Origin of the sequence: [Clostridium] fimetarium, from assembly GCF_900111235.1 — a bacterium.
GTDB classification, from domain to species: domain Bacteria; phylum Bacillota; class Clostridia; order Lachnospirales; family Lachnospiraceae; genus Clostridium_N; species Clostridium_N fimetarium.
On record NZ_FOJI01000007.1, the window covers coordinates 1 to 57,671 of the forward strand.

Sequence of the window (57,671 nt, forward strand, 5' to 3'; positions counted from 1 at the left end):
TGTCTGAAGATGCATCATAAAATACAAAATAAAAATGTAGGTTTTCATACATCATTATTTTGTATAAAACTTACATTTTTATATTGACTTTTGCATGAATACTACTAGCAGTTTGTATAGCAATTTCAGGAAGGGTCTTGCTTAGGTTTGAGTTCAAAACGCTTGATGAGTTTATATACGAAATCCCACTTATACCTACACATATGACTGTTATTAATAATCCCAAAAATATTATTAATTTTGTTTTTATACTTTTCATAAATTTCTCCTTTGCACTATTTTTTTATGTATGTATTAAAATTATATCATTAAGTTTAGATTAAAATAATTGAAAATTATGGAATTAAAAAAGAATATTAAGTAAATTATATAATCTGCTTGTTAGTAAATAAGCTATTGCCTTTATAAGGAAACACAGTATAAGTATATACTATTCATAAAAAATAAGGAGGATTTTTATGAGAGCAGTGAATCTGGTAATTGTAGATATCGAGCGTATTATTAGATTCTTAAATAAGAAATAGGAAAATATGATTTATCAGTATTGGAAAGTTGTCCTAGTGTTTTGCAACCGTCACATAAGACTGTGGATAGAAAAATAGCTGTCTGTTATTGTATAAAGACAGCTATTTACTATAGATTTTATTACAGGAAACTATTTCTGAATTTTTGCTAGTACAAGTCGACTGATAGGACCTGCAACAAGAATATTTAAAAAGAATGCTGCAGCGTAATTTCTTGGCCATCTAATGAAAAATTCATTAAAAACCGTAATCAGGCTATCACCACCGAAAATACCACCGATGATCGTCATAAGTATAGACATCATGGTTACTATAAAAAAACAGTTAAATAAGATGCGTGAGTTTTTACTGTCTTGTTCTCCAACAAAATATTTGAGTAATTGTCTATTAATTGGACCAACGAGTACATTTTCAAGAATGAATGCAATAATAAAGATAAGCGGAAATGCTTTTATGGATATTAAAAATGAAGTCGAATTCAATCCACCCATATGTATGGATATATTTAATAAACCCATAAAGAAAACCATTATGAGGCACATTAGTATTCCAAAAATAATTCCTTCTTTTTTGTTTTTTGGTATTTTATTGTCTCCTTTCATAAGAATTGCGCATAGTGATTTAACTGGAATTACAGTTTAATCTGTACGCAGTTTTAGAGTGTAACACAATTTTTTTTTTTGTGTAAGCGTTTTTTATTAAATAAGAAACTGTTACGGACATACATGATTCGTTTAATGATTTTTGTTTTGTTTACATCGCCTCCGCGGGAGATCCACTTACTGGAGTAGAAGATTCAGGGATACAGATATCGAAAAAAGAAAATAAAGAAGGAAAAGTGGGTAAAGCAAAAAAAAAAACAGATGGAAAATCAAGTAATTGGCTCAAGTGTTTGGTACTTTAGTGATATTTTAAAAATAATCTTCAGTTCATAGAGGAGTTTCGTGGCGGCGCAGTCTATTGCAGTGTAAAAACTCTTGCATTAATAAAACTGAAACAATTCACAAATAAAATATAAACATATATCCTCTAAAATAATGATAATGAATTAACCAAGAAAGGAAATATACGTTTATGAAAATACAAGATCAAGAAAGATAGAAAAATAAAAGAGTGACACATAGCATTAGAAGTCAGATTATAGCAACCGGTTTATGTCCATTAATTATAATGTCGACGTTAGTTTCTATTTTATCTTTAAAGGAAACTAACCCTATGATAATTGCTAATGTCATCGCGATGGTACTTGTTGTGGGTATTATACAATTACTCTATTTTGCAAATAGTATAGTGAAACCTATTCGAAAAACGGAAGCGTACATTATACAGATTGCAGATGGAAATTTGGATATTTCAATTGATGAATTTTATCAAGGTGATACTTCCCATTCAAAAGAAGGAAATGGTCTAGGGCTTGCGTTGACATTAAGAGTACTGCAACTACAGGAAAGTACAATGAGTGTGAAGAGTACACCGGGTATAGGAACTACCTTTACGGTTACAATACCGGTTTCTATTGCAGATAACAATGAAGATGAAAGAAGACATGGGGAGGTCTACTTATGAGTGAAATAATAAAAGGCAGCAATGCATTTGTGGGATATGAGTATAAGGAAGTAATTACAAATAAAGAAAAGGTCTCATTTCAGATAGATGGATATAAGAATTTTGGTTGGGAAGTTGATGATAATATAAAGCATAATATGTCTGTAAATGTACCCAGAAATATACCCAGTTCATATGGTACAGTTGTCCTATGGTTAAAGCGAGACCGTAAGATTATGAATAAAATGGAGCTTACAAGACTGCAGAGGAATTTTGAATTCTGCATAAAAGAAATCATTCAGCTGGAATCGTCAAAAACTTCAACCGCTACCATGTATGCAATTATAGTTGGGATTATTGGAACAGCATTTATGGCGGGATCTGTATTTGCAGTAACGGCGGCACCACCAATGATTGTATTAAGCATCATTTTAGCAATACCTGCTTTTGCAGGTTGGATATCACCATATTATATATATAATATGGTTGTTAGAAAAAGAGCTGAAAAAGTCTCTCCATTAATTGAAGAAAAACGGGATGAAGTTTATGAAATTTGTGAAAAAGGGAGTAAGCTTTTATACTAATCCATTCTTTAAATACTTCTTATAACCATGGATGTATCTAAAACTTAAAAAACCAGACATTAATTTTATTTCAAATTAATGTCTGGTTTTTTGTATATTACTTTAATTAATATTATTCAAACAAAAATCAAATATAAAACAAACAATTAGATAGTATTATAACGTTATCAAATAAAACAAATCAAAGTAAACAGCCAGTTAGCAGCTTTAAATAAGATTGTTTACGTTCATGTTACTTTGAATGAGTAGTATACGATGATCAATAAAGAAGGAGATATCCCATACTAATACAATTTCGTTTCTAAAGTAAATAGAAAATGATTGAAAGAAATGAATTTATATAAATTGCATTAATCAATGCAGCAAAATACAAATGACTATAATAACATTACAAAAGGAGTAGAAATATGAGAACAATTATTAAAGCCCGTTGGGCTATATTTATCGTATGGGTTTTAGGAGCCATATTACTTACCGTATTTAAACCAGATATAAATGCAATTATGAGTGAAAGAGGACAATCCGCTTTAAAGAATGGCAGTCTATCTGTAGTTTCCAGCAATATCTTGGAAAAAATGGAGACTACCAAAGGCACCAGTGATCTTAGCGTCTTTTTTGATGAAAATAAACTTTCAGATAAAGAAAAAAGTGAGATCGGTGATGCTGTAAAATCCATTCGAGATAGTAGTTCCGAGTTAGGCATTGTAGAAATGATTGATCCATTCAGTATGCCAGAAGCATCATCATCTTTATATTCTGAAGATGGAACAACCTTAATGGTCAGTGTTAAGGTGGATAAACAAGATAAAACGGTAGATGAGTTATCCGATTTATTTAATGCAAAACTAACAAACATTAGTGCCCAGCATTACTTAAGCGGAGAAGATTTTATCACGAATGACTATCAAACAAAATCTGAAAATGGAGTTACAAAGAGTGCGATGCTGACTGTTTTATTCATTTTAGTTGTGCTAATCATCGTATTTCGCTCTGTCATTACTCCTATTGTATCTTTACTAGGAGTGGCGTTTGCCTATCTTACAGCGAGTGGTATTGCAGCGCAATTAATTGACAAAGCAAACTTCCCGGTAACAAGCTTAACAACGATGCTTCTTATTTTGATTCTATTTGGTATTGGTACTGATTATAACATTCTTCTGTTTAGCAGATTCAGAGAAGAATTATCACAGGGGAAATCCGTTGATGAGGCTATCGTAAATACCTATAAAACAGCAGGAAAAACAATTATATATAGTATTGCAACCGTTATAATTGCATTTGCAGCGCTTGTTTTTGCACAATGCCCAATTTATAAATCGGGAGCAGCTGTCGTAATTGGTGCAGTTATGCTATTACTTGAGATCCTTACTTTAACGCCGTTTGTCCTGAAAGTATTTGGAAAAAAGCTTTTTTGGCCTTCTAAAAAAGCGATAGAACATAAAGAAAGTAAATTATGGGGAAAGATGTCAGCTATTTCTACTAAACATTGCATAATTGCATTTGTGGCGGTGCTAATTATTGTCCTACCATTTGTATACTACTACAATCCAAGCTTAAGTTTTAATTTGGTTGGTGAACTTGGAGATTCCAGCCCTTCCTCAAAAGGATTTAATATTGTTTCCGATCACTTTGGTGCAGGCCAGACAATGACAACTACAGTTGTAATTGAAAAAGACAGTGCACTAGATAATAATGAATCACTAGCTGTCATTGATAAATTAACACAAAATTTGAAAAATATCGACGGAGTGAAAAAAGTATCTTCAGTGACGCAACCACAAGGCGAACAAATTGATGGCTTCTATTTAGGAAATCAGTTGTCCAGTGTGGCAGATGGAATGTCACAATCGCAAGCTGGATTGACTAAAATCTATCAAGGTTTGGAAGCAGCACAAGCAAGTAACGGGTCAGGACAACTTGATAGTGTGATTGCCGGATTAAAGCAGATTTCAGGTGGTCTGGGACAGACGGATGCTTATCTTGAAAAATTGAGCGACAATAAGTCTTTTTATATGCCGGAACAAGCGATGACGGCTGTAAGCTTTCAACCAGTAATTAAAAATTTCTTATCGGGTGATAAAACAATTACAAAATTAAATATAGTCTTAACTAACGATCCATATTCAGATGCAGCTCAAGATACGGTGAAAGAAATTAGAGATGTTCTTTCCACTTCATTAAAAGGAACTGTGCTTGCCAATACGAACTATGGGGTAGCGGGAACAACCGCAAACACACAGGAAACAAATGCTGTATTATCTAGTGACCTTCAAAGAACAGCGATCATTGTTATTATTGGTGTATTCATTGTGTTATTAATTGTGATACGATCTGTGTGGGCACCAATTGCTATTGTAGGCTCGTTAGTAGGATCATATTTCGCAGCATCTTTTGCAATGAAAATAATATTTATGGATGGTCGAAACTTAGAAGGAATTTCCTCTTTTGTACCATTTTTTGCTTTCATTATTATAGTAGCATTAGGTGTTGATTATAGTTTGTTTCTTATGATGCGCTATAAAGAATATAACGATATGCCTGCAGATAAGGCAATTGTGGCAGCTTGTAAGAATATGGGCGGTGTTATAATGTCAGCAATCATTATTCTAGGAGGCACCTTTGCTACACTAATACCGTCTGGTATGGTGTTGTTAGAAGAACTGGCTACAGCGGTAATTGTAGGGTTATTAATGCTATGCTTTATATTCCTTCCGATATTTTTGCCAGCAGCTATGGCGCTTCCCAAAGCGCTAAGCAGGATAGTTAAGAAAAAGAAGGAAACTGATTGAGAAGTACCAACGTACACAATGGAAAAATTGAATCCCGATTACTTGATTAGTTTGAAATCGATCCTTGTAATCTTGCTAAGAACATCTTAGAAGCTTTTGAAAATACCTGGTATTTTTTCCATACAATATCAAGGCCGACAACCAAAGATGGTTCTAGTGGTTTAAATATCAAATCACTGACTCCGGTTGTGTTGACAAGTTTATCAAGGCAAAGTGCATAGCCAACACCTTCCTGAACCATGATAGAAGCGTTGAAAATTAAGTTATATGTAGCAATAATATTCATTTTATCAAAATCAATACCTGCCCAACCGGATAATTCATTTTTAACCAAAGTCTGGTTGGAGCAGAGTAATGGTAACTCTAATAAATCTTCTGGTTTTATGGTGTCTTTTGTAGCGAAAGGAGAATCCTTTCGCATAAGAAGACCCCAAGTATCTGTGGCTGGAAGTTTCTGGAAATCATATTTCTTTAAATCTACTGGTTCGATAAGAATACCAAAATCTAATAATCCACGATCTAATCGCTCCGTTACATCATTGGCATTGCCACTATATAAGTGAAAATGTATCAAAGGATATTCTTCTGTAATTTGTTTTACAACTTTTGCAAGAATTCGAATTGCTTCTGTTTCTCCTCCACCTATATAGATATCCCCGCTAATTATTTCATCGGATTCTTTCAATTCAGTTTCTGTTTTTTCTGTCAAATCAAGGATTTCTTGAGCTCTTTTGCGCAGAAATATGCCATCCTCTGTCAATGTAATTCTCCGATTTCCTCGGATAAATAACTGTGTGCCCAATTCATCTTCTAATTCCTTTAACTGCTTAGAAAGCGTTGGTTGCGTTACATGTAAACTCAGGGCAGCAGCAGTGATATTTTCTTCTCTTGCAACAGCGAGAAAGTATTTTAATACCCGTAATTCCATAATGTACTTCCCTTCAAAATATGATAATTCTAGTATATCATTTACAACTATTACTGTAAACTATGGGAACCTATTCTTTATAACAATTTGTTATTCCATAAGAAAGTATTTATAATGATATTCAGGAGGAATGAGATGGAAGAGAATAAAGTTTTAATTCAAGATCTTATAGATGCAGGGTGTCCCCAAGAAGTTATTGAGGCATTTACAAATTGCACAGGAGATAATGATTATAAAAGAAAGCTACAAATACTTTCAAAACAAAGACGCACACTCGTGAATGATATCCATGAAATCCAGAAGAAAGTAGATTGTTTGGATTATCTCATTTGTTCAATAAAAACAGAACACAATGAAAAAGTAATTTGAGGCTATATTACTTTTATAAATCATTAATTCCGGAGTTAGTATATCAAAGTTATATTAGAATTTGGTTTAGATTATAAAGAAGAGGTATGAATAAATGGATTTACAAGAATATTTGGATTTTTTAGATAGTGGAAAAGAGATAGAGGGAGGTTCACCAATTCACCAATTTATGCAAGGGGTATCTCAAGAAGCACTTAGATTAACGGCGGAAATAAATAACAGTTATCATACACCGGAGCAGATACGAGAAATATTTTCTGAAATAATTGGTAAGCCGGTGGATAATAGTTTTGTAATGTTCCCACCCTTTTATACAGACTGTGGGAAAAATATAACAATTGGTAAAAATGTATTTATGAATTCAGGATGTAAATTTCAGGATCAGGGTGGAATCATAATAGATGACGGAGTATTAATTGGTCACAATGTAGTAATTGCAACATTGAATCACAACTTTGACTCGGATAAACGGGTTAATATGTTACCTGCTCCTGTTAAGATTGGTAAAAATGTCTGGATAGGTGCTAATGTAACCGTAGTTCCTGGTGTATGCATCGGAAATGGAGCTATAGTTGCAGCCGGTTCTGTGGTAACAAAAGATGTTCCCCAAAACGTTGTAGTTGCTGGGGTACCAGCAAAAATTATAAAGAAATTGGAGGAGAAATAAGATGATTTACAAAGAATTCCAAAAATTAGAATTGTCAGCCCTCGGTATGGGTGCTATGCGTTTGCCAGTAATTGATGGGAATGATGGGACAATTGATGAAACAGCAACATCTGAAATGGTAGCTTACGCTATGGAGCACGGAATTGATTATTATGATACTGCCTTGCAGATTAAAATTTCAGAAGCTATGGCGGATTGTACATAAAATGAATGCATAAATGCAAAAAAAAATAATGTAAATAATTGTAGATATTTGCATGGTTGTTCTGCTTCCGATTCTTATTGTGGGATAACGGAAAAATAAAAGAAGTTTATGAAAATAGATTATATGAACAAAGGAGGAGATTATATATATGAGTAAAAAAATATTAATTATTTCAAAGGCATATTCAGAATTACCTGTCAGCTTATTGTTTCGGAGATTTTTATACCCGAAAAACGATTAATCTTAAAACGAGAGAACTTCTAACCTTTTGTTGCATATCAACGCTTGGCGGATGTGAATCCCAGTTAAAGTCTCATATAGTGGGAAATTTAAATGTTGGTAATGACCGTGATACACTTTTATCTGCTATCACATGGTGTATACCATATATTGGTTTTCCAAGAACATTAAATGCTGTTAACTGTATTAATGAAATTGCAAAAAAATAAAATTAGTCAATGCGCTAAAATGCGCAGAAATGGAGAAAAAAATGAATTTAGATTTTACTTATCAAAATCCAACAACAATATATTTTGGAAAAAATGCGTTAAACAACTTAAGCAGCGAACTTGCAAATTATGGTGATACCATAATGCTTGCATATGGAAAAGGAGCGATTAAGAAAAATGGACTTTATGATCAGGTAACTGCCATTTTAAAGGATAATGGTAAAACGATTGTGGAATTATCCGGAATTATGGCTAACCCAACCTATAAAAAAGTTATGGAAGGGGGTAAATTAGTACGTGAGAATCATGTAGATTTAATTTTAGCTGTTGGTGGTGGTTCTGTTATAGACTGTGCAAAGGCAATTTCAGTATCTGCATATTGTGAAGTAGATGCTTTCACACGTTATTGGTTACAGTTTGAGCCAATCGATAATAAGATTGTACCAGTTGCATCTATTCTAACATTGGCAGGAACAGGATCTGAAATGAATGGTGGTTCTGTAATTACGAATGAAGAAATAAAAATTAAGACCGGGCGAGTATTTCCTGCAAATGTAAATCCAAAGTTTTCAATATTGAATCCAGAATATACTTTTACATTGCCAACATATCAGATGATAAGCGGAACTTTTGATATGATGTCACATTTAATGGAAGCGTATTTCTCAGGTGAAGATGATGTGACTTCTGATTATCTGATTGAAGGTCTTTTGAATTCTATTATTCATAGTGCAAAAGTTGCAGTAAAGAATCCTAATGATTATGAAGTAAGAAGTAATTTAATGTGGAGTTCTACTCTTGCAATGAACCCAATTATGGGATTAAGCAAAACACAGGATTGGGAAGTTCATATGATTGAACATCAGTTGGGCGCTTATACAGATTGTGCACATGGCATGGGATTGGCAGCAATATCACTTCCTTATTACAGATATATTTATCAGTTTGGTTTGGATAAGTTCGTTCGATTTGCAAAGAACGTATGGGGTGTAGATGAAACTGGAAAGACAAAGGAAGTTGTTGCTTTAGAAGGCATTGATGTTATGGAAAGATTTATAAAAGAATGTGGAATTGTAACGAACCTTAAAGAACTTGGTGCAACAGAGGAGATGCTCCCATTAATTGCAAATTCAACTGTACTTTTAGGTGGATATAAAGTTTTGACAGCTGAAGAAATTTTGAATATTTTAAAAATAGCATATGAGGCACAATAATATCGTGATAGTAAGATTCTGTAATTACGAATGAAACTATGACAACTAATACGGGAAGAGTTTTTCTTACAAAGGTGAATCCAGAATATACTTTTACATTACCAACATACCAGATTGTAATTTGGAATTCGTAAAGAAAAGGAAGAAGTAACGGCACTGATTGGCAAAACACTATTGATTTTATCTAAAGAGTATGGGGTGAAGTTTCCAGAAACTGCTTTTCAAAATACGATACTTTATATCTATATCAGTATCTCAAGAATGAAAAAGGTTTTTATATTCCACAAGAGACTTTTATAATAGAAGAAAGTGAAAAAAAAGAATACCAATTTGCTGAGAGAGTATAATGACCATTGAAAGTGCGCATAGTGCTGGAATATGGGTAGGTATCTGTGGAGAATTAGGAGCAGATATATCTATGACGGAAGAGTTTATAAAAATGGGCATTGATGAATTATCCGTATCTCCGGCAATGGTGCTGCCAATTAGAAAGAAAATTAGCGAAATAGAATAGAGATAACAGTTGGATTGCTAACGAAGGATGGAACGTATAATTTATTAGTACAGTATTGCCGGATGACTATATACTACCCACAATAGGGGTAGTACATGGATCAAATATCATTGGTACAGCACACTAGAGATATTCCTCGATAATCAAAAGATCCCATGCAGGAAGGGTAAGAATGTCTTCGTTTGCAATGTTTTTGTTATGAAGAAGTTCTAATCCTTTATGACCTGAATAGATGACGGTCTGACATGCATTAGAGTAATTAAAATAATATCGCAGGAGTTGACCATAGTCGTTGACTCCTTTTTTAATGATTACAGGGGCATGAATTCCTTCACATTCTGAGTCGACGCTTATATAGTCGGATAATACAGTATCTAACAAATCATCATCGAACATTGTAGCAAGATACATAGATACCCCTTTCTTATAATGATTCACAGTAATTGCATTGTATCCACTCCATCCGGAATTAATATAACGGCCTAAAGGTGTAGCTGTTATACAGCTTACCAGTTCCATCCATTCTCTGCACTTGGCCGTCATATGATGACTAGCATAGTTATAACAAATTTCTGTATGCGCTGACGGATAGGTAAATTGATCATATTCAATTCCAAGACATTCATTTAAGAGATAAGGCTGCTTTTCATGACGAATTTTTAAATGTTCATCTGAAAATGCGGTTTTAAATGTTACAATCAGGTGCCCTCCATTAGCAACATAGTCATTTAATGAAAGTAGAAGCTGCTCCGTTGCACTATACAGAGCTGGAACAATAATATAAGCGTAGTCATTAATGTGGCAGGAATCTGAGGAGAGCATGTCATATTCCAGATTTAACCGGAATAAAGAATTGGTAAGCCACCGCATAACAATATTATAACTTAAATCGCCACTTGTTTCTAATGGAAATTCCGAAAGCCCGGTAAGGGAATTATTATCCAGAATCACACCAATCTGATTTTTCTTTTGCAGATTTATTAAATGAGACCCAATTCTTTTCCATTCATTTCCGATGACGCATGCTTCATTGTAAGTTGTATTTTCTTTGAAATCATGAGACAAAACGCCTTTCCAGTAGCTTTCAAAGGAATTGTGTATGGAATACCAGTGCCAGTAAAGAACACTGTTTGCACCATTTGCAATATGGCTGTAAGCTTGAAGGCGTAATTGCTTCTCGTATGGAAGCCATCCGGTATTGCCCTGGGCCTGCGTTTCTAATACCAGATAGTTGTCATTCTTTAGGCTTCTTGCAATATTACCACAGCAGGTAATTTCTGCACCAGTCAGCTGGTCCTGGGAAATATGATAAATATCGGCTCCGGCAACACTCATGCAGCGGGCAGCATCATATTGATTGACCTCTGGCTGATAACCAAAAGAGTAATCAATCCATTGAAAATCAAAGTTATGCGTAATAAACTGTTCGTCATGGATATATTCTTTTATTATTTCAGACTGCCAGAATAAAAATTCTGTTACAAGCTGTCGCTGGAATTTTTTGTATTCAGCATTCAGACTTTGGTTTATGCAGCCTCTGATATCGGGAAAATCATCCCATGAATTAATGCGGTTACTCCAGTAATCAAGTCCGAACTCCAAATTAAATGTATTGATATCAGGAAAATTTTGCTTCAAATAAACTACAAATTTCTGTTGCGCAGTAGAACTACAGGTATCATAGCTTTTTGTTTCGTTATCAATCTGAAAGCCGATGATATGAGAAATATCTTTTACATGATCGAGAAGCCTACGGATGACACGTTCACAATGAAAAAGGTAATGAGGATTGGTAATATCCATATTCTGTCTGTGCCCATAAAGAGTTTGTCCATCATGCGTGACAGGCAGAATATCGGGGTGTTTACGGACAAGCCATGTAGGGACTGCATATGTGGGAGTTCCGATAATAACAGACAGATTGTGTCTTTGCGCTGCATCAATCATAAGATCCAGCTGGTTAAAATTAAAGATGTTATCTTGAGGCTCCAAAGTACTCCAGGTAGACTCGGCAATGCGAATGGTGTTCATTCCTGCCTGAGCCATCATATCCATATCTTGATCAATTCTGTGATAGGGCAGATATTCTGAGTAATATGCTGCTCCAAATAATAAATGCTTCATTTTCATAATAATCTCCATAGTGTGTTGAATTTCGTTTAAAAGTATAGAATCAAATATAAATAATTCCAGATGAACAATCGGTTGCTCAAATAGTATAGCATACTGACAAGTAAAAAAGATATGTTAAAAATGTTAGAAAACAACTGGATTTTTTGGCTGTTTTGTTACTTGAAATGTTATTGCTTTATTTCGCGTTATGGTAGATAATAATATTAAATACGCAACAAGAATTCAAAAGATAACGATGGAAACAGATAAAGGAGATAACTTATGAGTGATGAGAAAATAAAAAATATTACAATTGCAGATATAGCAGCAGATTTAGGGGTGTCAAAGACTACGGTGTCTAGAGCAATGTCTGGAAAAGGAAGAATTGGACAGAAAACAAGAAATAACGTGCTTGAATATATCAAGCTTCACGATTATAAGCCTAATATTGTGGCGAAGGGACTGGCACAGTCTAGAACTTATAATATTGGAGTGGTTATGCCAGTGGATTATAATATGATGGATCTTACCTTTTTTCAGGAATGCTTGCTTGGAATTGAGGAGATTGCTGGACTAATGGAATATGATATTTTACTTGCATACAATAAAGATAATGATATTTCATCCTTAGAGAGAATTGTGAATAATGGTAAAGTAGATGGAGTAATTCTTATGCGAACCTTTATAAATGATCCACAGATTGAATTTTTAAAACAAAAGAATATTAAATTTGTGACTGTAGGAAGCTCTAATTATACAGGCGTCATCCAGATTGACCATGACCATAAGAACGCCTGCAAAGAGCTTACCTCTGTGGTTCTGATGAAGTGCAGTGGTACGGTCGCACTTCTTGGAGGAGATATGAATCATGTCGTTAGCCAGAACAGGTTAAAAGGATTTTATGAGGGTTATGAAACAGTTGGGAAATCGGCAGATATGAATCTGGTGGACATTAATATCGAGAATAATATTATGTTGGATAAGAAGGTTGAAGAAGCTTTGGAACAGAACGCAGAATGCATTTTATGCATGGATGATGCGATTTGTGTGAGAGTGCTTAATAAGCTGCATGATTTGCATAAGAAGGTTCCTAAAGATGTAAAAGTGGCATCATTTTATAACGGTATCATGCTTGAAAATTATGTACCCTCAATTACGTCTCTTTCATTTAATACAAAAGAGCTTGGAATTGTAACAGGGAGAACCATTATAGATATGATTGAAGGAAAGAGCGTTGCGCAAAAAACACTATTGCCTTATGAAATTGTGCTCAAAGAGTCAACAAAGTAATTTTGCCGTTATAATTTCAATCGTAAACATCCCAGTGATTACAGCAGAGGGATGTTTACCAAACCTACTCTTTACTATTATGTTAATTGGTTTACCGTTTGCACAATAAAATAATAATGAAAATAGGAAAAGAAAATATTAGTAAATATATACAATACAAATTACAAAAGTAACGAAAAAGTGTACATATTATTATATAATATGTACATTGACATAAAATTATATTCATTATATACTCAATTAAAGAACAACCGATTGTCCAATCATAAACAGGCTATTTCAGATAAGCTTATTTTTCATGTAGTGAGCTTATATAGGTGGATGGATATAGTTGTTGCAGAAAAAATAATGGAGGGTTTTAAGTATGAAGAAAAAATTTTTGGTAGCACTTATGTGTGCAACAATGTCAGCATCATTGCTGACAGGCTGCGGAGCAGGCAGTTCAAAGAGCAAGACTTCAAGTGATCCGGTCAATCTGACAGTTTGGGCAGCTGAGGAGGATCAGATTTTGACAAATGAATTGATTGAGAAGTTCAAGGCTGCGCATTCGGATACCACGTTTAACATTACCGTTGGTGTTGAGTCAGAAGCAAAAGCAAAGGATGATTTACTGGTAGATCCAGAAGCAGGAGCAGACGTATTCGCATTTGCAAGTGACCAGATTACAAGTCTTGTGAAGGCAAACGTTCTTCAGAATGTTCAGGACACGACAACAGTAAAAAATAACAATGTCACAGGTTCTGTTGATGCAGCAACTGTAAATGGAAATTTATATGCTTATCCAATGTCTGCTGATAATGGCTATTTCTTATATTATGACAGCAGCATCATTACAGCAGATGCAGCAAAATCATGGGATACATTACTTGCAGCATGCAATAAGGCGGGCAAGAAAACAGGAATGGTTCTTGCATCTGGCTGGTATAATGCAGGCTTCTTCTTTGGAGCAGACTTTACATCAACAGTGAAGGAAGATGGTGGAACAACCTTGAATTGGAATAAGACTTCTTCAACAGGTATCAAGGGAACAGATGTTGCACAGGGGATTCTTAATATTTCATCAAACAGTGCATTTAAGGCAATTACAGATGGCGAATCATCCAATGCGATTGCAACGGGTGATCTTGGTGCAATCGTTTCTGGTACATGGGATGGAGTTGCAGTACAGAAGGCATTTGGAAAAGGATATGCTGCAACAGCACTTCCTACATATACATGTGCTGGCAAACAGGTTGCTACAGGATCTGCAGCAGGCTATAAGTTGATCGGTGTGAATGCGAATTCAAAGCAGGCAGGTTGGTCAATGGAACTTGCATTGTTCCTCACAAATGAAGAAAGTCAGACATCACGTTTTGAACAGAGACAAATCGGACCTTCTAACATCAATGTTGGCAAGTCCTCTGCAGTTCAGGCAAATGTTGCATTAGCGGCTGTTACAGCACAGAATGCAACCAATGGAGTTGTTCAGCAGGCTGGAGACAATTATTGGGAACCAGCAAAGACGTTTGGCGAAATCCTTGCACAGGGGAATCCAGATAAAACATCCATTCAGACATTGTTAGATAACCTTGTATCAGCTGTAGCACAGGGAACAAAGTGATGTAATATGATAATATGTTGAAATATTATATATATTTTTAGATTTTACCAGCCGTGCACTACATCTGTGGTGCACGGCTGTTATAAAAAGCTGGAAAGGTATGGAGGCTTATGGGAAAAACAAATCAAAATAAAAAGAATAATCCAGTGTCTTCCTTCTTCAAATCAATTGCAAATTTCTTCACTGGATTTGTACATGCGGTTGTTAGAGGAGACGGAGCGGTGAAAGCATCTTTGCTCATTATGGGAACTGGCTATTGGAAGAGAAGACAGTTTGTAAAAGGCTTTCTTGTGACATTTTTAGAAATCGCAGTGGTTTTATACAATTTTATAATAGGGGTTACATATATCTCAAAATTAGGAAAATTAGGTACAGCAAAGCGTGAATTGGTATACAATTCACTTACCATGAAGAATGAAGTGAATCAGTATGACAATTCTCTTTTAATCCTTTTGTTTGGTGTCATTAGTCTTGTAATACTGATTGTTGCAGTCCTTCTGTGGATGCAGAACATTAGAAATGTATATAGACTGCAGCAGTATGTGCAGGATGGAATACATATTAATTCGTTCAGGGAAGACTGTAGAATGATGATTAATCAGAGATTTCATTTTACGCTATTGGCATTGCCAATCCTTGGAATTATTGTTTTTAATGTATTTCCGTTGATTGCTATGATTTGCATTGCATTTACGAATTATGATCAGTTACATATGCCGCCAGCAGAACTGTTTTCATGGATGGGGCTTGCAAATTTTCGAACAATGTTTACGGTAAGCATTACAGATACATTTAGCTATACTTTTGGAAAGATCTTAAGCTGGACTTTGATCTGGGCAGTCTTTGCGACAATCACGACTTATATTGGAGGAATTTTACTTGCCTTATTGATTAATAGCAAGCTGACAAAATTTCCAAAGATGTGGAGAACCTTTTTTGTCATTGCCATTGCAGTTCCACAGTTCGTAACATTATTGCTAATGAGGAACTTTTTTGCCAATGCAGGGATTGCAAACACATTCTGCAGTTCTATAGGATTAACAGAATTGTTTCAGAAATTGGGTTGGATTTCAACAAATTATATCCCATTTCTGACCAATCCAAACTGGGCAAAGGTTATGATTATTATCATCAATATATGGGTTGGTGTTCCTTACCTGATGCTGATTGCAACCGGTGTCCTGATGAATATACCTCAGGATATTCTGGAAAGTGCAAGGATTGACGGTGCAAATAAGTTTCAGACATTTCGGAATATTACCATGCCATATATGCTCTTTGTTACAGGTGCGTATCTGGTAACACAGTTTACAGCAAACATTAACAATTTCAATGTAATATATCTGCTGACGCAAGATGTCTATGTAACGACAGATCAGAAGATGGCTGCTTCTAATGGCAAGGAAATTGATCTATTGGTTACCTGGCTGTATCGTCTGACCAGCGAACAGTATAATTATAAAATGGCGGCGGTTATAGGTATATGTGTTTTTATTGTCTGCACAATAGTAACATTATTCGCTTTTAATGTGCTAATCAAGGGAGATAAGGAGGAACGCTTTCAATGAGTAAAAAGAAAAAAGTTGTTCGAAAGATATTACACAATTTGCTACTTGCAATATTAGCAGTAATCTGGCTGATACCAATTGTTTGGCTCCTCGTTACTTCCTTTAGCGGATATGATGGAATGAATACAAGTCGTTTCTTTCCAAAAACATGGACAATCAATAATTATTTCCGAATGCTGTTTCAATCTGACACAGTAGCACAGTTTCCGCGATGGTTTACAAATACATTCATTATTGCAATATTTACCTGTCTGATTTCAACAATATTCATTCTAATGGTTAGTTATGCAACGAGCTGCATGAGATTTAAAGGAAGAAAAGCATTGATGAATGCAGGTGTTATGCTGCAGCTGTTTCCAGGCTTTCTTTCTATGATTGCGATATATTTTATTTTAAAAGCGGTTAATCTGACGAACAGTCATTTTGGGATGATTTTGGTATATTCCGGAGCCTCTGGATTGGGATACTTAATAGCCAAAGGATATTTTGATACAATTCCAGCATCACTAAGGGAGGCTGCCTATCTGGAGGGTGCTTCCGAGCTGACAACCTTTGTAAAGATTGTGCTACCACTTTCCCAACCAATTGTTGTGTACACGGTGATTAGTTCCTTCCTTGTACCATGGGCAGATTTTATATTTGCAAGAATTATTCTAAATTCTGGAATTTCAAGTGACTGGACAGTCGCAATTGGACTTTATAATATGCTACAGAGAAATCTGCTGCCAAATTACTTCTCAAGATTTTGCGCTGGAGGCATTCTGGTTGCAATTCCAATTGGTATTTTGTTTGTTATTATGCAGAAGTTCTATGTGGAAGGCATTACAGGAGGTTCTGTAAAGGGCTGATTATACTAAAAAAGGAGACATAATAAATTATGGATAAATTTGTATTAAATCTAATTCATCGTCCTGAGATGGTGCCGGAATATGCTGAAAAAGTAACAGGACATGGAAAAGTAGAAGACATAGGAAGAAAGCAGCTTCTAACAGAATCTCTTGACATTTTCAAGTTACAGCAGGAGACGGCGCACAAGAATGGTCTGAAAACAACCATTCATATGACTTATGCCAGTCTATTTAATGATGAAGCGGTAGGTCTTGCAAAGGAACATCATGCGGCGTACAAAGATGAGATTGGACTATCTTTGCTGGGTCTTCCTTGTAAGGAATTCCGCGAAAAATATAAAACAAAGGATTTCTGTATCTGGATGTTTTCAATTGAGGATAAAAAGCAAATTGTCAATGATGTGTTTGAAAAGTTTCATGAACGGTTTGGATTCTATCCGGAATCAACAGGTTCATACTATATGGATGCTGAGCTAACCAACTATATCAAAGAGAAATATCCAACAGTCAAATGTGCGATTGCAACCTGTTGGGAAGAAGGACCTAAGGCGTACCATACCTGCAATAATTCCTGGTATACGTTCTTGGATGGTGGTCCATGGGCACCATGGATTCCATCTAAGCTAAATACTCATGCACCTGCAGCAAATGAGGCAGAAGACAGTGGTATTGTTGCAATTCCACATTTATCAAGAGACCTGATTGCATGCTATGATGGAAATGGCTCTAATTTTGGTACACATCCGCAAAATGTATTGCGTGGAATGATATATGATTCCCAAACATGGGATATGCCATATTTTTATAATCTGGTTGACCAATATAGAGACCTTCATAAGTATAACAATGGATATGCGTATAATATGATGTTTGTTGGACCTGGCTGGTTGAATAAGATGGGAAGATGGGAAGCTCCTTACGAGCTTTTAAAGAAATCCTATGAGGATGGCTGTGCATACTATGGAAAGCTGAAAAAAGAAGGAAAGCTTACTGATTTGACAATGGCAGAATTCGCAGACTATTACAGGGAAAAGAAGCATTATGAAGAACCAGAATGTGCATTATGGAGAGATATTTTATATGGCTCAGATAAGCAGGTGTTTTGGTATTGCGACCCATATATGAGAGCTTGTGTGAATATGGACCAGGGTGGAGCAATTGTAGATCTTCGTCCATATGCAGCAAAACTGAAATGGGAGGTTGGAATTGGAACAAAACATGTTCAGGATGCCTCATATCCTTTCCTGATTCAGGAAAAATACCGTGCAGGATATTTTACACATTATGCAGGAGAGGGTACGGTTCGAAGCGCTAAGATCAGTTTCCAGGGAGAAGAAATTGATTTGTGCCTGTGCCGGACAAAAGCACATTTTTCAGAGGAAAAGGATGATGATGGGAAGGTAAGTTCGCGTATTCTTACGTTAGATCCTGTAGAAATTGAATTTGAAGGACTGACTGTAGTCTTGCAGACAACACAATATTTTAAAGAGGGAAGCGGTGCGATTCAGATTGAAAGAAAGATTCTTTCCATGAGTAATCCGGATGCCAAAGTAGAAATCGATGAATATATGGTTGCATGCTATGGCACAACAGAATATCCAGAGGATATGACAAACATTACGTTAAAATGTATTGGCAAGTCAGAGGTAAAAACAATTGATTATGCATATCGATGCCGTGAGGCAGCAATAGCAGGCGCATCTGAGGTAAGTGCAGTGATTCCTGCAATTGATACAAAGGTTTCCTTGACGGTAGAAGATTGCAGTGGCGTAGAAGGCTATGTGAAGGAAGGTTATGCATTCTCACCAATGTTTACATTAGGGTACAAGAAGATAATTTCAGATAAGGAGGTATTTACGACATGGCTCAATCTGGAAAAGGCAAATTAAATTACAGATGTCCTTCGTGTTTTATGAGAGATCTGGATATCGACATGTTTTATGATGAGGCCAAAAAAGAATATTATTGCATCCGCTGTCAGTATACTGGAAAAGAAGAAGATGTTTTAAAGAATAATGAGATGATTCGCTTTCGTTATAAAGCAATGAATCAAAGATTTCAGAAGTTCGATTTTGATTAAAGGAATAGTTTTATAAAAATACTCGTTTATGAAATAAGAAATTTAATAAGCGGACAAGGAGATGAGGAATTGTAATGGAAAAGTTCATTAAAGGTATGGATTTATCAACTTTAGCAGAATTAGATCAATGTAGCGCACAGTATTTTGAGAATGGAAAGAAAACAGATATTCTTGAAGTTATGAAACATAAGGATGTAGATACAATCAGAATCAGAATATGGAATGATCCATATTCCAAAACAGGCGAGACGTATGGTGCTGGTGGTAATGATGCAGATACCTCACTAAAGATTGCAAAAGCGGTTACAGATGCAGGATTTGGTGTTTTGATGGATTTTCATTACAGTGATTTCTGGGCAGATCCGGGAAAGCAGCTCAAACCAAAGGCATGGGAAGGGTACTCGGTAGAACAGCTGGAAGTAGCGGTAGATGAATTTACCTACCAAACCATAAATTATTTTCTGGATGAAGGTGTTTGTGTGACAATGGTACAGATTGGCAATGAACTGTCAAATGGATTGCTCTGGCCGGAGGGAAAAGTGCCGCAATATGACAATATTGCACGGCTTGTGAATGCAGGAATCAGAGCAGCAAAAAGAGCTTCTGAAAAAGTCGGTCATAAGATTCCTGTGATGATTCACCTTGATAATGGCGGAAATAATGCATTGTATCGGGAGTGGTTTGATCATTTTATGGAACGTGGAGAGGCATTTGATATTATCGGCTTGTCATATTATCCATTCTGGCATGGAACCTTACAGATGCTAGAAGATAACATGAACGATCTTGCAGAACGTTATGGGAAGGATCTAATTGTAGCGGAGGTATCTATGGGATTTACCATGGAGGATTACAAAACCTTTGAACAGCTTGAAGATTCACAACGAAAAGGATATGCAACAAAACCGGAGTTGGTTGAGAAGATCGAATATCCCATGACCATTCAGGGACAGTGCGATTTTATGAAGGATTTTTTAAACAGAATTGCAAGAATAAAGAATGGAAAAGGAAAAGGCTTCTTCTACTGGGAACCGGCGTGGATTCCGGTAAAGGGATCTGCCTGGGCAACACAGGCATCCTTACAGTACTTAAATGATCCAGGACCATGTGGAAATGAGTGGGCAAATCAGGCATTGTTTGATTATAGCGGAAATGCACTGCCAGCACTGGATGTGATTCGCGATTTTTAAAAGTGGCTGGTTCATGATGATTTAATAATGTGATATGAAATTGTTTAATGTAAACATTCCTAAAAATATCCTCTGGGCTTAGCCTAGGGGACATTTTCATTACTATAAAATTTTTTGGAAGCGTAGTTTGGGAAATATTAATCAGGAATGTTATTATCCTGAGGTAGTGAAATGCAGATGTAGATATTAGAGGTTAAAAGAGATCCGAAGTTATTATTTTGGATTTCTTTTTTTGAATAGCCGCACATTTTACATTTAAGAATAGTTATACATTATGAAGGAGGTTTAGTGATGTCAGCGGATTTAAAGGAACAGTATGATAAAATAAACTGTTATTGCTTTTTTAAAATTCATAATGAGTACATAGCAGAAGATTTGACACAGGAAACTTTTCTTCGTTACTTCAGTCAAAACACCTATTTAGAACATGGGAAACAAATGGCATATTTATATACCATTGCAAGAAATTTGTGTATTAATTATTATAAAAAAGAGAAGTGGGAAGAGTTACTTGAAGATGTTTCAGTTGATAATATGGGAAATTTAGAGATGAATATAGTAGTTCGTCAGGCAGTAAATAGATTGCCAGAAGAATTGCAGGAGTTGATCCTGCTACGGTTTGTTAATGAATTGTCTATAAAAGAAATCGCATTTATTATGAATCTTTCAAGATTTTCAGTTAGAAGAAGGATGAATAATGCACTGGAAAAGCTGAACGAATTATTAGGAGAGGAGGATTTCACATGAATTTTAAAGAAAAGAAACAATTAATATCAGAATTAAAAAAGGCATATGTACAGCCGAAAACCAGACAGAAGGAAGCGTTTTTATCAAAACTTTCATATCCCAAATCTACATTTTCACAATTTGCTTTTGATCAATTAGCTTTTATTAGACGTAGGACGTGGCTTATATCAATTGCTCTATTTGTTACGATGGAGTTATTAATGAAGTACAATGATTTTACTGAAATGCAGTTTGCAGGAATCATTACTGTATCAGCATTTGTACCAATGCTTACATTGGTCTCTGCAATGGAATTATTACGTTCAAAAAGGTATGGAATGGGTGAGATTGAGATGAGCACCAGGTTCTCATTAGGAACATTAATGTTGGTAAAAATGAGTTGGCTTGGAATATCAAATTTAGTAGTATTAATGACAAGTGCTTTGTTTATGATGGATAAAGTTGAAGGTGGATTTGTAAGAACAGGTATTTATTTATTAGTGCCTTATCTATTTACCTGTAATCTGTCATTATGGTTAATTAAGAAAACTAAGGCAAGGGAGTGCATTTACTATTGCGCAACCGCGTCTGGAACGGTTTCGCTTATATTATTAGTGTTGAGTAAGAATAGAGTTTTGTTATATGAAAGTCGTTTTACATTGGCGTGGGCATTTATCTGTATATTTTTGTTCGTTTTAATGTTAGTGGAATCCATCCGCATAATTAGAAATATGGAGGAAAACAAATGGAACTCGTTATTGATAGAGTAACAAAACAGTTTGGAAATAAAATTGCTGTTGATAATTTGTCAATCACTTTAACGCAGGGTGTTTATGGATTGCTTGGAGCAAATGGTGCAGGAAAAACCACGTTAATGCGTATGATGTGCGGTATTATGACACCTACGAGTGGAATGATTCAATACAATGGTAGCGATGTGAAAAGTGAAGATTATAGGGATGAGTTGGGATACTTACCTCAAGATTTTGGATATTATCCTGATTTTACAGCTATTGAATTTCTATTATATATGTCTTCTCTTAAAGGGATTCCAACGATGAGGGCCAAAGATAAAATAGCAGAATTGTTAGATAATGTTAACCTTAAGGCCGTAGCAAAGAAAAAGATTAAGACTTATTCCGGAGGGATGAAACAAAGATTAGGAATTGCGCAGGCGCTTTTAAATAATCCCAAGATACTGATTCTGGATGAGCCAACAGGTGGGCTTGATCCAAAGGAAAGAGTTAAATTCAGAAATATCATATCTGAACTTGGTAAAGATAGAGTGGTTTTATTATCCACACATATTGTGTCAGATGTAGAACATATTGCAGAAAATATTTTAGTTATGAAAGAGGGCAGACTAATTCATCAAGGTGCTAGAGCGAAAATCCTCAAATCAATTGAGGGTAAGGTATGGGAATGCATAGTTTCTCAGACAGAAGCGGACAAGTTAATGTTACAGTATCCAATTATTAATGTGCGTAATGAGAAAAGTGGTGTTCTTCTTCGTCTTGTAAGTTCTAGTAAACCAGATAAAAATGCACTGCTCATGGATGCTTCTTTAGAAGATTTGTATTTATACTATTTTAGTGATCAGGTAATAGAAAAGGAGGAGAAGTAGTATGCGAGAATTAGGTATACTTATTAAGTTTGAATATATAAAATTATTCAAAAAGCGATCTACTTGGATTATATTATTTCTTCTTTTGGCTGCCGGTATATTTGGAAGTGTTGAGATGCTTATTGGTAACGATATAAATAATGGGAAAACAGGAACTAATTATGAAAATATGATAAAATACAAAAAAAACGCACTTGCATTATCTGGAAGGAAAATTAATACAGAATTGATTCAAGAGGTGAAGACGGCGAATTTATCGTATTTAGAAAGAACTTCCAATGTGCGTGAGGTTACTAAGCTTAATGAAATATATAAGGAAACTACAGAACCTTATGAGTCAATTATTCCTTTGTTATCGGTGGTATATACAGGAGGTGATGATGCAACAGAAGTTCTTGCACATCTTACACAGGAAGATATGGATAATTTCTATCCATTATTGCTTGAGAGACAAAAACAATATTTGGAAAGTGATAATTTATTAACAAAAGCAGAAGAAGAAAAACTGATGGTGTATCAGGCAGAAATGGATATACCGTTTTCATATTCATATGATGGGGGATGGCAGCGGGTTAGAGAATTGTTGGATTCATATGGAATGATATTTCTTATATTTGGCATATCAATCTGTATTGCTCCAATTTTTGGTGGTGAATATAGCAATAAAATGGATTCTTTAATCTTGTCTACAAAATATGGTAAGCAAGTAGAAATATGGGCAAAACTGATTATGGCATTTTCGTTTACCTTATTGGTATCGGTTATTTATTTACTAATTCAACTGGCAGTGGTGTTAATGCTATATGGTACAAGTGGAGCGAACAATCCAATACAACTCATTTTGAAATTGAAGAATGTTGTTTATCCATTGGATAATATAGAATTGACAATGATTTATATTATTTGTGTAGTATGTGCAACTCTTTTGTCTACGGCTATTACTTGCGTACTTTCATCAAAAATGAAAACATCATTTAGCGCAATTATTATATGTTTTATGTTAACGATTATACCTGTGCTTGTTCAGATACCTGAAAAGTATCGCTTATTAAATAAAATATATTCGTTATTGCCTAGTCGCATAATTCAAAGCAAAAATATATTCCCAAATTATATGTATGGAATTGGGAAATGGTTAGTACCAGCATATCACTTTATTCCATTGTTTTGTATACTGGCGGCAACTGGATTAGTGGTAATTGCTTTTAGAGGATTTAGAAACCATCAAGTTGCTTAAGAATACTTAGCTTTATTATTAATGAATGAATCCCCGTAGAAAAATATGGGGATTTATTTTTCAAAATCCTTATAGAATTCTTATAACTTTCAATTATGATGTGAACATAAATGGAGGATGAAAAGAATGAATGAATTAATTTTAGAAACAAGAAATCTTTGTAAATCATTTGGAAAACAAAAGGTGGTACAGGATATCTCCCTTGAAGTGAGAAAAAATTCAATCTATGGATTGCTAGGACCGAATGGTGCAGGAAAATCCACTACTTTGAAAATGGTGACAGGAATGCTTCGCCCAACCAGCGGTGAAATCTTATTTGAAAATCAGCCATGGAGTAGGAAAAGTTTAAATGATATTGGAGCTTTGATTGAGGTAGCGCCACTTTATGAGAACCTAAATGCAAGAGAGAATCTAAAGGTAAGAACAACCGTTTTAGGATTGCCAAATGAAAGAATTGATGAAGTATTGCATATTGTAGATTTGAAGAACACAGGGAAAAAGAAGGCTGGTCAGTTTTCAATGGGGATGAAACAAAGATTAGGAATCGCGATTGCATTGCTGAATAATCCGAAGCTATTGATACTAGATGAACCAACGAACGGACTTGATCCATTTGGAATACAGGAACTTAGGGAATTAATCCGTTCTTTTCCAAACCAAGGAATTACGGTGATTTTATCGAGCCATATACTCAGTGAAGTTGAGCAGGTAGTTGACCATATTGGAATTATTTCCGGTGGAATTTTGGGGTACCAAGGTGAGATTAAAAAGGGCCAGGATTTGGAACAATTATTTATGGATGTTGCAGGAAAATACAGAAGGGAAGGCGAATGATATGTATTCTTATTTTAAATCGGAGGCCTTAAAAATGAGGCATACCTTTGCGGAAAGGCTAATTATTATTGCACCATTGTTTACAATTCTGCTGGCATTGCTTATCATGCCAGGAATGTATTTTCAAGTGGAATGTTATAACTGGTTTTATTCATTAATACTTCCTGGAATGATTTCATTAGGATGTACATTAGTAGCTATGAAGGATAAAAAAATGAAAAATATGGGAGTGATTTCCCTTCCAATCAATTTAAAAAAAGTATGGATTGCAAAAATCCTTGTATGTATGGTTATGACTTTTATAGCATGTTTCCTTTTGTTTTTAGGGACTTCAGCGATAGGAGCAATTACTAATTATAAGAATGCATTTAGAATTCCAATGTTAAATGGGTTTTTAGGAGTGATCGTTTTAGTTGTTACTTTTATGTGGCAGATTCCAATTTGCATGTTCATTGGCACTAAATTAGGAATGCTGCCAACTTTATTAATTAATGTTGGTGCTTATAGTGTATTTGCTATCATGGCGGCTACAGAAAGCTATTGGTGGATTGTTCCATATTCAATTCCAAGTAGATTAATGTGCCCTATTCTAAAGATTTTACCCAATGGACTACCAGCTGTTGAAGAAAGCTTTACATATAAACCGGAATTATTGTCTAGTAGCGTAGTCCTACCTGGAGTCACGATAACGATTATTTTGTTCTTAATTTTGACAGTAATAACAGCAAAATGGTATAAAGGGCAGGAGGCAAAATAGATGAAATCATTTTTTCGCCTTTTAAAAGGTGATTTTCAAAAAATCCGTCATACATCAATCTTTTGGATTCATGTTGCAATTCCAATTATAGGAGTTATTCTGTTTCTTTCCTACTATTCATTTTCAAGTTGGAGTACAGAGGCTAAGGTTAGTGGATATATGCAGGCACTATCGAGAGCATTTCCACTGCTAATTGGTATTATTAGTGCAATGATAGTAGATCAAGAAGCTTTAGCAGGTCATTTTCAAGTGCTTTTGATGGCAAAGACAAAATATCTGAGCTTTTTCAGTAAGCTGTGTATGTTACTTCTAATGGGATTTGGATCGATTATCCTTGCGGTAGGTGGCTTTGCTTTTGGATTAGAGTTTTTACTTCATGAGAATTCTTTTTCGATTACTTTTTATTGCAATATGATTTTGATACTATTCTTTAGTGAAATTTTTCTATATATATTGCATATTATATGTAGTTTTAGATTTGGAACGGGAGCTTCTATAGGTCTTGGAATTGCAGAGACTTTGATTTCAACTATTATGTTAACACAACTGGGGGATAAAGCCTGGAAATGGATTCCCTGTGGTTGGAGTGGTAGATTTTGCGATTATTATCTTGAGTGTAAGACAAGTGTTGGGGACATTAGCAATTTTATAAAAGAATTTAAAAGCGGTGCAATTATATGTTTTGCTATGACATTGATTTTGCTGGTGGGAAGTATTCTTTGGTTTCAGTATTTTGAAGGAAGAAATGAAGAATAGTAATTTGCTAATAGCAATAGATAAATTATTCCTATTAGCAAAAGATAAAGGTTTCAATTGGAAAAGGATAAGTTATAATAGAGAAAAGGATGTGATGAGTTGGCAAATATATTAGCAATTGATGATGAAGCTGGAATACTAGAGTTGATAAAATCAGCTTTGTTAAGTCAAGGACATCAGGTTACAACAGTGATTGATCCATCTATATTTCCATTGGAGCAGTATTCAAAATATGACTTAATTTTACTAGATGTTATGATGCCTAATATGGATGGATTTACGCTATGCAGAAATATTCGTAATCTTGTAGATTGCCCAATCCTGTTTCTAACAGCAAAATCTATGGAAGAGGATATTGTACAAGGACTAAGTATCGGTGGTGATGATTATATCTCAAAACCATTTGGTCTTGCAGAATTGCGTTCAAGGGTAGCGGCACATTTACGCAGGGACCAAAGGGAAAGACATCATAGCTTTGTTGCGTCAGGATTTAATTTTAATTTGGCAGCAAAAGAACTCTTTTTAGGAGATGAACAGATTCGCTTGACAAAGAGTGAATATGAAATTAGTGAATATCTGGCTCTTCATCATGGACAGGTGTTTTCAAAAGAAAGGATATATGAAGTAGTATTTGGATTTAATGGAGAAAGTGACAGCTTAGCTGTTGTTGAGCATATAAAAAATATTCGAGCAAAACTTGCAAAACAAAATGCTTCTCCAATAGAAACGGTTTGGGGGATTGGATATAAATGGTGTTAAAAGGAAAAAGAAGTCTTAGAAATATATTTATCAGATATTTTATATATTTTAGTTTGCTTACAGCTGGTTTGTTTTTGTTCTATATCATATTATATGGAGTTATGCTTAATAAGGGGATTTTACTTCCTGCCAATTATTTGGAACAAAAGATTGAAAGTAATCGGAATACAATATTGGAGGCAGATATAGTAACGAAGGATATGATACCAGAGGGCTGTGGATATGGTGTCTATACTGAAACGGGTAAAATGCTTACTGGTAATTTCACCAGTAAAGAGGCAGATACTTATTGGGCTGCTATGCAAGCTAACCAAAACGTGGCATGGGGAACCAAGTATTATAAAGTGTTCAATAGGAATAATGAAACTTGTATTGTTTCGTATAAGTTAATAGGGCAGTTTAGTAACCCATTATTAAAAAAGTATTTTGGAAATGCAGAATTATGGATAGGTATTCTATTCCTTTTTATTTTTATAGGGGAAATACTGCTGTTATCAGCTAAATTTGGTCGATATTTTTCCAAAGAAATAAAAACTTTAATGAATGTAAGTGAGAAAATCAGAGCTCAGGATTTGGATTTTGAAACGGTGCATTCAGACATCCGTGAAATTGAAGAGGTGATTGGCTCTTTGGATCAAATGAAAATCGCATTAAAGGGTTCTTTAGAGAAACAATGGGATATGGAAAGATCAAGGAAAAATCAAATTTCTGCACTAGCACATGATATTAATACACCTTTGACGATTATTAAGGGGAATGCAGAATTAATCAATGAAGTATGTCAAGACGAATCTCAGCTAAAATATAATACTTATATTGTAAATAGTAGCCGTGAGATTGAACATTATCTTAAAGTGCTTATGGATATGACAAAGTCAGAAGAATTATTGGTTTTAAAACCAGCTAAAATAGAAACTAAAATGTTTTTGCAAAAGCTTTTAGAACAGGAAAAAGCGCTGGCTTCCGAAAAAAATCTAGAACTTATGAATGAAATAGAAACCGTATCGGAGTTCTTTTATGCTGATAAGGAACTTTTATATCGAGCGATTATAAACGTAATTGCGAATGCAGTTGAGCATTCAGAAAAAAATAGCAAACTGCTTTTAAAAGTTAGTGAGAGTGAAACTGTATTACAATTTTTAATTGCAGACAGTGGAAGGGGATTTTCAAAAGAAGCATTAAAATCTGCAACGGAACAGTTTTACCGTGAGGACAAGAGTAGAAATTCTAAAAATCATTATGGTATTGGACTTTCAATTACAAAATCATTTATTGAATTGCATCATGGAACAGTAGAATTGTCTAATTCTATTGAGCTAGGTGGAGCACAAGTGGTATTGAAATTACCATTATTAGAGAATAAATATATATCATAAATTATTATCAATTAAAGGTCTGATTTATGAATGTTAACAATGTTGCAGTAAGGAAGTAAGGGTATGTTAGTTATAAATAGTGATATTACATATGGTGTTGTCGAAATGGATGAAATTTATGTTGTTATTAGTGTATATAAAAACTATAATTTAGTATACACTTGTAGAATATTATGAGGTAAAGATCGAAAAGGAGGTGAATGAATTGAGTAATGACAAAAGAAACACCATAATAATAATTTTAACCTATCTATTTACTACTTTTATTACACAACCTATTAATTCAACTCTTGGAATGGCAAGTTATAATCCATTTGTTGATGGATTTGATATCAAACTATTAATAAGCTTGGGGTTATGGATAGTAATATCTTTAATTGTATATTTTGTTTTAAGTAGATTCCTTTTTAAGGAGACGACTAAAAAAGAAAATTAACAGATTTTACAGCAATTAATGAACTAAGCATTTTTCTAGTATAGTTCATCAATCATAAATATTAGGAGCTGAGAAAAGACGCATTTGATATGAAGGAAGGTAATGATTATAGAATTGGAAGTGATTTGCTTGTATCCTATGGGGATGAAGGTCTTGAGGCGATTAAGAAATATTTAAAATGCTTATTGGAGTACAAGAGGTTGATTGGAATATGCCATGGAAAAATATTTTAATAGCTGTAATTGGAGCTATATTTGTAACCCTTATAGCGAGTTTATTGTCAATGAAAGAAATTTAAAAAAGAATAATTGTTGACTATTTAAGGAGAAATTTAAAAATAAATTTTGATAGATAAAAGAAGAACATGTTACATAGAAATCATTTTATTGAATTAATATATCCTTTTAATGGTGCTGTGTCTGTAGATATATCAGTGATAAAAAAGAAAGAGATTTTAGTGATAGAAAAGTCACAAAATCTCTTTCTTTTAAGTTGTATTTAGGCTATAAAACTTCCTTAATGATACCGTTAGAGATTCTTTTATGCTCTACAAATGAAATTAGCATAACAAGTAAAGCCGATGTAACAGCTATCATAGTTAATATAAATAAGTTGTAATGATAATTCCTAGATTCAATGCTTAGAATTACATTGCGTAGTGCGTTAATGGTATATGTCATTGGCATATATGGATGCATGAATTTATAGAAGTTAGGAAGGATTTCCGGAGGCAATACTCCACCTCCGGCTGTTAACTGACACATCATAAACAACAGACAAAGAAGTTTACCAAAGCTTTTAAATAGCATAACTAACACTTGTATAAGTGTTGTAAATACCAATGACCCAAGTATGCAGACACCATAAAATTGCATTGTGTTTTGAACCTTAAGCCCTAATAGGGTATGTATAGAAAAAGCAATAAGAATAGCTTGGGCTATTCCAATAAGCTGATATCGGAATAAACCGAAATCTATGTTAATTTTTTGAGTAATATTAAGTTCTTTGAATTTAATGTTATCCAGACTAAATATTGTTATCATAATCATTAATCCACCAATGTATAGGCATAGAGACGTCATAAATGGAGTCAATGCTGTACCTGTATTTTCGGCCTCACCGATTTTTGTATTTTCAATTCTTACAGGCTGGGATACATACTGACCGAGGCCCTGCATTGCTGCGGTACTATTTGACAACTGAACTACAGAATTGTCTACGGAACTTTTTATAAGCTTAATTGAGGAATTCAATTGTGCAAGTCCGTCACTAATTTGATTCGGCACCGGCAAAACTGATAATACTCCTTGCTGAAGCTGTGCAGAACCCTTATCTAATTTATCCAACCCATCACTTAATGACTTTAAACTGGTAGGAAAACTTTGGAGATTTATCGAAAGGTTTTCTACTATATTTGCTGAAATCATTTTGTTGATATTTCTTTCAATACTGGTGGAAAGGTTGGATAATATTGAGGATGCCAACATACCATTTTTATCAGTTGATTTGAAATATATAGTACCCTGGATCTTTTCTGCACTTCCCGCACTGGAAATGTTTTCTGTAAAATTTTCGGGGATAATAAGTTCTGCATAATAATTCTGACTAATAACGCCTTCATCTGCATCCTCTTTATTTGTAAATATCCAATTCACTTGATTATTTGACTTAAGGTTATCTACAAGATTATCTCCGATATTTTTGTTTACTCCATTCACTATAGTTCCTTTATCATTATTGACTACAGCAATGGGAATATTGGACATATGGCTAGTTGGATTCCAGTATGCTCCTAAAAATAATAATGCATATAAAGCTGGTACTAATAAAAGTGTGAAAATAATTATAGATTGTAATACAATTCTTTTTTTCATCTTTTTGCTCCTCTTTTTGTTTTAAATTTTGCCTTAAATAAATATATTACTTATAATACGTAAAATATGTAAGATATGTAACTATATAATTAATATATTTCATAAGTATAAAAACGATTATACATTACACTTCTTGATTTTTCAAGAGTTATATAATATAATTATAAATAAATTTCATATTTTAGGAGAGTTATAAAATGAATGGTTTTGAAAGAAGAAGACAAGAAAAAGAAGAAGCTATATTGTATGCAGCACTTGAATTGTTTAAACAATATGGGTTTAATAAAGTTAGTATAGTTGATATAGCGACTAGGGCCTCAGTATCTCAGGTTTCAATTTACAATTTTTTTAAAAGTAAAGAAAATCTAAAAAAAGAATTATTAAAAAAACTTTGGGATAATTATTATGAAGCAATAATGTCTATTATGGGAAGTGATATAAGTATACAAGACAAGTTTGAAAAGTTGTTTTTTACTGTAGTGAATTATTATAGAAATCATACTGCTAATTTTATGGCAGAATCTTTTCGTAGTCAGTTGGAAAAGGGTGAAAACACTATAGAATCTCAGTTTGTTTTAATTGAGAGGGAAATAGTAACATTACTCAATGAAGGAAAGAATGAAGGTATAATTAAACATAATATTTCTATAGAAGCTATGTTAAGTTATATTGAAATGTTTCGTTTTTATTTAATTTATAACCCAGAGGCAGCTTTAAATTATGATAAAAAACCAGAGCTTCTGAAAGAAATGATTGATTTATATTTAAATGCTTTGTGGGTGTAAAAATATACAACACCTCCTATAATAATTAATTATTATAGGAGGTGTCTTTTTATAATATTTGGAAACTTTATTGAATGAAAGTATTATTTTTTATTTTTTCAATGATCTCAAGATACTGAGTCTTAATGTTTTCTGGTACTGATTTAGAAAAGATACCTACATTCAAAGAGCCGTTTGAGAGATTTCCATAAATGGTTTTATTGCCGAAGGAATTATTAATAATGTCTGACATACAAAGGCCAACCATTATAGAATTGTCAGTAACTACACTATTGATGATAACATTAGACTTTTGATCTGCGAGCAAATCACTTGGCTGACCAATATCGTATCGATCCGTATAATTGGATAATGCTTCACGTGCGCCAGAATCAACGGCGCTTGCATCACCGAACAGAACATCGGCATTATTTACTGTAACCATTGCATTTGCAATTTCTTTGCCTTTTGCAGCGTCGCTAAATGATCCTGCATATGCAGAAACAACATGAATATTCGGATTTACAGCTTTTGCAGCTATCTCGTAATTTTTTAATTTATCTAGTGTTGTGTCTAGTTCTATACCACCAATAAAGCCAATTATATTTGTCTTTGTCGTTAGCCCCGCTAAAGAACCAGCCATGTAACCGATTTGTTTTGCATCTGGCAATATAGAAACAATATTATTCGTTTCAAGAGAACCATTTAATAATGCAAATTTTACATCAGGGTAATCAGCAGCAGCAGCTTTTACTGCATCTGAAAATTCGCCACCAGGTGCAAAGATCAAATCAACGTTTATATCACAGTAAGAACGTATGGCGGATTCAAAATCAGCAAAGTCTAATGCGTCGGTATAATATGTTTCAAACCCGTATTCTTTAGCAGCAACTAACATTGCATTGTAACAGGCAGTGCCCCAGCCGCCATCAGTAATGCTAGAATCACAGATCATAGCTACCGTATATTTTTTTGATCCGGTAGCTGTTTTGTCACTTGATTCTTTCGTGGTAGAATTGCAACCAGTTAATGTAGTAATAACCATAACCATAGCCATCAATAATGTAATAATTTTCTTTTTCATAATTCATTCCTCCAAATAGATTTTTTTTAATTCGTGATATGTTGCATAAAAAAAGTGTAGAAGAAACCCTACGAAGGGCTTTCCTCTACACTTTTGTAGACACTTGAAAATATTTTCATGATATTAATTCCAAAAACCTTGATGCACTTTAAGGATTAATTCTTCAACTTCTTGAAAAGGGCCAACTACTTCGATGTTTTTTTGGCCTCTTGTAAATACTTCTTTACAAGGAAGATCGAAAGTAGGATTTTGAGCATTATCTCCTGTTAGTTCCAGTAGTCTTTTTTCGCTTATACCATAGACAACTCTACCGACATTTCCCCAATAAATAGCTCCAGCACACATGGCACAAGGCTCAGCGGTACTATATAATGTGCAATTCCAAAGAAAATCTTTGGTGTATTTGTGAGATGCACATGCCATCAACATAGTTTCTGCATGACCGGTGCAGATTGAATCAGTAATCTCAATGTTTTCTTGTTCCAGAAGCACATTACCTTCGCTATCAACTAATATTGCCCCAAAAGGTGTATTACCATTATTTCTTGCTCTTTGTGAAACCTCTACACATTTGACAATATAATTAATATCATTTTTCTTGCTCAAATTTTCACCTCCTAGTAAAACAGATTAATTCTTTTAATAAAAATGAGTAATAGGTATTACCTATTTTTGTATTGTATTGCCTAAATACAATATTGTCAATATGTAATTAAAAAAATATATATATTTAAGAACTTTCTTTTCGAAGGGATGAGCAGTGTAAAAAAAGATAAAAAAACTTCTTATGATTGTCCAATCATAAGAAGTTTTTTTGTCTGATTAAGTTGAATCGAATAATTTCTGTATTAATATATTCATTGGTATAAATAATGGGTATATCATGATCATCAAAATTAACGATATCACAATTTAAAAATGATTTGACACCTTCAATTTGAAAGCTTTTTTTTAAAATTGCATTTTCTTCACTTGTAACTGTAGACAATTCAACCTTATCCCAAGTTATTTTTCTCCCAAGTTTTTTTTTGGATAATTCAAATATAGAAAGCTCTAGTTCCTTTTTTTGAATATTTTTATCAAATAACTCCTCCGCTATTCTATCAATACTATAGATTGCAGGTTTATTGTTTGCGTAAAATATTTTTTCAATCACTAAAATTTTGTTTTTGGGTTTTATTTGTAACTTATTGGTTTCATCTTCAGATCCCTGCCGAGTAGTTATATTGGCTATTTTAACATCAACCTCATAACCACTATCTATAATTACTTGTTTTAAATCACCTATAGGGTTAAGAGATACTTTCATCAGCAAAGCTTCTTTATTTACAAAGGTTCCTTTTCCTTGTCTTCGGAAAATAATACCTTCTGTGGCTAATTCATTTAATGCACTTCTTACAGTGATTCTACTGACCCCCAACATTTCAGCTAAAATTTCTTCTCTTAACAGTTTATTGGAAACATTGATGTCCATAGATTTTATATATTTATATATTTCTTTTTTTGTAATCTGACTTAAAGATTCTTCTTTTAGTAGTCTAAGATCCATTTTGATTTCTCCTCTAAGAAATAAGAATATTTGTTTCTGACTTTTAAGTGAAATGTCCAATTGGTAATACATATTATATATATTATATGAAACCATGTCAATTCATAAAAATTTCCCGACCACTTTCAACTTGCAATTTCCCCACCCCTATATTATAGTTTGAAATGTAACTATTCAAGAATCTCTTCTTAACAGTCACATTTATATAGAAATAAAGTGTCGAGTTAACCACTTAAAATACTCGTATAATTTAGGAGGTTAATCTTATGAAGAAAATTTTATTATGCAACATTTCAACAATATACACCTTCAATGATGAAGAACAGATATTGCAAAATAGCAGTATACTGATTGAAGGACATAAAATATCCAATATAGGAAAAGATATTAAAGTAACGTTAGAAGGTACAGCCGATACAGAAGTCATTGATTGTACTGGATTAGTTGCGCTACCCGGGTTTGTGAATACCCATCATCATTTATATCAAACATTATTTCGCGGTATAAAAGAGGTACAGGAAAAACCACTGTTTCCTTGGTTAGTGGGCCTTTATGAGTTTTGGAAAAATATCACGCCGGAGGCCGTATACTATGGTGCAATGGTAGGGTTTGGTGAATTAGTTCGAACTGGTTGTACCTTAACTTCGGATCATCACTATGTATTTCCAAACAATCAGCCCTCAACGTTAATTGACGAACAAATTAAAGCAGCAAAGGAGATTGGCATTCGTTTTCATGCAACAAGAGGGTCTATGTCATTAGGCATAGATCAAGGTGGATTGCCGCCAATGTCTGTGGTTCAAAGTGAGAGTAAGATACTAGAAGACTGTCATAGATTGGTCAGCCAATATCATAATATAGATGATTATGCAATGACAAGAATTGCATTTTCACCATGTTCTCCATTTTCAGTGACCAAACATTTGATGATTGAAACCAGAATTTTGGCTCGAGAATTAAATGTAATGATGCATACGCACCTTGCAGAGACGCTGGATGAAGAGAAATTTTGTATTGAAAAATATGGAAGAAGACCATTTGAACTGATGGAAGAGCTAGAATGGGTTGGCAAGGATGTGTGGTTTGCACATGGAATCCATTTAAATGATAGAGAAATTGCCAACTTACAAGGTTCGGGAATCGCTCACTGTCCTTCTTCTAATATGAAATTAAATAGTGGAATATGTAGAACAACGGAGATTTATCGTTCTAAAAAGGGAAACCTCAGTATTGCAGTAGATGGTAGTGCAAGCAATGATGGCTCAAATATGTTAGAAGAAGTAAAACGTGCATATTTGTTGAATCATTTAAAATACGGTGTAGATGGATTAAATGCTTATGAAATTTTAAAGATTGCTACTCGTGGTGGGGCCGACGTGCTTGGAAGAACTGATACAGGAAGGTTGGCAAAAAATAAGGCTGCGGATATTATCTTATTTGATTTAAACAAACTTGAATATGCAGGTTGTCATGATCCACTTGTATCGTTGGTATGTTTGGGGAATTCCAGTTATACTAAAATGACAATGATTGATGGTAAAATAGTTTCGCAAGATGGAACCCTTTGTACTGTAAATGAAAACCATATTTTTGAAAATGCCAATAGATTAGCTCAAAATATTGTGAGTCAGGAGAGAAAAACCCAAAGGTAGTAAACTTTTTATTTGTAAAATTTGGAAAATATGATAAAATAATATTAGTCTATTGATGAATTTTTTATAAATAAAAAAAGGGAGAACTAAGGGGAAATGGGAGAGAATGTAACAGTTGAACTTAAAAATCTACGGATGAGTTATGGAGCAAAGGAAGTATTAAAGGGGATCAACCTTGAGGTACATAAAGGTGAAATTATTGGCTATATCGGCACTAATGGAGCGGGTAAAAGTACAACCATAAAAATTATCTTAGGAATTGTAGAAGGTTATACGGGCGAAGTAAAGGTACTTGGAAATGATATTTCGAAAGACCCGATTGAATATAAGAGAAAGATTGGATATGTTCCGGAAGTGGCAGATATTTATGATAATCTGACAGCTAGAGAATATCTAACCTTTATTGGGGCGCTGTATGGATTATCCTATCAACTGGTAGATGAAAAAGCTTTACGGTTGATGAAGATTTTTGGAATTGATAATGTCTATGATTCCCGTATTAATTCTTATTCCAAGGGCATGAAACAAAAGATCTTACTGATTGCAAGTATGCTTCATAATCCGGATATTTTGTTTTTGGATGAACCTTTAAGTGGGTTAGATGCAAACAGCGTGATGATTGTTAAGGAAATCTTATTGAATCTTTCCAGGCAGGGAAAGACGATTTTTTATTCCTCCCATATCATGGATGTGGTAGAGAGAATCAGTAATCGGATTATCTTGATTAATAATGGACAGATTGCTGCTGACGGCAGTTTTGAAGAACTGAAAGATAGATCTAGCGAAGGCTCTTTAGAGCAAATTTTTAATCAAATCACTGGTTTTGACGAATATGAGACGCTGGCGGGGGAATTCGTTTCTATTATCGAGGAGGCTATATGAAATTTAAAAGTTTAGCTCTGTTAGACAGAATTAGCCCCCTTTTTAAAAAAATGGGAATTGATTATGAAACGATGAGAATTATATTATATATTAAGTTGCTTATGGATGGCAGAAGAGTTCCGACTGTATTTGGTTCTGGAAAGAATCAGTCTGATTCTATGAATAAAAATCAATTTTTAAGGTCACTTTGGATGTATTTGATTATGGGCGTGATTTTGATTCCATTTATCATTATGAAAAATAATTATTTATTTCAAATGGGTATGGTTTTTGGAATTGTAATATTTTTGGTAATCACTTCCTTGATTTCAGATTTTTCTTCTGTATTGTTGGATATTCGTGACAGAAATATTATCGGTGTTCGGCCGGTTGACCGAAAAACGTTAAGTATGGCAAAAACACTTCACATATTAATATATATGATTTGTCTTACTGGAGCATTGTGTGGACCGGCATTGCTTATATCTGTTGTGGTACAGGGACCAGTGTTTTTCCTTTTGTTTTTGGTTTCCCTGATATTCATTGATATCATCAGTATTATTTTTACTACTTTTGTATATTTTTTTATTTTGAAATATTTTGATGGTGAGAAATTAAAGGATATTATAAATTATATCCAGATTGTGTTAGCAATGGTTGTAATGGTTAGTTATCAGTTAATCGGAAGGATGTTTAGTGTGATTGACATTCGTATTGAATTTGTTCCAAGCTGGTGGCAGTATTTGGTGATTCCTATTTGGTTTGCAGCACCTTTTCAAATACTTCAAAAGGCAGAGATGAATTTTTATTTAGTTACCTATACTGCAATGGCAGTAGTAATACCGCTTATTTCTATTTATATATATATCAAAAAAATCCCAATGTTTGAGAAATATCTTCTTAAGATGGGAAACAATTCTATAAAAAGAAAAGAGAGGAAGAAACAATCTGAAGGGGTATTGCTTAGACTTTTCTGCAGAAGTCGTGAGGAAAGAATATTTTTTCGCTTTGCAAAGGATATGATGAATAATGAAAGACAATTTAAATTAAAGGTATATCCATCCTTGGGATTTTCTTTGATTTTTCCTTTTATTTTTATTATTCAAAGAGCTGCTGAGTCCGGTCTTCACGAGCTAGCCAAGGGACGGACCTATTTATTCATTTACTTTTGTGGCATGATGCTTCCAACATTGATTATGCTAATGGGGTGTTCTGAGAATTATAAGGCGGCATGGATTTATAAGGTACTGCCAATCAAGGATTTCAAGCAGGTCTTTCATGGAACTATGAAGGCATTTATGGTCAGACTATTTGTTCCGCTATATGTGCTGGAGGCAATCATTTTTATCTTGATTTTTGGTGTGCGGATTATTCCTGATATTCTTGTGGTTTTTGTGGCATCAAGCATATACAGTATTTTATGCTTCATATTTATGGAGAAATCTTTACCTTTTTCAAAACAATTTGATTCAATACAGCAGAGTAATGTGGGGGTGTCAATGCTTTTACTTCTAGTACTTAGCATCATGGCCGGAGTTCATTTTGCAATTACATACATTCACTTTGGAGTTTTGATTTATCTGGCTGTATTGTTGATTATCTTTATAATATTATGGGAAAATGCGTTTCATTTTTCAAGACGACACGTATGATTTATAAGAAGGCTTATTCCTATCAGCTGGATGAAAGTTGGAATTTTAGCTATTTAGAGTGAAATTTAAAAGTATATATTGTATACAGATGGGATAATCTGTTTTATATGATAGAAAAGAGGATGACAAAATTATGAACTCAAAACATAAAATCTTGGTAATAGTACTTTTGCTTTTTTTAATACTTGGAATTGCTTTTTATTTTATTATTAAAATGCCGAGAGTCCAAAGCTATTTTTTTAATGGCAATCGTACAACAATTAATGTAAAAATATTTATTGATGATAAAGAATTATCTCTTGATAATTTAATCGCAAGCTGTATTTTTGAAAAAAAAGATTGTGAGGTAAATTCCAAAAATGGAACGTTTACTACGGCTGGTGGAAATTATGGGATGTACAAATTTACTATAACAATTCCCCAAGAACGATTAAATGAATATGGAAAGGATATCTTACTAAACCTTAATTATTTGAATGCAAATGATTGGTACATATCTAATAGTGATTGTGTGATTTATCTTAAAACTGATAATGATATTCTTTCAGGTAAAACAGAAGTAAATGTTAAATACAATGATCACACATCGCAAAACTATAAAAATGATATCAAATCATTAGAGAATGTGATTAATATTAATTGGGGAATATAATAATATTACTATTTATTAGCATTGGTATCAAATGTTTTTCTTGCCTTATGGCTACTTACAGAGCACGAGAACCTACTGTTTTATGGTGAGAAACTAATGATATTATTGAAAGGCGTGTAAAGAAAGTAGTCAATGATACAATAACAAATTTAAATATGTGGTGGTGATGTAATGGATTCGAGTACAGAATATTTAAACAATAATCAATATAAATTAAAGCGTTTGTTGATAAGATTGTTAATTGTGTTGTTTACAGTGTCTATTTCTGTTGCCATTATTCCAAGCGGTATATTGATTTTGCAAGGATTTTTTGGTGAAGTTAAGATTGCTGTAGTTGAGGAAAGAGAGACAGCCCAAGAACAACAAGATATACAGCGAACTATTAATTTAAAAGAGAATATACGAATCTTTAATATTTGGCTGTTAATTATTATAACAATATTGTTGTTGCGTTTTATTATACATTCGTCAAAAGCACCACCACATCAAACATTAGTATCAATAAGGGTGCGTATGGATGATTAAATCGTTTCTGTAATATCTATTGCAGAAAGGAGATTAAAATGTTTGAGCAAGACTATATTATACGAATGATAAAAGAAATGGTTAGGGTAATACTAAAGCTACTTTTTAATATTGATGCGGACTCACAAACTGCTAAGCTATTTGAAAATGAGCAGAAACAAAATCTGTTTAATAAATTGAAAAATAGGATTGATGAAGGGGATATTAATAATTCAGAAAATGAACTTTATTCTATCATTGAAAATAGGGAAAAGGAAGATTTGGAAATAGCCATATTGTTTTATTCATATTTAAATGATATGGATGAAGATTTCCTTTTAGAGCATGATTTTAGCAGAGAAGAAGTAAAATCAGGATTGCAAGCTATATTATCAAAATATGGTTTTAAAGGAATAACAGATATATTTTTGTGAAATTGGATTTATATGGTTAGGATTTTGCAAATAATAAAGAGGATGATATTCTGGCGAAAATAGTCGCCGAATATCTCCTTTTTTGCGTTGTATTTAGCTAGAAGAAATGTTATACTAAAAATGTAAAAGAACAAGTGTTCTTATTTTTGCATAAAAGTAATAATCCTTCATCAACAACCTTCATCAATAATAAAAAATCAGATATGAATGAGCGTTATAATAGTATTTCTAGAATTATGGGAATAACTATATATATAGAAGATATAATTTAGCACCGGCGCAGAACTTACAAATATTCTAATGCATTCATAGTGTTAAGTATTAGGCGTAATCCAAGAATTCCAATTGATATGAGAAAGAATTGTAATAAATATAAAACAATTTATATATAATCAATTTATTAAAAAAATATAGGAGGCAAACGAATGGAACAGGAAAATCATATATATATCGCGATTGATCTCAAATCTTTCTATGCCTCTGTTGAATGTGTGGAGCGTGGGCTTGACCCATTAACCACTAATCTTGTAGTTGCAGATGCGAGTCGAACAGAAAAAACAATATGTCTTGCAGTAACTCCTTCATTAAAATCTTTCGGGATTCCAGGAAGAGCGAGGCTATTTGAGGTTGTGCAGAAAGTGAAAGAAGTAAATGCAACTAGGAGGAGCAAAGCACCTAATTATTCATTTACAGGTTCTTCTTTCGATGAGACTGAATTAAAAGGATCACCTGAATTGTCTCTAGATTATATTACAGCGCCGCCTAGAATGGCAGCCTATATGGAGTGCAGTACACGCATTTATAATATATATTTGAAGTACGTTGCACCAGAGGATATTCACGTCTATTCCATAGATGAGGTATTTATGGATGTGACTCATTATCTGCAGACAGCGAATCTTTCAGCCAGAGAACTGGCAATGAAGATGATACATGAGGTCCTTCAAACGATTGGAATTACTGCAACAGCCGGGATCGGTACAAACCTTTATCTTTGTAAAATAGCAATGGATATAGTAGCGAAACACATACCGGCAGACAAAGATGGAGTGCGAATTGCAGAACTAGACGAGATGGCATATAGACAAATTCTTTGGGCCCATAAACCTCTGACGGATTTCTGGCGTGTTGGAAGAGGGTATTCCAAGAAACTAGAAGAGAATGGGTTGTTTACAATGGGTGATGTGGCAAGGTGTTCCATTGGAAAGAAGAATGAGTATTATAATGAAGATTTACTATACAAGTTATTTGGAATAAATGCAGAACTTTTAATTGACCATGCGTGGGGCTGGGAACCCTGCACAATTGCAGAGGTAAAGACATATAAACCAACTACAAACAGTACTGGCTCGGGACAGGTTCTACAGTGTCCATATAATTATGAAAAAGCAAGACTGATTGTACGTGAAATGACAGATCTTCTAGTACTTGATCTGGTTAATAAAGGTCTTGTGACTGATCAAATGGTTCTAACAGTAGGCTATGATATTGAAAATCTAAGTAATTCAGAGTTAAGAAGAAAATACCATGGACCAATAACGACAGATCACTATGGACGTCAGGTTCCAAAACATGCACATGGAACAGCAAATATTAGTCGTCAGACATCCTCAACAAAGCTAATTATTGATGCTGTTATGGATTTATATTCCCGGATTGTGGATAAGAACTTATTGGTTAGGCGAATAAACATTACAGCAAATCATGTGGTGGGTGAAAACACTGTAGCAAAAGACAAACCTTATGAACAGCTTGATTTATTTACAGATTATGAATCCAAGCAAAAGGAAAAAGAAGAAGAAGATGCTCAATTGCTACGGGAAAAGAAGATGCAACTTGCTATCCTTGATATAAAGAAAAAATATGGAAAAAATGCCATACTAAAAGGTACGAACCTGGAAGAAGGAGCCATGACAATGGAAAGAAACAATCAAATCGGAGGTCATAAGGCATAAGGAATAAGGCATAAGGAATAAGGCATAAGGAATAAGGCATAAGGAATAAGGCATAAGGAATAAGGCATAAGTCATAAGCCATAAATAATAAATGGTACACTTATAAATATGCGAAAGGGGACAGGAAATGAAAGAAGATAATAAAGATAAGCATCAATACGACGATATCATCAACTTACAGCATCATGTCTCTGGTAGTCGTGAGCATATGTCTGTGCTTGACCGTGCTGCACAGTTTGCTCCATTTGCAGCGGTGGTAGGTTATGATGGAGCAATCAAAGAGACTGCAAGACTGACAGATCATAGGATAGAACTGGATGAGGCTGAAAAAACTATATTAGATGAAAAACTAAGAATTGTACAGGAACAGTTAGGCAGAAAGCAGGAGATAGAATTTGTATTCTTTCGACCAGATGCAATGAAAACAGGTGGGGCTTATATCTGCGTGAGGGGAACTGTAAAGAAAATTGATGGATACGAACGTGTTGTGATTATGCAGGATGGAACAAGGATTCCGATAGATGAGATTGTGGATATCACAGGAGAAATGATTCAAACTGTGGATGATTTCTTTGAGTTAGAATAGAGAAAACAAAGCCCTTAGTATACCGTTAGATAAAATTTCATTAAATTAGATAATATAAAAGGAATATAGGCATCTCTTCGGAGGTGCTTTTTTTCATGGCATCAAGGAGATCCCGATATGGATTCTAATGATTATTAATAGAAATGTCATTGTGGGATTAACTGCCACAGTGGCATTTTATGTTTTGCGGTAATCATTCTTAAGAAAATCGTAAGATTTAATATAGGATATCTTAAAATATGAAAAACTGTAATTGATATAATTAAGCGTATCAATGCAGATGATTTTATAATCAAAACTTCGATCGTTTAATTATTAATCATTTGACGATGTTGACACAAAGAATATGGTATGAATTTAGAAAGCGGGGAAAAATGAGAATTAAAAAGATTAGTAGAAAATTGAAAATAGCTATAGTGAGTATACTCGTAGCGATCGCAATTGGAATAACTGTTTTCACATGTTTAGTAAAGAAACCAGAAACAGGAGTAAAGACATTAACTGTTTATTATGTCAAGAATACAGCATATTTTGAAGAAGCGTTAACATTTTATAAGCAGTTAAATACAAAAATTGTACTTAATATGGTGGCTTTCGAAAAAGAAGAAGAACTTTCTGAAAAACTGGCCACAGATATGGCAACAGGTACAGGACCGGATGTAATTCTTTTTTCCGATTCTACGACACTTGATGTGTATAAATCATGTAAAGGCGATAATTTTGCTGACCTTTCTTCTTATTTTTCGAAGGATGAAACTTATACAGATGATAAGTATTTTAAAAATGTAATTGAAAATATCAAGACAGATGGTAAACAATACATAGTTCCATTTACATTTAAATTCACCGCTTATGGAATGAAAAAGAGTGTCGCAGACAAATTGCAAATTAAAAATCTTGATTCCCCTATGACTTATAAGGACTTTATGAACAATGTTCTATCTTATCAGAAGAAACTACATTTCAAGTGTTTTGAAAGAGTTTGTAGACCAACATATAAAAGCTGGTGAAAGTTCAAATGCAACTGTTACCGGTTTCGCAAGAACTGGTCTGGATTCTTCCTATTTTTATAATGGTCCAGTTCCGGTGTTTTTCCCAATTTTAAGTTCAATGCTAGACTCTAATTATAATGACTCACTCATATTTACAGGCGTTCCAAGTACTGGTGAGGCAAAAGGGTATAATGCATCGATCAAGACGTTTGGAGTAGCAAATAATGCTAGTAAATCTAAAAAAGAAAATTATCAACTTTTAAAATATATGATGGATTATAATTATAAACTTGATTTCTGGGCAGAGTTTGGAATGTCTGTAAACAAGAAAGGGTTTGATGATATTTTGCAAGGCTATTTGATAATTTACTTAAAAATGCAGTGAATTATAGCTATAATAATACAAATATTAAAATTGAAGTAATAAAGCTGGAAAATTTTCTGACGATAACTTTTGAAAATACTGGTGATGAAATACCAGAAGAAAAAATACCGCATATATTTGAAAAATTCTATAGAGTTGATGTTTCCAGAGGTACTAAATATGGAGGTGCTGGTTTGGGACTAGCAATTGCTAAGAATATCGTTGAATTACATAATGGAACAATAGATGTAAAAAGTTACGAAAAGAAAACAATATTTACAATAAAACTTCCAATCAAAGAATGGATAGAATAGAAATTGAGAAAATTGTAAGAATCACTATAGAATATCTTAAAAATATAAATCTCAAAATTGATATAATGATAATATCAGTTTTGAGATTTTTTTGCTAGGCATCAAAATTGCACTTGAATAATTGGTTGACATATCAAATTAATAAACATATACTTATATTTCGTTACAGATAGTTAGCATACAAACAATTAGTAAGCTAACAGTAGGAGGGAATATGGATAAAAGTTTTCATTATTTGAGTATGATTAATCAGTCACAGCTTCAGAAAAAAGCATTAATAAAGTTAACAGGAATAGGGTTAACACCTGGACAACCCAAAATATTAGACTATCTAGGATTACATGATGGAAGTATACAAAAGGATATTGCATATGGTTGTCAAATAGATCCGGCTACACTTACAGGAATATTGGAACGTATGGAAGCAAAAGAGCTGATAGAACGGCATATACAGAAAGGAAATAGACGTTCTAGTTATGTTTACTTAACAGACAGTGGAAGAGAAAAAGCGAAAATGGTAGCAGAGAAATTTCTTGAAATAGAAGAATCGGTATTTGAAGGGATTGAGATGGAAGAAAGAGAGCAATTTATGAATATATTTTATAAAATATGCTGCAATATGGTTGATACGGAGGGACTACAATGAGCCAGAAAGAGCTATTAAAAAGATATGGTTTATTTTTTATAGGACTATTTGTAAACTCGTTTGGTGTAAGTTTCATAACGAAAGCAAGCCTGGGCACATCACCTATTTCAAGTATTCCATATACATTAAGCCTTGGTTTTAGACCGACACTAGGGATGTTTACTCTTTACATAAGCATTTTGTTGGTTATTATGCAAATAATATTACTTCGTAAAAATTTTCCAAAACATTATTTATTACAGATACCAGTATCTTTTCTATTTTCTTGGTTTATTGATTTAACGATGGAACAGTTATCTTTTATGAATCCTGATATGTATATAGTAAAGTTTATCTTTCTAATTGTAGGATGCATAATATTAGGCGTAGGTGTTTATATGGAGATGGCAGCTGATGTAGTAATGTTACCAGGTGAATCATTTGTAAAGGCAGTGTCAATGACATTCCATAAAGATTTTGGTAAGACGAAGGTTGTATTTGATTCGTCTATGACAATTATTGCAGGTATTATAGGATTTATTTTATTTCACAAACTTGAAGGGGTGCGAGAAGGAACTATTATAGCAGCATTACTTGTAGGGTTGATCGCACGGTACTTAAAGAGAAAGTTAACATTTGTTGAGGACTTCCTGGTTGAAAAAGCAAGTGAAGCAGAAGCTGTTCAAGAATATGCGAATAATACTGTTATTACAATTAGCAGGGAATACGGAAGTGGTGGAAGACAGATTGCGCAGAAATTAGCAGAAAAATTAGGATTTGATTATTTTGATAGAAGTATTATTGCAAGGACAGCACAAGAGATTAATTTACCGGAAGCATATATAGAAGCAAAAGAAGAGACGATGACAAATAGCTTTCTGTATGATTTGTTTTCGCAGTATCAAGCATTGACAGAAGAACAAACTGAATTGGACAAGTTGTATGTGATTGAAACGAAGATTGTTAAGGAGGCTGCCAGCAAGGGGAATTGTGTAATTGTCGGAAGATGTGCTGATTATATTTTGAAAGATGTTCGCAATTGCTATAATATATTTTTATATGCAAAAGAGGATTTTAAAGTACAGCAGATAATGCAACGTGAGCATCTTGATAAAATAGGAGCATTAAAACATGTGCATGATATTAATAAAAAACGTTTAGCACATTATAAATATTATACAGGTAAAATATGGGGCCTTTCAAAAAATTACAATCTATGTTTGGATGTTAGTACACTTGGTGAAGATGAGGTAGTTGAAATGATTAAGCAGTATATAGAATTTGCTCAACCTCCGTTTGACAATACTATTAGTAAAGATACCAATTGAACTAATGGATAAATATGGTATAATATTCAAAATAGACATAAAGGGTATTTATATTTCATCCCAATTTAAGGAGGCAACGTTCTTGGAAAAATACATATGGATTTTCCCCATCTTATTTATCTTTCATGACTTGGAGGAAATCATCGGATTTGGCATCTGGGGCAAAAAAAACATACCTATTATGGAAAAGAAAATACCAAAACTTGTTCCTATGTATAAGAAATTATTTATGCTTTATAGCACCGAAGGGATGGCTTTGGCAGTTTTCGAAATTTTGGTCTTATGCATAGTAATATGTTTACTTGCAACGTACCTTGGCCTATATCAAATTTGGATAGGAGCATTTATTGCTTTTATTCTTCATCTTTTCATGCATATCGTTCAAGCCATCATTTGGCATGGTTATATTCCCGCTGTTATCACAAGTATAATAGCTGCTCCTATTAGCGTAATTATTGCACTGGACTGCATAAAGATTTTGAACTATAGCGCATATACCATTATATTATGGACTATAGTAGGCCTTGTTATAATTTTTGCGAATGTTAAGTTTGCACATTTTTTAATGCATTGGTTTACAAGAAAAATGAGCGTATGGATGTAAATTCTTGTTTGGTTGCTTTTTTATTTTATGACAAATGCAACCAAATATTTTGATTTCCTACTATATAAGTGAAGGTCTTAATAAACAATCGAGGGGGATGATAATGGATGATGAAAAAATTGTTGATTTATACTGGGAGCGATCTGAATTAGCTATTGCAGAAACGTCAATTAAATACGGGAAATATTGCCGCACTATTGCACTCAATATTCTTTGTAATCATTTAGATGCTCAAGAATGTGAAAATGACACTTATATAGCCGCGTGGAATGCAATACCACCGACTCGTCCTTTAAAACTACTCGTTTTTTTAGGACGATTGACTCGTAATATAGCGCTTGATAGATACGACTATAATACTGCAAAAAAACGAAATGGTAAATTTAACGTACTTCTTTCTGAATTAGAGGAGTGTATTCCTTCGGTTTATAATGTAGAATCGCAATATGAATCTGGGCAAGTTTCAAATGCAATCAGTAATTTCTTAAGCTCTATTGATTCAGAAATAAGGGTTATGTTCATTAGACGTTATTGGTATTCAGATTCGATCAAAGACATTTCAAAGCAGCTTGGGATAAGCGAAAGTAAATTAAAATCTATACTTTTTAGAACTAGAAATAAATTGAAAGTTTATCTTGAGAAAGAAGGTATCCTGTATGAACAATAAACAATTTTATAGAGAAATTGGCGAAATTCATGAGGATTTAATTGAGGAAGCGCGAATTGTTCAAAAGAAGTGTTCCTCAAATAAGAGGTGGATAAAATTAGTTACAGTAGCTGCTAGTGTTGCATTAATTGTTGGTGTTGCCGTAATTGGTATTTCTTTGATAAACAGTAGAAATAATGCCTTTCACCTTTCACTATCAAAAGGAAATATTCAAGTTTATTATACAAATAATACGTCGAATTTACAAGAAGACTACGACCTAGTGAGTCTATCGGAAGAAGAACTCTTTTCAAAATGTGATACAACTATTTTTAAGGGGACTATTTCCGAAATAAAAAATATCATAGTTAATTTAAATGGGGACGAACTATATATGGCAATTGCAAAAATAAATGTAAGCAAAGTATACAGAGGCAATTGTAACGAAAATGACACTATTTCAATGTTGCTTCCATGCCCAATAAGTAACCATGTATGGGTTGAGGATAGTGGAACAGTTTCGGCAATGCGGGAAGGAATGACAGGAATATTTATGCCTACCCAATATAGCGAAAGTTATTCTCGTGAAAAAAATGGAACTAAACTATATTATAAAGATATCGCTGATTATGGAATTCTGGATGGAGAACGATATGCATTTCTTGAAACAGAAAAAGGGCTTGTGTTTTCGAACTTGGCATACAAATCAATCTCTAATGCTAAGACATTGGATGAGGTAGAGACCTATATAAAATCAATGATTAATTGAGTATATTGGTAAATTGGTAAATTCGATAACAAGGAATCCTCATTGTGCTTGTGAATAAATTGAAAATACTTTAAAATTTGTTGACCTATGTATATTATGGTAGTATTATTTTCAAAGGGACAATATACATTAGGTAATTATCTATTGATATTTATTATACTTATTAATAACTTAATTAATGCTTACTTATAGGAGTATTTGATGAGAAAATCTGTCTTGTTTATGATGATATTAATGATGGTTCTAATCTCTTTACAAGGATGTACACAAAAGAGATCAATCAACAATGAATTAACAAAAAATCTAAATACTAAAATAATATCAGGTGATGTTATTAAAAGTGAAGACACTCACGGTGGGTTCCATGGTGATGGTGAAAGAATAATAGTAATAAAATATAACGCTGATTCAGTGGATTCTATGTTATCTAATATACAAAATAGTGGTAAATGGAGCGAGTTTCCTTTGAATGAAAGTTTGAATCTACTTATGTATGGTGGAAGTAAAGGCTATGCTAACTATGTGTATAAATTTGCTGAGAGTGTAGGTATTCCACAAATAGAGCATGGGTATTACTGCTTTGTCAATAGACAGACGGATAGTGAAGAAACCGACATATTAAATAGTCATTCACTTAATTTTACAATAGCCATGTTTGATTCGGATAATAATATATTATATTATTTTGAAAAAGATACATAATACGTATCTGATTAATAGCACTGTATATATTATATATTTATAAAGTTACATATAATATAGTAATATGGTATTATAAGGACTTTTGATAGACCTTAACACAACGATTTGAGAATGGTGGCCGCTCATTTGAGTAGGCCATTTTTTACTATCAATTGGGTAATAATACTGTAGTGTTATTACCCAATTGATAGAAGAATAAAGTGAAATAGAGGAAAGATAATGAAAGAACAATTTGAAGTTAAAATGGACGAAATGATAAAAGAGCAAAAAGAATTATATCAAAAAGAAATTATTGAATTTCAAGAAATTGGGCACATATTTATTAGAGGCGAAATAAGCTCAAATGAATTCAAAGCGACCTCTGGCGGAATGGGAGTATATGCGCAAAAGGGAGGAAAGAAATTTATGATTCGCTTGCGTGTGCTGTCAGGTGTTTTAGATATTAAGACCTTAGAATTAATTGGTAAGTTTGCAATGGACTACAACTTACCAGATGTGCATCTAACGACAAGAGAGGCAATTCAACTTCATAATCTTAACTTTGATGATGTGATAACTATTATGGAAAAAAGTCTAAACAGTAATTTATATACGAGAGGCGGCGGTGGTAATTATCCACGTAATGTTTCATTATCTCCGTTATCCGGGGTGGAAAAAGGCGAAGCATTTGACGTTACCCCCTATGCAGTGATTGTAAATAAATATTTTCTATCTAGAATGGATAGCTATAAGCTTCCTAGAAAATTTAAAGTTGCATTTTCCAACAACGAAAATGATACTGCTAATGCAACGATTGTAGACCTGGGATTTTTAGCTGTTAATCAGGATGGAAACAATCTATTTAAGGTATATATTGGTGGCAGTCTGGGAAATCAAGGCGGTATTAGCGTGCCTTTTGATGAACTGGTTCAGCCAGAAGAAGTTTTATATCACGTGGAAGCGTGTATCCGTTTGTTAATTGAAGAAGGCGATTATGAAAACAGAGGGAAGGCTAGAATGCGTTTTATTGTAAAACGTATGGGACAAGAAGCCTTTTTAAATTGTTATAAAAAAATACTGCACCGCGTAAAACAATCTGAAAACTTAGAATTAGTGCTTGAAAATGAGCACCAATCATCGACAGAAGTAAAGGACTGTGATAATCTTAGCGACCAGCAGAATCTTATTGCGCAAAGACAGAGCGGGTTGTATACGATTATTGTTCATTCAAAAGGAGGAATCTTAAAACGAGAAGATTTGAACCAGATCACATCCTTTCTACAAGCAATACCGGAGGCACAGATTCGCTTGAGTATGGAAGAAAATATGTATATACGAAATCTTACGCTAGCGCAGGCCGAAAAGTTACTAGGTTTGGTTAAACATTTAGGACAAACCACAATGTTTGAACGAAGTATAAGCTGTATCGGTGTTCCAACTTGTCAAATTGGAATTGGAGAAACTCAAAAGCTTTTATCTAATATTTTAACCTATTTTGAAAATCAAGGAATGTTAGAGAATCCATTGCCATCTATTCATATCTCGGGATGTTTAAACTCTTGTACAAGGCATCAGGTGAGTGATATTGGTTTTTGCGGTAAGAAAAAGCAAGTATCGCAACAAGCAGTAGAAGTATATACGTTGCATATAGGTGGAATGACGAGCGAGTTTGATACACATTTTGCCAAAGAATATGGTGATTTATTAACAAATACAATTCCTAAATTCCTTTATGAATTAGCACTTTACATAAAAGAAAAACGGTTGAATTTTAAAGAATATATGGAGTTATATCAAGAAGAGTTTAAATCGATTCTAGCTGTATATTTGGTATAGGATCAGAGTAGAAAAGGGCTATTAGGCCTTAACAATTATCATTTGTATATCAGTTTTGCTAATACTTAAGAAAAAGGAAGATATTGAAAGAGATGAATAAGAATATAATATATTATTTTTCGGGAACTATAATGGCGTTATTTTTAATGTTATGCGTATTTAATTCAGATGTGAATGCTGAAACGATAGCAAATGACAATACGACATTGCAGGCGACTAAGTCAGAGGTATCAATTAAAACATCAGCCGGCAAAGCTACAAGTGCTTTACAGGATAGTTCATATTCAACAACTATATCATGTAGTGAATCCGAACAGATTATAATTACTAGTAAAGACATGATGCAGGGGTTGTATATAGAGTGGGCGAAAGAACCTTCGCAATGGACATTGACATACAATGGTCAGACTATGGTATGCGGGACGCAAGGGTTTTTGCATGAGTATGTTGCAATACCAGACGGGGCGACAACCGTTACGATGACATTGTCAAAAAGCGAGAAGATATGTGGTATAACAGCATACTCCGCAGGAGTACTACCTACTGATGTTGAAAGGTGGAAGCCGGTTTGCGAAAAAGCGGATATACTTGTACTATCCACACATGCAGATGATGAGATACTTTTTCTGGGTGGAGTTCTCGCTGAGTACGCAGGACAAGAAAAACTTGCAGTTCAAGTAGTATATTTTTCTAACTATTATAATGGTACAGTGATTAGGGAACATGAAAAGTTAGATGGACTATGGGCGGTAGGTGTTAGAAATTATCCGGTCACGGGAAATTTTGACGATATATATGCAGCAGATTTGGCCTCAGCGGAAAAAACATTTGGATATGATAAGACATTGTCATTTGTTGTGGAACAGATCAGACGATTCAAACCGCAAGTGTGTGTGGGACAAGACACAAATGGTGAGTATGGTCATGGAACGCATATGTTGACATCTAAAGCACTTCAAGAGGCAATTACAATAAGCATGGATGGAACAAAGTATCCAGAGTCAGCAGAAAAATACGGCGTACATGACGTTAAAAAGACATATATTCATATGTATCCAGAAAATAAATTATCTTTGGATTGCAAAAAACCGCTTAGTGAATTTGGTGGAAAGAATGCTGTGGAAGTTGCATCAGCGGCATATAAAAAGCACGTATCGCAGCAGTGGTGTTGGTTCTATGTATCTGATTCATATGAATATAGCTGTGCAGATTTTGGACTGTGCCGTACAACCGTTGGAAATAACACTGGAAATGATATGATGGAACATATCATTAGCTATCAGGAGCAAGCAAGACAGGAACTAGAAGCGCAGGAGCAAGCAAAACTGCAAGAAAAACAGCAACTAGAAGCGCAGGAACAAGCAAGTAAACTAGAAGTAGAATCAGTGGCAGTAAGGCAACAAAATATTCAGACTGATAAAAATATATTTAAAATTGTTATGATATTTGCATGCGTAATCATTGCAATTGGATTAATTATAGTATTGTTTATTAAAAATAAAAATAAAAATAAAAATAAAAATAGAATGCAAATTAAGAAAAATAGAAGAAAATAACTAATTCTATTGCAGCATCAATAAAAGTATGTTTCGGTATACTCATTTCAACGATTGTACATAATAAATAGTATAAAAAAAAGCAAAGAAGCCTGGAAAATCAAACGCTTTCTTTGCTTTTTTTATATAGAAAGGTGGAAATGAATATGAAAATAATAATCACCGGTGGAGGGTGGGCTGGATGTTCCGCTGCATATATGGCAAGAAAACAAGGGGCAGAAGTAGTCTTAATAGAAAGAACAGATTCTTTACTTGGAACTGGTCTAGTAGGTGGGATAATGAGAAATAACGGTAGATTTACTGCCACTGAGGAACTAATAGCAATGGGTGGAGGTGAAATATTTAAGATTATTGATCAAAATTGTCGTCATACGAATATTAGCTTTCCAGGACATGAACATGCTAGTCTTTATGATATTGCAAAGACGCCTGTAGCCATTACAAATTATTTGCTAGAAATTGGCGTTGAAGTTAAATTCATTGAAAGAGTTGTAAAGGCACATGTAACAGATGGTGCTATCCAAAGTATTGAGACCGCAAGTGGAAATGTTTATGAAGGTGATGCATTTATTGATACCACTGGAACTGCAGGCCCAATGAAGAATTGCATCAAGTACGGTAATGGTTGTGCAATGTGCATCATTCGATGTCCAAGCTATGGCGGAAGAGTAAGCCTGGCAGGTATTTGTGGCATATCCGAAATAACTGGAAAAAAAGCGGATGATTCAATTGGCGCAATGAGCGGTTCTTGTAAACTTTATAAGGAGTCTCTGTCACCTGAAATTATAGAAGCCCTGAATACGAAAGGGGTAGCAGTTATACCAATACCAAAAGAATTAATTGAAAATCATCTAAGTGCAAAAGCCTGTCAACAGTATGCCTTAAAAGAATTTTCGGAAAATATGGTTCTGTTAGATACGGGTCATGCGAAATTAATGACTCCTTTTTATTCCCTAGAAAAACTTCATAAAATCCCTGGATTTGAAAATGCACGATATGAAGATCCTTATGCTGGAGGAAAAGGTAATTCTATGAGATTTTTTGATATGGCACCTAGAACCAATGCATTACAGGTAATTGGTTTGAAAAATCTATTTTGTGCTGGAGAAAAAGCGGGACTTTTAGTAGGACATACGGAAGCTATCGTGACAGGAGTTCTCGCGGGTTATAACGCTACAAGACATATAAGTAATATGCCATTACTTGAAATATCAAGAAAGACAGCATTTGGAGAGGCGGTTGCCTATGTAAATGAAGAAATGCAGACAAAAGAAGGACTTGGTAAAAAATATACTTTTTCTGGTTCTGTATTATTTGAACATATGAAGAAGCTGAATCTGTATGAAACAGATGTGAATAGAATTCAAGAAAATATTAAAAATGAAGGACTTTGGAATGTTTTTGCATGTTAATAAATATATGAAAGAGAGATAGAATAAAAAAAATCTACCTCTCTTTTCACATCATATTAATAAGTGATATTTTGCTTTTTGTCAACGGGTTTAATAAATTTAAAGATTAGCAAACCAAAGGTTGCAGATAGTAATGAAGCCACTATTATGCTTATTTTTGCTGTAGATAATATTGTTGCATCTGTAAAAGCCAAAGATGAAACAAATATTGACATTGTAAATCCAATACCGCCCAGTACACTTACGCCATACATGTGTATCCAGTTTACGTTAGAAGGAAGTTTAGCAATCTTCAATTTTACTAATATAAATGATATTAAAAATATTCCTAATGGCTTTCCAAAGAAAAGTCCTAAAATAATTCCAACGCTGACAGATGTTGTCATAATTGTTGAAAGACTACTACTATTAAAAACCACACCAGCATTTGCTAAAGCAAATATCGGCATAATTACAAAAGAAGACCATGGTGCAATTTTGTATTCAAGTTTATGCAGCATTGAATTTTCAAATGATTCGATATCCTTTGTAGCAGGAATCATCATACCAAGTAATACTCCAGAAAATGTTGCATGTACACCGGATTTAAGTATGGTAAACCATAATATAATTCCGAGAATAATAAAAACTGCAGAAGAATTTACTTTGAATTTATTAGCTAAAATAAGAACAATTAAAACCATTGCACTTATAAAAAGGTAAAACCAGGATATCGTATTGGTATAAAATAATACGATTACAATAATTGCTCCTAAGTCATCAACGATAGCTAGCGTCATAAGAAAAACCACAATTCCTCTTGGTGCTTTTTTACCGACCAAAGATATTGCACCTAAGGCAAAAGCAATATCTGTTGCCATAGGAATTCCAAACCCATAGATCGTGGATTGACCATAATTACAAATCGCATAGATAGCTGCAGGTACAATCATTCCCCCAATAGCGGCAGCAATCGGTAAGATTGTTGTTTTAAAGGATTTTAATTCTCCAAATAACATCTCCTTTTTGATTTCCATTCCAACAACAAAGAAAAATATTGCCATTAGACCGTCATTGATAATATGGGAGATTGGCATTGAGAAATTGGAATCGTTAATTCCAATTGTTATATCTGTGTGTAATGCTGCATTGTAAATTGAAGATAAATCCGAATTAGCTAGTATGATCGCAATAACCGCAAATAACATAAGTAATATGCCACTAGAATATTCTAGTTTAAAAAAATATTGAAATAATTTTGGAACTTTACTGATAGAATAATTTTTCATAGATTATATCCTTTCTAATTTGAGATTAAGTGTATTTTAAACATTTTTACGGTTACGAATATTATGTGTTAAGCTTTCTGACATAACTCTTGAAATGGATAAAAAAAGGATGGGAATACTCATGACGAGTTTCCCACCCCAGAAACTAAATTGCTTGAAAGTAAATATTATAATTTACCCAACCGTAATTTGTTATATTCAGTTATTATTAAATAAATATAGCATATGTATATTTTAAATGTCAATATATAAAAAGTGAGTTAAATAATAATTGACTTTTATAGCATTATGATGATATTATACAAAGATATGAGTGTTCTTGATAAAAATTATTATTTCTTTACAACTATTAAAATTTATTTTTAAGCTTTTAAAAAATCATAGCATCATGCGATGTTATATTTTGTGAAAAGAAAAGTAAAGAGATATATAGGATAATAAAGTTTATATAATTATGTCAGCATATGACATATTATTTTCGTGCAGATTTAGATATACTATATAATAAGAAGAAAATTTGTAAAGAGACTATTAATGTTATAATTAAACAAGAATGCGTGGGGAATACTTATTATATATGTATTTCCTAATATAGATGAACCGATACAAACACCGTTGGCTACAATAATGTTTTGACATAATATCAAATGTAGTCATTAATAGATAATAAAGTTAGATTGAGGAGAAAGATTGAAGAACGATATGAATGAAGAATGTAAAAAAATTAAAATAATCCCATTGGGTGGATTAGATAAGATCGGTATGAATATTACTGCATTTGAGTATGAAGATAGTATTATTGTTGTAGATTGTGGAATTTCATTTCCAGAAGACGATATGCTAGGAATAGATTTAGTGATACCAGATGTTACTTATCTTATGGAAAATAAAGAAAAAGTAAAAGGATTTTTTATTACACATGGTCACGAAGATCATATTGGCGCATTGCCATATATCTTAAAGGATTTAAATGTACCAGTGTATGCAACCAAATTAACAATAGGATTAATCGAAATCAAGCTCAAAGAGCATAATCTTTTGAATAAGACAAAAAGAAAAACTGTAAAACATGGCCAATCTATTAATTTAGGACCGTTTAGAGTTGAATTTATTAAAACTAATCATAGTATAGCGGATGCGTCTGCATTGGCTATTCATACTCAGGCAGGAATCATCGTTCATACGGGCGATTTTAAAATTGATTATACACCTTTGTTTGGAGATACAATTGATTTACAAAGATTTGCTGAATTAGGAAAAAAAGGCGTGTTAGCACTTCTATGTGATAGTACGAATGCAAAAAGACCAGGATTTACTGTATCCGAGAAGTTAGTAGCAAAGACATTTGATAATCTATTTGCAGAATATACTTCTAATAGAATAATAGTAGCAACTTTTGCATCAAATGTAGATCGTGTGCAACAGATTATTAATACTGCAAGCAAATTTGGTCGCAAGGTTATTGTTCAAGGAAGAAGTATGGTAAATGTAATGGAAGTAGCGTCAGAATTAGGCTATATTACAATACCAGAAAATACTTTGATTGATATTGAATTAATGAAAAACTACCCAGATGATAAACTTGTATTGATTACTACAGGAAGCCAAGGGGAAGCAATGGCGGCATTGTCAAGAATGGCTGCATCAACACATAGGAAAGTTACAATTAAGCCAGGAGATGCAATTATATTTAGTTCAACTCCTATCCCTGGAAATGAAAAGGCTGTATCAAAAGTTATTAATGAATTGGCAATGAAGGGCGCAAAGGTTATCTTTGAAGATACTCATGTGTCAGGCCATGCTTGTCAAGAAGAGATTAAGCTTATGTACTCATTAGTAAAACCTAAATATGCGATTCCAATTCACGGCGAATACAGCCATTTGATGGCACAAGCTGATTTGGCAGTTTCGATGGGAATTGATAAAGAAAATGTATTCCTTTTACAATCAGGTAATGTGTTAGAACTCTCAAAAGAAATGGCTGAAATTGTTGGACAAGTTCCTGCAAAAGGGATTTTTGTTGATGGTCTTGGAGTAGGTGACGTAGGTAATATCGTCCTTAAAGATAGACAATATTTATCACAAAATGGATTGATTATTGTTGTGATGACATTTGAAAAAGGCTCAATGCAATTATTGTCAGGGCCAGATATCGTTTCTAGAGGTTTTATATATGTAAGAGAATCTGAGCCACTTATGCGAGAGATTAGAAACATTGTTAAGGTTAGTCTAGAAAAATGTCAAGATAAGAATATTTCAGATTGGGGTAAAATAAAAAATATTATCAAAGATGATTTAAATGAATATCTTTGGAAAGAATTGAGAAGAAGTCCTTTGATTTTACCAATAATTGTGGAAGCATAAATTGATATATAAGAAATAAAGAATGGGCAGTAGAGAAATCTACTGCTCTTTTTTTGGAGAAAAACAAAACTTTTCTGAAAGTAAAACCGTTTTTTTCCTGAAAGTAACATAGGTTATTTTGTGAAAATCAGCTGCTTTCTGCTGTTGAAGAAGCTACGGTATGACAGATAACATGCAATGAATGAAGAAATGGAAGTAGTGGAAAGTAACATAAACATAACCATTATCTGATATTTTATAGCTTCAACAGGTGAAGTTCCAGCTAGTATTAATCCAGTCATCATACCAGGAAGAGATACGATACCTAATGTTTTCGCTGAGTCAATCGTTGGCAGCATACCTGTTTTTATTGAGTCTCTAATGA

General features: G+C 33.6%; 57 protein-coding genes, 2 pseudogenes and 1 other annotated feature (1 of these 60 running past the window's edge). Of the genes and pseudogenes, 49 read left to right on the top strand and 10 right to left on the bottom strand.

Annotation, left to right across the window (positions count from 1 at the left end; genetic code table 11):
• Positions 1 to 70: 70 nt before the first annotated feature.
• Both BMY18_RS09820 and BMY18_RS09825 read right to left on the bottom strand, forming a co-directional pair.
• Positions 71 to 259: a hypothetical protein gene (locus BMY18_RS09820; RefSeq protein ID WP_092453505.1), complete on the bottom strand. Its 189-nt coding sequence runs from the start codon at positions 257 to 259 to the stop codon at positions 71 to 73.
• Between the two features lie 396 nt (positions 260 to 655).
• A complete protein-coding gene (locus BMY18_RS09825) occupies positions 656 to 1,126 on the bottom strand; it encodes a DUF2798 domain-containing protein (RefSeq protein WP_242941005.1) in 471 nt (156 codons plus the stop codon).
• Between the two features lie 511 nt (positions 1,127 to 1,637).
• Here BMY18_RS09825 and BMY18_RS21515 point away from each other — a divergent pair.
• From BMY18_RS21515 to BMY18_RS09840, 3 genes are all read left to right on the top strand, one after another.
• Positions 1,638 to 2,090 carry a sensor histidine kinase gene (locus tag BMY18_RS21515; RefSeq protein ID WP_330385970.1) on the top strand — a complete coding sequence of 151 codons (453 nt, stop codon included), beginning with the start codon at positions 1,638 to 1,640 and terminating at the stop codon, positions 2,088 to 2,090.
• Positions 2,087 to 2,653 (top strand): hypothetical protein, encoded by a 567-nt coding sequence (locus BMY18_RS09835; RefSeq protein WP_092453507.1) that lies wholly within the window; start codon positions 2,087 to 2,089, stop codon positions 2,651 to 2,653. The genes BMY18_RS21515 and BMY18_RS09835 overlap by 4 nt, the downstream gene beginning before the upstream one ends.
• Positions 2,654 to 3,060: 407 nt before the next feature.
• Positions 3,061 to 5,442, top strand: a complete 2,382-nt coding sequence (locus BMY18_RS09840; protein WP_092453509.1) for an MMPL family transporter — start codon at positions 3,061 to 3,063, stop codon at positions 5,440 to 5,442.
• A 46-nt stretch (positions 5,443 to 5,488) separates the two neighbouring features.
• Here the strand turns inward: BMY18_RS09840 and BMY18_RS09845 are convergent, their stop codons facing one another.
• The gene (locus tag BMY18_RS09845) at positions 5,489 to 6,370 is read right to left on the bottom strand and encodes a LysR family transcriptional regulator (RefSeq protein ID WP_092453511.1); all 882 of its coding nucleotides are present in this window, start codon (positions 6,368 to 6,370) and stop codon (positions 5,489 to 5,491) included.
• A gap of 135 nt (positions 6,371 to 6,505) precedes the next feature.
• Here BMY18_RS09845 and BMY18_RS09850 point away from each other — a divergent pair, with 135 nt between their 5' ends.
• The 6 genes and pseudogenes from BMY18_RS09850 to BMY18_RS09875 all read left to right on the top strand — a co-directional run.
• Positions 6,506 to 6,739, top strand: coding sequence for a hypothetical protein (locus BMY18_RS09850; protein WP_092453512.1), 234 nt, complete (start codon positions 6,506 to 6,508; stop codon positions 6,737 to 6,739).
• 94 nt (positions 6,740 to 6,833) lie between these two features.
• On the top strand, positions 6,834 to 7,406 hold the full coding sequence (locus BMY18_RS09855; protein ID WP_092453514.1) for a sugar O-acetyltransferase: 573 nt from the start codon (positions 6,834 to 6,836) through the stop codon (positions 7,404 to 7,406).
• Between the two features lies 1 nt (position 7,407).
• Positions 7,408 to 7,569, top strand: a pseudogene (locus BMY18_RS09860) (aldo/keto reductase); the annotation flags it as partial.
• Between the two features lie 278 nt (positions 7,570 to 7,847).
• Entirely contained in the window at positions 7,848 to 8,060 is a 213-nt protein-coding gene (locus BMY18_RS21790; RefSeq protein WP_242941019.1) for a carboxymuconolactone decarboxylase family protein, read from the top strand.
• Positions 8,061 to 8,101: 41 nt separating this feature from the next.
• On the top strand, positions 8,102 to 9,274 hold the full coding sequence (locus tag BMY18_RS09870; protein ID WP_092453518.1) for an iron-containing alcohol dehydrogenase: 1,173 nt from the start codon (positions 8,102 to 8,104) through the stop codon (positions 9,272 to 9,274).
• Positions 9,275 to 9,620: 346 nt separating this feature from the next.
• A pseudogene (locus BMY18_RS09875) lies at positions 9,621 to 9,788 on the top strand (putative PEP-binding protein); the annotation flags it as partial.
• Positions 9,789 to 9,911: 123 nt separating this feature from the next.
• On the opposite strand, the gene BMY18_RS09880 reads toward BMY18_RS09875, so the two are convergent.
• The gene (locus BMY18_RS09880) at positions 9,912 to 11,918 is read right to left on the bottom strand and encodes a beta-galactosidase (protein ID WP_092453522.1); all 2,007 of its coding nucleotides are present in this window, start codon (positions 11,916 to 11,918) and stop codon (positions 9,912 to 9,914) included.
• 264 nt (positions 11,919 to 12,182) lie between these two features.
• Here BMY18_RS09880 and BMY18_RS09885 point away from each other — a divergent pair, with 264 nt between their 5' ends.
• The 18 genes from BMY18_RS09885 to BMY18_RS21035 all read left to right on the top strand — a co-directional run bounded on the left by BMY18_RS09885 (position 12,183) and on the right by BMY18_RS21035 (position 29,214).
• Positions 12,183 to 13,190, top strand: a complete 1,008-nt coding sequence (locus BMY18_RS09885; protein WP_092453524.1) for a LacI family DNA-binding transcriptional regulator — start codon at positions 12,183 to 12,185, stop codon at positions 13,188 to 13,190.
• Between the two features lie 364 nt (positions 13,191 to 13,554).
• Entirely contained in the window at positions 13,555 to 14,790 is a 1,236-nt protein-coding gene (locus BMY18_RS09890; protein ID WP_092453526.1) for an extracellular solute-binding protein, read from the top strand.
• Positions 14,791 to 14,900: 110 nt separating this feature from the next.
• Positions 14,901 to 16,358, top strand: coding sequence for a carbohydrate ABC transporter permease (locus BMY18_RS09895; RefSeq protein WP_092453528.1), 1,458 nt, complete (start codon positions 14,901 to 14,903; stop codon positions 16,356 to 16,358).
• On the top strand, positions 16,355 to 17,206 hold the full coding sequence (locus BMY18_RS09900; protein WP_092453529.1) for a sugar ABC transporter permease: 852 nt from the start codon (positions 16,355 to 16,357) through the stop codon (positions 17,204 to 17,206). Before BMY18_RS09895 ends, BMY18_RS09900 begins: the two co-directional genes overlap by 4 nt.
• Positions 17,207 to 17,235: 29 nt before the next feature.
• On the top strand, positions 17,236 to 19,095 hold the full coding sequence (locus BMY18_RS09905; protein ID WP_092453531.1) for a hypothetical protein: 1,860 nt from the start codon (positions 17,236 to 17,238) through the stop codon (positions 19,093 to 19,095).
• Entirely contained in the window at positions 19,068 to 19,286 is a 219-nt protein-coding gene (locus BMY18_RS09910; protein WP_092453533.1) for a hypothetical protein, read from the top strand. Before BMY18_RS09905 ends, BMY18_RS09910 begins: the two co-directional genes overlap by 28 nt.
• A gap of 74 nt (positions 19,287 to 19,360) precedes the next feature.
• Positions 19,361 to 20,476, top strand: coding sequence for a glycoside hydrolase family 53 protein (locus BMY18_RS09915; RefSeq protein WP_092453535.1), 1,116 nt, complete (start codon positions 19,361 to 19,363; stop codon positions 20,474 to 20,476).
• Positions 20,477 to 20,767: 291 nt separating this feature from the next.
• Positions 20,768 to 21,223 (top strand): RNA polymerase sigma factor, encoded by a 456-nt coding sequence (locus BMY18_RS09920; protein WP_092453537.1) that lies wholly within the window; start codon positions 20,768 to 20,770, stop codon positions 21,221 to 21,223.
• Complete coding sequence (locus tag BMY18_RS09925; RefSeq protein WP_092453539.1) at positions 21,220 to 21,972, top strand: hypothetical protein; 753 nt, start codon at positions 21,220 to 21,222, stop codon at positions 21,970 to 21,972. Before BMY18_RS09920 ends, BMY18_RS09925 begins: the two co-directional genes overlap by 4 nt.
• Positions 21,948 to 22,826 (top strand): ABC transporter ATP-binding protein, encoded by an 879-nt coding sequence (locus BMY18_RS09930; RefSeq protein ID WP_092453541.1) that lies wholly within the window; start codon positions 21,948 to 21,950, stop codon positions 22,824 to 22,826. The genes BMY18_RS09925 and BMY18_RS09930 overlap by 25 nt, the downstream gene beginning before the upstream one ends.
• Position 22,827: 1 nt before the next feature.
• The gene (locus tag BMY18_RS09935) at positions 22,828 to 24,063 is read left to right on the top strand and encodes a hypothetical protein (protein ID WP_092453543.1); all 1,236 of its coding nucleotides are present in this window, start codon (positions 22,828 to 22,830) and stop codon (positions 24,061 to 24,063) included.
• A 126-nt stretch (positions 24,064 to 24,189) separates the two neighbouring features.
• The gene (locus BMY18_RS09940) at positions 24,190 to 24,897 is read left to right on the top strand and encodes a lantibiotic protection ABC transporter ATP-binding protein (RefSeq protein WP_092453545.1); all 708 of its coding nucleotides are present in this window, start codon (positions 24,190 to 24,192) and stop codon (positions 24,895 to 24,897) included.
• A gap of 1 nt (position 24,898) precedes the next feature.
• Positions 24,899 to 25,654 (top strand): lantibiotic immunity ABC transporter MutE/EpiE family permease subunit, encoded by a 756-nt coding sequence (locus tag BMY18_RS09945; RefSeq protein WP_092453547.1) that lies wholly within the window; start codon positions 24,899 to 24,901, stop codon positions 25,652 to 25,654.
• Complete coding sequence (locus BMY18_RS09950) at positions 25,655 to 26,410, top strand: lantibiotic immunity ABC transporter MutG family permease subunit (RefSeq protein WP_092453549.1); 756 nt, start codon at positions 25,655 to 25,657, stop codon at positions 26,408 to 26,410.
• 99 nt (positions 26,411 to 26,509) lie between these two features.
• Complete coding sequence (locus tag BMY18_RS09955; protein ID WP_092453551.1) at positions 26,510 to 27,169, top strand: response regulator transcription factor; 660 nt, start codon at positions 26,510 to 26,512, stop codon at positions 27,167 to 27,169.
• Positions 27,160 to 28,545: a sensor histidine kinase gene (locus BMY18_RS09960; protein ID WP_092453553.1), complete on the top strand. Its 1,386-nt coding sequence runs from the start codon at positions 27,160 to 27,162 to the stop codon at positions 28,543 to 28,545. Before BMY18_RS09955 ends, BMY18_RS09960 begins: the two co-directional genes overlap by 10 nt.
• 205 nt (positions 28,546 to 28,750) lie before the next feature.
• Positions 28,751 to 28,981, top strand: a complete 231-nt coding sequence (locus BMY18_RS09965; RefSeq protein WP_092453555.1) for a hypothetical protein — start codon at positions 28,751 to 28,753, stop codon at positions 28,979 to 28,981.
• Between the two features lie 89 nt (positions 28,982 to 29,070).
• Positions 29,071 to 29,214: a hypothetical protein gene (locus BMY18_RS21035; protein WP_170841369.1), complete on the top strand. Its 144-nt coding sequence runs from the start codon at positions 29,071 to 29,073 to the stop codon at positions 29,212 to 29,214.
• Positions 29,215 to 29,484: 270 nt separating this feature from the next.
• Here BMY18_RS21035 and BMY18_RS09970 read toward each other — a convergent pair whose 3' ends face one another.
• Positions 29,485 to 30,855: a YhgE/Pip domain-containing protein gene (locus BMY18_RS09970; protein WP_092453557.1), complete on the bottom strand. Its 1,371-nt coding sequence runs from the start codon at positions 30,853 to 30,855 to the stop codon at positions 29,485 to 29,487.
• A 197-nt stretch (positions 30,856 to 31,052) separates the two neighbouring features.
• Here BMY18_RS09970 and BMY18_RS09975 point away from each other — a divergent pair, with 197 nt between their 5' ends.
• Complete coding sequence (locus BMY18_RS09975) at positions 31,053 to 31,640, top strand: TetR/AcrR family transcriptional regulator (protein ID WP_092453559.1); 588 nt, start codon at positions 31,053 to 31,055, stop codon at positions 31,638 to 31,640.
• Between the two features lie 67 nt (positions 31,641 to 31,707).
• Here the strand turns inward: BMY18_RS09975 and BMY18_RS09980 are convergent, their stop codons facing one another.
• From BMY18_RS09980 to BMY18_RS09990, 3 genes are all read right to left on the bottom strand, one after another.
• On the bottom strand, positions 31,708 to 32,703 hold the full coding sequence (locus tag BMY18_RS09980) for a BMP family protein (protein WP_242941007.1): 996 nt from the start codon (positions 32,701 to 32,703) through the stop codon (positions 31,708 to 31,710).
• 123 nt (positions 32,704 to 32,826) lie between these two features.
• A complete protein-coding gene (locus BMY18_RS09985) occupies positions 32,827 to 33,309 on the bottom strand; it encodes a nucleoside deaminase (RefSeq protein WP_092453563.1) in 483 nt (160 codons plus the stop codon).
• A gap of 193 nt (positions 33,310 to 33,502) precedes the next feature.
• Complete coding sequence (locus BMY18_RS09990; RefSeq protein ID WP_092453565.1) at positions 33,503 to 34,252, bottom strand: GntR family transcriptional regulator; 750 nt, start codon at positions 34,250 to 34,252, stop codon at positions 33,503 to 33,505.
• Between the two features lie 266 nt (positions 34,253 to 34,518).
• Between BMY18_RS09990 and BMY18_RS09995 the strand changes: the two genes are divergently transcribed.
• The 20 genes from BMY18_RS09995 (at position 34,519) to BMY18_RS10090 (ending at position 53,675) form a co-directional block, all read left to right on the top strand.
• The gene (locus tag BMY18_RS09995) at positions 34,519 to 35,904 is read left to right on the top strand and encodes an 8-oxoguanine deaminase (protein ID WP_092453567.1); all 1,386 of its coding nucleotides are present in this window, start codon (positions 34,519 to 34,521) and stop codon (positions 35,902 to 35,904) included.
• A 96-nt stretch (positions 35,905 to 36,000) separates the two neighbouring features.
• Positions 36,001 to 36,786 (top strand): ABC transporter ATP-binding protein, encoded by a 786-nt coding sequence (locus BMY18_RS10000; RefSeq protein ID WP_092453569.1) that lies wholly within the window; start codon positions 36,001 to 36,003, stop codon positions 36,784 to 36,786.
• Positions 36,783 to 38,417 carry a hypothetical protein gene (locus tag BMY18_RS10005; RefSeq protein WP_092453571.1) on the top strand — a complete coding sequence of 545 codons (1,635 nt, stop codon included), beginning with the start codon at positions 36,783 to 36,785 and terminating at the stop codon, positions 38,415 to 38,417. The genes BMY18_RS10000 and BMY18_RS10005 overlap by 4 nt, the downstream gene beginning before the upstream one ends.
• Positions 38,418 to 38,550: 133 nt before the next feature.
• Entirely contained in the window at positions 38,551 to 39,069 is a 519-nt protein-coding gene (locus tag BMY18_RS10010) for a hypothetical protein (protein ID WP_092453573.1), read from the top strand.
• A gap of 171 nt (positions 39,070 to 39,240) precedes the next feature.
• Entirely contained in the window at positions 39,241 to 39,594 is a 354-nt protein-coding gene (locus BMY18_RS10015; protein ID WP_092453575.1) for a hypothetical protein, read from the top strand.
• Between the two features lie 38 nt (positions 39,595 to 39,632).
• The gene (locus BMY18_RS10020) at positions 39,633 to 40,007 is read left to right on the top strand and encodes a DUF6483 family protein (RefSeq protein ID WP_092453577.1); all 375 of its coding nucleotides are present in this window, start codon (positions 39,633 to 39,635) and stop codon (positions 40,005 to 40,007) included.
• 425 nt (positions 40,008 to 40,432) lie between these two features.
• On the top strand, positions 40,433 to 41,962 hold the full coding sequence (locus BMY18_RS10025) for a Y-family DNA polymerase (RefSeq protein WP_092453579.1): 1,530 nt from the start codon (positions 40,433 to 40,435) through the stop codon (positions 41,960 to 41,962).
• A 127-nt stretch (positions 41,963 to 42,089) separates the two neighbouring features.
• Positions 42,090 to 42,548, top strand: coding sequence for a YolD-like family protein (locus BMY18_RS10030; RefSeq protein ID WP_092453581.1), 459 nt, complete (start codon positions 42,090 to 42,092; stop codon positions 42,546 to 42,548).
• A 374-nt stretch (positions 42,549 to 42,922) separates the two neighbouring features.
• A complete protein-coding gene (locus tag BMY18_RS10035) occupies positions 42,923 to 43,558 on the top strand; it encodes an extracellular solute-binding protein (RefSeq protein WP_092453583.1) in 636 nt (211 codons plus the stop codon).
• A complete protein-coding gene (locus BMY18_RS10040) occupies positions 43,521 to 43,925 on the top strand; it encodes a hypothetical protein (protein ID WP_092453585.1) in 405 nt (134 codons plus the stop codon). The genes BMY18_RS10035 and BMY18_RS10040 overlap by 38 nt, the downstream gene beginning before the upstream one ends.
• Positions 43,922 to 44,218, top strand: coding sequence for a sensor histidine kinase (locus BMY18_RS10045; protein WP_092453587.1), 297 nt, complete (start codon positions 43,922 to 43,924; stop codon positions 44,216 to 44,218). The genes BMY18_RS10040 and BMY18_RS10045 overlap by 4 nt, the downstream gene beginning before the upstream one ends.
• Before the next feature lie 214 nt (positions 44,219 to 44,432).
• Positions 44,433 to 44,864, top strand: coding sequence for a MarR family winged helix-turn-helix transcriptional regulator (locus tag BMY18_RS10050; protein WP_092453589.1), 432 nt, complete (start codon positions 44,433 to 44,435; stop codon positions 44,862 to 44,864).
• Positions 44,861 to 46,171 carry a cytidylate kinase family protein gene (locus BMY18_RS10055; RefSeq protein ID WP_092453591.1) on the top strand — a complete coding sequence of 437 codons (1,311 nt, stop codon included), beginning with the start codon at positions 44,861 to 44,863 and terminating at the stop codon, positions 46,169 to 46,171. Before BMY18_RS10050 ends, BMY18_RS10055 begins: the two co-directional genes overlap by 4 nt.
• Positions 46,172 to 46,253: 82 nt before the next feature.
• On the top strand, positions 46,254 to 46,775 hold the full coding sequence (locus tag BMY18_RS10060) for an HXXEE domain-containing protein (RefSeq protein ID WP_092453592.1): 522 nt from the start codon (positions 46,254 to 46,256) through the stop codon (positions 46,773 to 46,775).
• Positions 46,776 to 46,878: 103 nt separating this feature from the next.
• Positions 46,879 to 47,442, top strand: coding sequence for an RNA polymerase sigma factor (locus BMY18_RS10065; protein WP_092453594.1), 564 nt, complete (start codon positions 46,879 to 46,881; stop codon positions 47,440 to 47,442).
• A complete protein-coding gene (locus BMY18_RS10070) occupies positions 47,432 to 48,190 on the top strand; it encodes a hypothetical protein (protein WP_092453596.1) in 759 nt (252 codons plus the stop codon). The genes BMY18_RS10065 and BMY18_RS10070 overlap by 11 nt, the downstream gene beginning before the upstream one ends.
• 201 nt (positions 48,191 to 48,391) lie before the next feature.
• Positions 48,392 to 48,892, top strand: coding sequence for a hypothetical protein (locus BMY18_RS10075; RefSeq protein ID WP_092453597.1), 501 nt, complete (start codon positions 48,392 to 48,394; stop codon positions 48,890 to 48,892).
• A 219-nt stretch (positions 48,893 to 49,111) separates the two neighbouring features.
• Complete coding sequence (locus tag BMY18_RS10080; protein ID WP_092453599.1) at positions 49,112 to 50,707, top strand: nitrite/sulfite reductase; 1,596 nt, start codon at positions 49,112 to 49,114, stop codon at positions 50,705 to 50,707.
• Positions 50,708 to 50,799: 92 nt separating this feature from the next.
• Positions 50,800 to 52,263 carry a PIG-L deacetylase family protein gene (locus BMY18_RS10085; RefSeq protein WP_092453600.1) on the top strand — a complete coding sequence of 488 codons (1,464 nt, stop codon included), beginning with the start codon at positions 50,800 to 50,802 and terminating at the stop codon, positions 52,261 to 52,263.
• Between the two features lie 146 nt (positions 52,264 to 52,409).
• Complete coding sequence (locus tag BMY18_RS10090; RefSeq protein WP_092453602.1) at positions 52,410 to 53,675, top strand: FAD-dependent oxidoreductase; 1,266 nt, start codon at positions 52,410 to 52,412, stop codon at positions 53,673 to 53,675.
• Between the two features lie 56 nt (positions 53,676 to 53,731).
• On the opposite strand, the gene nhaA is transcribed toward BMY18_RS10090, so the two are convergent.
• The gene (gene nhaA, locus BMY18_RS10095) at positions 53,732 to 54,943 is read right to left on the bottom strand and encodes a Na+/H+ antiporter NhaA (RefSeq protein WP_092453604.1); all 1,212 of its coding nucleotides are present in this window, start codon (positions 54,941 to 54,943) and stop codon (positions 53,732 to 53,734) included.
• A gap of 127 nt (positions 54,944 to 55,070) precedes the next feature.
• Positions 55,071 to 55,127: a sequence feature (sodium ion sensor (DUF1646 type); this cis-regulatory element may regulate processes involved in with the transportation of sodium ions), on the bottom strand.
• Between the two features lie 518 nt (positions 55,128 to 55,645).
• Between nhaA and BMY18_RS10100 the strand changes: the two genes are divergently transcribed.
• A complete protein-coding gene (locus BMY18_RS10100; protein ID WP_092453884.1) occupies positions 55,646 to 57,307 on the top strand; it encodes a ribonuclease J in 1,662 nt (553 codons plus the stop codon).
• 113 nt (positions 57,308 to 57,420) lie between these two features.
• On the opposite strand, the gene BMY18_RS10105 is transcribed toward BMY18_RS10100, so the two are convergent.
• Positions 57,421 to 57,671, bottom strand: the final stretch of a protein-coding gene (locus BMY18_RS10105; protein ID WP_092453606.1) for an ABC transporter permease. It continues 520 nt past the right edge of the window; 251 of the gene's 771 nt are visible here — the last part of the coding sequence; its start codon lies off the right edge, out of view; the stop codon is at positions 57,421 to 57,423.

Bases quoted from the DNA above. Each gene is read 5' to 3' on its own strand.
- BMY18_RS09975 (WP_092453559.1), top strand. From the start codon at position 31,053: ATGAATGGTTTTGAAAGAAGAAGACAAGAAAAAGAAGAAGCTATATTG.
- BMY18_RS10090 (WP_092453602.1), top strand. From the start codon at position 52,410: ATGAAAATAATAATCACCGGTGGAGGGTGGGCTGGATGTTCCGCTGCA.
- BMY18_RS09995 (WP_092453567.1), top strand. From the start codon at position 34,519: ATGAAGAAAATTTTATTATGCAACATTTCAACAATATACACCTTCAAT.
- BMY18_RS09940 (WP_092453545.1), top strand. From the start codon at position 24,190: ATGAATGAATTAATTTTAGAAACAAGAAATCTTTGTAAATCATTTGGA.
- BMY18_RS21035 (WP_170841369.1), top strand. From the start codon at position 29,071: ATGAAGGAAGGTAATGATTATAGAATTGGAAGTGATTTGCTTGTATCC.
- BMY18_RS10025 (WP_092453579.1), top strand. From the start codon at position 40,433: ATGGAACAGGAAAATCATATATATATCGCGATTGATCTCAAATCTTTC.
- BMY18_RS09915 (WP_092453535.1), top strand. From the start codon at position 19,361: ATGGAAAAGTTCATTAAAGGTATGGATTTATCAACTTTAGCAGAATTA.
- nhaA (WP_092453604.1), bottom strand. From the start codon at position 54,943: ATGAAAAATTATTCTATCAGTAAAGTTCCAAAATTATTTCAATATTTT.
- BMY18_RS09980 (WP_242941007.1), bottom strand. From the start codon at position 32,703: ATGAAAAAGAAAATTATTACATTATTGATGGCTATGGTTATGGTTATT.
- BMY18_RS09930 (WP_092453541.1), top strand. From the start codon at position 21,948: ATGGAACTCGTTATTGATAGAGTAACAAAACAGTTTGGAAATAAAATT.
- BMY18_RS09990 (WP_092453565.1), bottom strand. From the start codon at position 34,252: ATGGATCTTAGACTACTAAAAGAAGAATCTTTAAGTCAGATTACAAAA.
- BMY18_RS10065 (WP_092453594.1), top strand. From the start codon at position 46,879: ATGGATGATGAAAAAATTGTTGATTTATACTGGGAGCGATCTGAATTA.
- BMY18_RS10080 (WP_092453599.1), top strand. From the start codon at position 49,112: ATGAAAGAACAATTTGAAGTTAAAATGGACGAAATGATAAAAGAGCAA.
- BMY18_RS09890 (WP_092453526.1), top strand. From the start codon at position 13,555: ATGAAGAAAAAATTTTTGGTAGCACTTATGTGTGCAACAATGTCAGCA.
- BMY18_RS09910 (WP_092453533.1), top strand. From the start codon at position 19,068: ATGGCTCAATCTGGAAAAGGCAAATTAAATTACAGATGTCCTTCGTGT.
- BMY18_RS10100 (WP_092453884.1), top strand. From the start codon at position 55,646: ATGAATGAAGAATGTAAAAAAATTAAAATAATCCCATTGGGTGGATTA.
- BMY18_RS09825 (WP_242941005.1), bottom strand. From the start codon at position 1,126: ATGAAAGGAGACAATAAAATACCAAAAAACAAAAAAGAAGGAATTATT.
- BMY18_RS09970 (WP_092453557.1), bottom strand. From the start codon at position 30,855: ATGAAAAAAAGAATTGTATTACAATCTATAATTATTTTCACACTTTTA.
- BMY18_RS09905 (WP_092453531.1), top strand. From the start codon at position 17,236: ATGGATAAATTTGTATTAAATCTAATTCATCGTCCTGAGATGGTGCCG.
- BMY18_RS10055 (WP_092453591.1), top strand. From the start codon at position 44,861: ATGAGCCAGAAAGAGCTATTAAAAAGATATGGTTTATTTTTTATAGGA.
- BMY18_RS10085 (WP_092453600.1), top strand. From the start codon at position 50,800: ATGAATAAGAATATAATATATTATTTTTCGGGAACTATAATGGCGTTA.
- BMY18_RS09820 (WP_092453505.1), bottom strand. From the start codon at position 259: ATGAAAAGTATAAAAACAAAATTAATAATATTTTTGGGATTATTAATA.
- BMY18_RS09880 (WP_092453522.1), bottom strand. From the start codon at position 11,918: ATGAAAATGAAGCATTTATTATTTGGAGCAGCATATTACTCAGAATAT.
- BMY18_RS09960 (WP_092453553.1), top strand. From the start codon at position 27,160: ATGGTGTTAAAAGGAAAAAGAAGTCTTAGAAATATATTTATCAGATAT.
- BMY18_RS09935 (WP_092453543.1), top strand. From the start codon at position 22,828: ATGCGAGAATTAGGTATACTTATTAAGTTTGAATATATAAAATTATTC.
- BMY18_RS09885 (WP_092453524.1), top strand. From the start codon at position 12,183: ATGAGTGATGAGAAAATAAAAAATATTACAATTGCAGATATAGCAGCA.
- BMY18_RS09855 (WP_092453514.1), top strand. From the start codon at position 6,834: ATGGATTTACAAGAATATTTGGATTTTTTAGATAGTGGAAAAGAGATA.
- BMY18_RS10035 (WP_092453583.1), top strand. From the start codon at position 42,923: ATGAGAATTAAAAAGATTAGTAGAAAATTGAAAATAGCTATAGTGAGT.
- BMY18_RS10005 (WP_092453571.1), top strand. From the start codon at position 36,783: ATGAAATTTAAAAGTTTAGCTCTGTTAGACAGAATTAGCCCCCTTTTT.
- BMY18_RS10050 (WP_092453589.1), top strand. From the start codon at position 44,433: ATGGATAAAAGTTTTCATTATTTGAGTATGATTAATCAGTCACAGCTT.
- BMY18_RS10030 (WP_092453581.1), top strand. From the start codon at position 42,090: ATGAAAGAAGATAATAAAGATAAGCATCAATACGACGATATCATCAAC.
- BMY18_RS10015 (WP_092453575.1), top strand. From the start codon at position 39,241: ATGGATTCGAGTACAGAATATTTAAACAATAATCAATATAAATTAAAG.
- BMY18_RS09840 (WP_092453509.1), top strand. From the start codon at position 3,061: ATGAGAACAATTATTAAAGCCCGTTGGGCTATATTTATCGTATGGGTT.
- BMY18_RS10070 (WP_092453596.1), top strand. From the start codon at position 47,432: ATGAACAATAAACAATTTTATAGAGAAATTGGCGAAATTCATGAGGAT.
- BMY18_RS09845 (WP_092453511.1), bottom strand. From the start codon at position 6,370: ATGGAATTACGGGTATTAAAATACTTTCTCGCTGTTGCAAGAGAAGAA.
- BMY18_RS09900 (WP_092453529.1), top strand. From the start codon at position 16,355: ATGAGTAAAAAGAAAAAAGTTGTTCGAAAGATATTACACAATTTGCTA.
- BMY18_RS09925 (WP_092453539.1), top strand. From the start codon at position 21,220: ATGAATTTTAAAGAAAAGAAACAATTAATATCAGAATTAAAAAAGGCA.
- BMY18_RS09945 (WP_092453547.1), top strand. From the start codon at position 24,899: ATGTATTCTTATTTTAAATCGGAGGCCTTAAAAATGAGGCATACCTTT.
- BMY18_RS10010 (WP_092453573.1), top strand. From the start codon at position 38,551: ATGAACTCAAAACATAAAATCTTGGTAATAGTACTTTTGCTTTTTTTA.
- BMY18_RS09895 (WP_092453528.1), top strand. From the start codon at position 14,901: ATGGGAAAAACAAATCAAAATAAAAAGAATAATCCAGTGTCTTCCTTC.
- BMY18_RS09870 (WP_092453518.1), top strand. From the start codon at position 8,102: ATGAATTTAGATTTTACTTATCAAAATCCAACAACAATATATTTTGGA.
- BMY18_RS10020 (WP_092453577.1), top strand. From the start codon at position 39,633: ATGTTTGAGCAAGACTATATTATACGAATGATAAAAGAAATGGTTAGG.
- BMY18_RS10075 (WP_092453597.1), top strand. From the start codon at position 48,392: ATGAGAAAATCTGTCTTGTTTATGATGATATTAATGATGGTTCTAATC.
- BMY18_RS10000 (WP_092453569.1), top strand. From the start codon at position 36,001: ATGGGAGAGAATGTAACAGTTGAACTTAAAAATCTACGGATGAGTTAT.
- BMY18_RS09920 (WP_092453537.1), top strand. From the start codon at position 20,768: ATGTCAGCGGATTTAAAGGAACAGTATGATAAAATAAACTGTTATTGC.
- BMY18_RS09835 (WP_092453507.1), top strand. From the start codon at position 2,087: ATGAGTGAAATAATAAAAGGCAGCAATGCATTTGTGGGATATGAGTAT.
- BMY18_RS09950 (WP_092453549.1), top strand. From the start codon at position 25,655: ATGAAATCATTTTTTCGCCTTTTAAAAGGTGATTTTCAAAAAATCCGT.
- BMY18_RS09850 (WP_092453512.1), top strand. From the start codon at position 6,506: ATGGAAGAGAATAAAGTTTTAATTCAAGATCTTATAGATGCAGGGTGT.